This is a genomic window from bacterium, from assembly GCA_024742285.1.
Taxonomy (GTDB): Bacteria; Myxococcota_A; UBA9160; order UBA9160; family UBA4427; genus UBA4427.
This window is the reverse complement of sequence record JANSYR010000009.1, coordinates 1-57,671: the sequence shown is the minus strand read 5'-3', so window position 1 is coordinate 57,671 and position 57,671 is coordinate 1. Positions and strand designations below refer to the sequence as shown.

General features: G+C 68.9%; 50 protein-coding genes and 1 pseudogene (1 of these 51 running past the window's edge). 22 read left to right on the top strand and 29 right to left on the bottom strand.

Translation table 11 applies throughout. The annotated features are described in order from the left end of the window. From NXI30_16820 to NXI30_16800, 5 genes are all read left to right on the top strand, one after another. On the top strand, window positions 1-119 hold the end of the coding sequence (locus NXI30_16820) for a thioredoxin family protein (protein ID MCR9095886.1). It extends 2,215 nt beyond the left edge of the window; only the last 119 of its 2,334 coding nucleotides appear in the window; its start codon lies off the left edge, out of view; the stop codon is at window positions 117-119. A gap of 134 nt (window positions 120-253) precedes the next feature. Beyond that, complete coding sequence (locus NXI30_16815) at window positions 254-772, top strand: TlpA family protein disulfide reductase (GenBank protein MCR9095885.1); 519 nt, start codon at window positions 254-256, stop codon at window positions 770-772. After that, on the top strand, window positions 773-1,000 hold the full coding sequence (locus NXI30_16810) for a DUF4266 domain-containing protein (GenBank protein MCR9095884.1): 228 nt from the start codon (window positions 773-775) through the stop codon (window positions 998-1,000). A gap of 77 nt (window positions 1,001-1,077) precedes the next feature. Then, the gene (locus NXI30_16805) at window positions 1,078-2,403 is read left to right on the top strand and encodes a DUF3570 domain-containing protein (protein ID MCR9095883.1); all 1,326 of its coding nucleotides are present in this window, start codon (window positions 1,078-1,080) and stop codon (window positions 2,401-2,403) included. Window positions 2,404-2,446: 43 nt separating this feature from the next. Next, window positions 2,447-3,376, top strand: a complete 930-nt coding sequence (locus NXI30_16800; protein ID MCR9095882.1) for an FAD:protein FMN transferase — start codon at window positions 2,447-2,449, stop codon at window positions 3,374-3,376. 33 nt (window positions 3,377-3,409) lie between these two features. On the opposite strand, the gene NXI30_16795 is transcribed toward NXI30_16800, so the two are convergent. From NXI30_16795 to NXI30_16785, 3 genes are all read right to left on the bottom strand, one after another. After that, the gene (locus tag NXI30_16795; GenBank protein MCR9095881.1) at window positions 3,410-5,857 is read right to left on the bottom strand and encodes a hypothetical protein; all 2,448 of its coding nucleotides are present in this window, start codon (window positions 5,855-5,857) and stop codon (window positions 3,410-3,412) included. Window positions 5,858-5,944: 87 nt separating this feature from the next. After that, on the bottom strand, window positions 5,945-6,784 hold the full coding sequence (locus NXI30_16790; GenBank protein MCR9095880.1) for a porin family protein: 840 nt from the start codon (window positions 6,782-6,784) through the stop codon (window positions 5,945-5,947). 89 nt (window positions 6,785-6,873) lie between these two features. Further along, window positions 6,874-7,521, bottom strand: coding sequence for a CDP-alcohol phosphatidyltransferase family protein (locus NXI30_16785; protein MCR9095879.1), 648 nt, complete (start codon window positions 7,519-7,521; stop codon window positions 6,874-6,876). Window positions 7,522-7,666: 145 nt separating this feature from the next. Between NXI30_16785 and NXI30_16780 the strand changes: the two genes are divergently transcribed. Both NXI30_16780 and NXI30_16775 read left to right on the top strand, forming a co-directional pair. Continuing rightward, window positions 7,667-8,644 carry a hypothetical protein gene (locus NXI30_16780; protein ID MCR9095878.1) on the top strand — a complete coding sequence of 326 codons (978 nt, stop codon included), beginning with the start codon at window positions 7,667-7,669 and terminating at the stop codon, window positions 8,642-8,644. A gap of 161 nt (window positions 8,645-8,805) precedes the next feature. Further along, window positions 8,806-11,481: an MMPL family transporter gene (locus NXI30_16775; GenBank protein ID MCR9095877.1), complete on the top strand. Its 2,676-nt coding sequence runs from the start codon at window positions 8,806-8,808 to the stop codon at window positions 11,479-11,481. Between the two features lie 3 nt (window positions 11,482-11,484). Here the strand turns inward: NXI30_16775 and NXI30_16770 are convergent, their stop codons facing one another. Next, on the bottom strand, window positions 11,485-12,981 hold the full coding sequence (locus NXI30_16770; protein MCR9095876.1) for an NFACT RNA binding domain-containing protein: 1,497 nt from the start codon (window positions 12,979-12,981) through the stop codon (window positions 11,485-11,487). 113 nt (window positions 12,982-13,094) lie between these two features. Beyond that, window positions 13,095-13,970, bottom strand: a complete 876-nt coding sequence (gene mutM, locus NXI30_16765; GenBank protein ID MCR9095875.1) for a bifunctional DNA-formamidopyrimidine glycosylase/DNA-(apurinic or apyrimidinic site) lyase — start codon at window positions 13,968-13,970, stop codon at window positions 13,095-13,097. 76 nt (window positions 13,971-14,046) lie between these two features. Between mutM and NXI30_16760 the strand changes: the two genes are divergently transcribed. Genes NXI30_16760 through pqqE form a run of 4 tightly spaced genes read left to right on the top strand, consistent with a single transcriptional unit; the run spans window position 14,047 to window position 16,952 of the window. Beyond that, window positions 14,047-14,682, top strand: coding sequence for a RecX family transcriptional regulator (locus NXI30_16760; protein MCR9095874.1), 636 nt, complete (start codon window positions 14,047-14,049; stop codon window positions 14,680-14,682). A gap of 28 nt (window positions 14,683-14,710) precedes the next feature. After that, window positions 14,711-15,604 (top strand): MBL fold metallo-hydrolase, encoded by an 894-nt coding sequence (locus NXI30_16755; GenBank protein ID MCR9095873.1) that lies wholly within the window; start codon window positions 14,711-14,713, stop codon window positions 15,602-15,604. 2 nt (window positions 15,605-15,606) lie between these two features. Beyond that, window positions 15,607-15,888, top strand: coding sequence for a pyrroloquinoline quinone biosynthesis peptide chaperone PqqD (pqqD, locus tag NXI30_16750; protein MCR9095872.1), 282 nt, complete (start codon window positions 15,607-15,609; stop codon window positions 15,886-15,888). Further along, the gene (pqqE, locus tag NXI30_16745) at window positions 15,885-16,952 is read left to right on the top strand and encodes a pyrroloquinoline quinone biosynthesis protein PqqE (protein ID MCR9095871.1); all 1,068 of its coding nucleotides are present in this window, start codon (window positions 15,885-15,887) and stop codon (window positions 16,950-16,952) included. Before pqqD ends, pqqE begins: the two co-directional genes overlap by 4 nt. On the opposite strand, the gene NXI30_16740 is transcribed toward pqqE, so the two are convergent. After that, the gene (locus NXI30_16740) at window positions 16,949-20,449 is read right to left on the bottom strand and encodes a S8 family serine peptidase (protein MCR9095870.1); all 3,501 of its coding nucleotides are present in this window, start codon (window positions 20,447-20,449) and stop codon (window positions 16,949-16,951) included. The two genes, pqqE and NXI30_16740, sit on opposite strands and share 4 nt — an antisense overlap. Before the next feature lie 321 nt (window positions 20,450-20,770). Here NXI30_16740 and NXI30_16735 point away from each other — a divergent pair, with 321 nt between their 5' ends. Both NXI30_16735 and NXI30_16730 read left to right on the top strand, forming a co-directional pair. Continuing rightward, window positions 20,771-21,022, top strand: coding sequence for a dockerin type I domain-containing protein (locus NXI30_16735; GenBank protein MCR9095869.1), 252 nt, complete (start codon window positions 20,771-20,773; stop codon window positions 21,020-21,022). Window positions 21,023-21,158: 136 nt separating this feature from the next. After that, complete coding sequence (locus tag NXI30_16730) at window positions 21,159-21,806, top strand: hypothetical protein (protein MCR9095868.1); 648 nt, start codon at window positions 21,159-21,161, stop codon at window positions 21,804-21,806. A 957-nt stretch (window positions 21,807-22,763) separates the two neighbouring features. Here NXI30_16730 and NXI30_16725 read toward each other — a convergent pair. From NXI30_16725 to NXI30_16710, 4 genes are all read right to left on the bottom strand, one after another. Then, entirely contained in the window at window positions 22,764-23,402 is a 639-nt protein-coding gene (locus tag NXI30_16725) for a PEP-CTERM sorting domain-containing protein (GenBank protein MCR9095867.1), read from the bottom strand. 203 nt (window positions 23,403-23,605) lie between these two features. Further along, window positions 23,606-24,025 (bottom strand): hypothetical protein, encoded by a 420-nt coding sequence (locus NXI30_16720; protein MCR9095866.1) that lies wholly within the window; start codon window positions 24,023-24,025, stop codon window positions 23,606-23,608. Window positions 24,026-24,402: 377 nt separating this feature from the next. After that, window positions 24,403-26,022, bottom strand: a complete 1,620-nt coding sequence (locus NXI30_16715) for an exosortase-associated EpsI family protein (GenBank protein ID MCR9095865.1) — start codon at window positions 26,020-26,022, stop codon at window positions 24,403-24,405. A 106-nt stretch (window positions 26,023-26,128) separates the two neighbouring features. Then, a complete protein-coding gene (locus tag NXI30_16710) occupies window positions 26,129-27,463 on the bottom strand; it encodes a citrate synthase family protein (protein MCR9095864.1) in 1,335 nt (444 codons plus the stop codon). 153 nt (window positions 27,464-27,616) lie between these two features. Here NXI30_16710 and NXI30_16705 point away from each other — a divergent pair, with 153 nt between their 5' ends. Continuing rightward, entirely contained in the window at window positions 27,617-28,372 is a 756-nt protein-coding gene (locus tag NXI30_16705; GenBank protein ID MCR9095863.1) for a sulfite exporter TauE/SafE family protein, read from the top strand. A 157-nt stretch (window positions 28,373-28,529) separates the two neighbouring features. Here the strand turns inward: NXI30_16705 and NXI30_16700 are convergent, their stop codons facing one another. The 4 genes from NXI30_16700 to NXI30_16685 all read right to left on the bottom strand — a co-directional run bounded on the left by NXI30_16700 (window position 28,530) and on the right by NXI30_16685 (window position 31,374). Continuing rightward, complete coding sequence (locus tag NXI30_16700; GenBank protein MCR9095862.1) at window positions 28,530-29,636, bottom strand: S-(hydroxymethyl)glutathione dehydrogenase/class III alcohol dehydrogenase; 1,107 nt, start codon at window positions 29,634-29,636, stop codon at window positions 28,530-28,532. A 90-nt stretch (window positions 29,637-29,726) separates the two neighbouring features. After that, window positions 29,727-30,389, bottom strand: a complete 663-nt coding sequence (locus NXI30_16695; protein ID MCR9095861.1) for a glutathione S-transferase family protein — start codon at window positions 30,387-30,389, stop codon at window positions 29,727-29,729. Further along, window positions 30,389-30,808, bottom strand: coding sequence for a hypothetical protein (locus NXI30_16690; GenBank protein MCR9095860.1), 420 nt, complete (start codon window positions 30,806-30,808; stop codon window positions 30,389-30,391). The genes NXI30_16695 and NXI30_16690 overlap by 1 nt, the downstream gene beginning before the upstream one ends. Before the next feature lie 2 nt (window positions 30,809-30,810). After that, window positions 30,811-31,374: a YqgE/AlgH family protein gene (locus tag NXI30_16685; protein ID MCR9095859.1), complete on the bottom strand. Its 564-nt coding sequence runs from the start codon at window positions 31,372-31,374 to the stop codon at window positions 30,811-30,813. Window positions 31,375-31,487: 113 nt separating this feature from the next. Between NXI30_16685 and NXI30_16680 the strand changes: the two genes are divergently transcribed. The 3 genes from NXI30_16680 (at window position 31,488) to NXI30_16670 (ending at window position 33,923) form a co-directional block, all read left to right on the top strand. Beyond that, entirely contained in the window at window positions 31,488-32,027 is a 540-nt protein-coding gene (locus tag NXI30_16680; protein MCR9095858.1) for a CPBP family intramembrane metalloprotease, read from the top strand. Between the two features lie 108 nt (window positions 32,028-32,135). Then, the gene (locus tag NXI30_16675) at window positions 32,136-33,392 is read left to right on the top strand and encodes a PilZ domain-containing protein (protein ID MCR9095857.1); all 1,257 of its coding nucleotides are present in this window, start codon (window positions 32,136-32,138) and stop codon (window positions 33,390-33,392) included. Window positions 33,393-33,518: 126 nt separating this feature from the next. Next, entirely contained in the window at window positions 33,519-33,923 is a 405-nt protein-coding gene (locus NXI30_16670) for a hypothetical protein (GenBank protein MCR9095856.1), read from the top strand. 623 nt (window positions 33,924-34,546) lie between these two features. On the opposite strand, the pseudogene NXI30_16665 reads toward NXI30_16670, so the two are convergent. The 4 genes and pseudogenes from NXI30_16665 to NXI30_16650 all read right to left on the bottom strand — a co-directional run bounded on the left by NXI30_16665 (window position 34,547) and on the right by NXI30_16650 (window position 37,640). Then, a pseudogene (locus NXI30_16665) lies at window positions 34,547-34,684 on the bottom strand (prepilin-type N-terminal cleavage/methylation domain-containing protein). 425 nt (window positions 34,685-35,109) lie between these two features. Further along, window positions 35,110-35,274, bottom strand: coding sequence for a hypothetical protein (locus NXI30_16660; protein ID MCR9095855.1), 165 nt, complete (start codon window positions 35,272-35,274; stop codon window positions 35,110-35,112). Between the two features lie 223 nt (window positions 35,275-35,497). Further along, window positions 35,498-37,093, bottom strand: a complete 1,596-nt coding sequence (locus tag NXI30_16655; GenBank protein MCR9095854.1) for a penicillin-binding transpeptidase domain-containing protein — start codon at window positions 37,091-37,093, stop codon at window positions 35,498-35,500. Then, window positions 37,083-37,640 carry a NifU family protein gene (locus tag NXI30_16650; GenBank protein ID MCR9095853.1) on the bottom strand — a complete coding sequence of 186 codons (558 nt, stop codon included), beginning with the start codon at window positions 37,638-37,640 and terminating at the stop codon, window positions 37,083-37,085. The genes NXI30_16655 and NXI30_16650 overlap by 11 nt, the downstream gene beginning before the upstream one ends. Before the next feature lie 79 nt (window positions 37,641-37,719). On the opposite strand from NXI30_16650, the gene NXI30_16645 reads away from it, so the two are divergent. Further along, window positions 37,720-38,700 carry a hypothetical protein gene (locus tag NXI30_16645; protein MCR9095852.1) on the top strand — a complete coding sequence of 327 codons (981 nt, stop codon included), beginning with the start codon at window positions 37,720-37,722 and terminating at the stop codon, window positions 38,698-38,700. A 20-nt stretch (window positions 38,701-38,720) separates the two neighbouring features. Here NXI30_16645 and NXI30_16640 read toward each other — a convergent pair whose 3' ends face one another. After that, complete coding sequence (locus NXI30_16640; protein MCR9095851.1) at window positions 38,721-39,305, bottom strand: hypothetical protein; 585 nt, start codon at window positions 39,303-39,305, stop codon at window positions 38,721-38,723. Between the two features lie 480 nt (window positions 39,306-39,785). Between NXI30_16640 and NXI30_16635 the strand changes: the two genes are divergently transcribed. After that, the gene (locus NXI30_16635; GenBank protein ID MCR9095850.1) at window positions 39,786-40,427 is read left to right on the top strand and encodes a response regulator transcription factor; all 642 of its coding nucleotides are present in this window, start codon (window positions 39,786-39,788) and stop codon (window positions 40,425-40,427) included. Window positions 40,428-40,527: 100 nt separating this feature from the next. Here the strand turns inward: NXI30_16635 and NXI30_16630 are convergent, their stop codons facing one another. The 9 genes from NXI30_16630 to NXI30_16590 form a co-directional block, all read right to left on the bottom strand. After that, window positions 40,528-41,787, bottom strand: a complete 1,260-nt coding sequence (locus NXI30_16630) for a TRAM domain-containing protein (GenBank protein ID MCR9095849.1) — start codon at window positions 41,785-41,787, stop codon at window positions 40,528-40,530. Window positions 41,788-41,796: 9 nt separating this feature from the next. Beyond that, a complete protein-coding gene (locus tag NXI30_16625) occupies window positions 41,797-43,065 on the bottom strand; it encodes a hemolysin family protein (GenBank protein ID MCR9095848.1) in 1,269 nt (422 codons plus the stop codon). Between the two features lie 434 nt (window positions 43,066-43,499). After that, window positions 43,500-45,689, bottom strand: a complete 2,190-nt coding sequence (locus NXI30_16620) for an EAL domain-containing protein (GenBank protein MCR9095847.1) — start codon at window positions 45,687-45,689, stop codon at window positions 43,500-43,502. Between the two features lie 197 nt (window positions 45,690-45,886). Beyond that, window positions 45,887-47,797, bottom strand: a complete 1,911-nt coding sequence (locus NXI30_16615; protein ID MCR9095846.1) for a molybdopterin biosynthesis protein — start codon at window positions 47,795-47,797, stop codon at window positions 45,887-45,889. Then, window positions 47,794-49,038, bottom strand: a complete 1,245-nt coding sequence (locus tag NXI30_16610) for a molybdopterin molybdotransferase MoeA (GenBank protein MCR9095845.1) — start codon at window positions 49,036-49,038, stop codon at window positions 47,794-47,796. The genes NXI30_16615 and NXI30_16610 overlap by 4 nt, the downstream gene beginning before the upstream one ends. Before the next feature lie 167 nt (window positions 49,039-49,205). Beyond that, complete coding sequence (locus tag NXI30_16605) at window positions 49,206-50,936, bottom strand: aldehyde ferredoxin oxidoreductase (GenBank protein MCR9095844.1); 1,731 nt, start codon at window positions 50,934-50,936, stop codon at window positions 49,206-49,208. A 162-nt stretch (window positions 50,937-51,098) separates the two neighbouring features. Continuing rightward, window positions 51,099-51,377: a MoaD/ThiS family protein gene (locus tag NXI30_16600; protein ID MCR9095843.1), complete on the bottom strand. Its 279-nt coding sequence runs from the start codon at window positions 51,375-51,377 to the stop codon at window positions 51,099-51,101. Between the two features lie 100 nt (window positions 51,378-51,477). Beyond that, a complete protein-coding gene (locus tag NXI30_16595) occupies window positions 51,478-52,338 on the bottom strand; it encodes a metallophosphoesterase (GenBank protein MCR9095842.1) in 861 nt (286 codons plus the stop codon). Window positions 52,339-52,355: 17 nt separating this feature from the next. Then, window positions 52,356-53,201 (bottom strand): fumarylacetoacetate hydrolase family protein, encoded by an 846-nt coding sequence (locus tag NXI30_16590; protein MCR9095841.1) that lies wholly within the window; start codon window positions 53,199-53,201, stop codon window positions 52,356-52,358. 340 nt (window positions 53,202-53,541) lie between these two features. Here NXI30_16590 and NXI30_16585 point away from each other — a divergent pair, with 340 nt between their 5' ends. Next, the gene (locus tag NXI30_16585; protein MCR9095840.1) at window positions 53,542-54,945 is read left to right on the top strand and encodes a DHH family phosphoesterase; all 1,404 of its coding nucleotides are present in this window, start codon (window positions 53,542-53,544) and stop codon (window positions 54,943-54,945) included. Between the two features lie 5 nt (window positions 54,946-54,950). Continuing rightward, a complete protein-coding gene (locus NXI30_16580; protein ID MCR9095839.1) occupies window positions 54,951-55,241 on the top strand; it encodes a 4a-hydroxytetrahydrobiopterin dehydratase in 291 nt (96 codons plus the stop codon). Between the two features lie 6 nt (window positions 55,242-55,247). Here NXI30_16580 and NXI30_16575 read toward each other — a convergent pair whose 3' ends face one another. Then, entirely contained in the window at window positions 55,248-56,819 is a 1,572-nt protein-coding gene (locus NXI30_16575) for an aldo/keto reductase (GenBank protein MCR9095838.1), read from the bottom strand. A gap of 158 nt (window positions 56,820-56,977) precedes the next feature. Between NXI30_16575 and NXI30_16570 the strand changes: the two genes are divergently transcribed. Beyond that, entirely contained in the window at window positions 56,978-57,445 is a 468-nt protein-coding gene (locus tag NXI30_16570) for a MaoC family dehydratase (GenBank protein MCR9095837.1), read from the top strand. Window positions 57,446-57,671: the final 226 nt, after the last annotated feature.

The following is a 57,671-nucleotide window of genomic DNA, read 5'->3' as shown; positions in this document are numbered from 1 at the left end:
CGCTCTACCTGGTCTACTCACCGGACCGACCGGACGCGCCCCGGGTCCTCTCGGAGCTCCTCACGACCGAGGAAGTCCTGGCCGCGATCGACGAAGCGCGCCCCACGAAGCGGATCTGAGCGCGATCTGCCGCGGGCAGGCCACCTCGCGCCTGCGACGCACATCACATTTCCCTCAGCACCGCGGGCCGACGAGACGATGCAAGTCAGGACGTGCGTGGCCCCCCGCCCGCGCGACCGTCGGAGAAGCCTGCATGCGATCTCGAACTCTCGCCCTCCTCTTTCTGCTCACTAGCTGCGCATGGCCGCTCTCGGCCACGGCCCTCGACGAGGGTGACCGCGCGCCGGCGTTCTCGGTGCCCTCGCTCTTCGGTGACGGCAACGTCGAGCTCGGCAAGTACCGCGGCAAGATCGTCTACCTCGACTTCTGGGCGTCCTGGTGTGGCCCGTGCCTCAAGGCGATTCCCGAGATCGAAGAAATGCGCGGTGAGTTCCCCGACGACCAGTTCCAGGTCGTCGCGGTCAACCTCGACCAGAAGGCCAAGAAGGCGCTGCGCTTCCTCGAGAAGAACCCGATCGGCTACCCGAGCGCCGCGGACCCGAAGGGCTCGCTGCCGGGTCAGTTCGGCGTCGAGACCATGCCGACCTCGTACCTGATCGATCGTGACGGCGTGATCCGATACGTCCACAAGGGCTTCTCCCGCGGCGACGGCTCCCGCATCCGCGAAGAGATCCGAATGCTCCTCAAGGAGCAGAAGCTGGGGAAGAAGTAGATGACCCGATCGTTCCGATTCGCGGTGATCGCCGCCCTCACGGCCTGCACGCTCGCGTCTACGGGATGCGCCGTCGTCAAGCCCTGGGAGCGCGACCTCCTCGCGCGACGCGACATGAGCTTCGAACCCGACGGCCTCGAGGCGAAGCGGGAAGCGCATATCTACTGGAGCAAGGAAGCCACGATGCCGGGTGGCAGCGGCGGTGGAGGCGGCTGCGGCTGCAACTGACGGCGATCGCACACCGATCGCGACCAGAAGGCGATCCGCGACGGTCATACGCCGTCGCTCGAATCGGGATGGGGATCATGGATCGTTCGGACGAGAATGAACAACGCTTCGAAGCGGTCGGCGACGCGGACACCCGCGCCGCGTTCCCGCTCCCGCGTCCGAACCGGACGCTGACCGCACTCGCGACCGGTGCCCTCGCCCTGCCGGGCATCGCCGGCTCCGCCCGCGCCGACGCGCCCATCGAGCGCGCCACGGCCTCGAGCGCCTTCAGCTACTACCGCGAGGACCAGATCCCGCAGAAGCGCCTCGCCGCGGGCAGCGAGAACGAACGCTACGAGATCTTCGCCAAGCAGCTCCGCTTCGACATTCCGACGTCCGAGCGAACGGACATCGGCATCGACATCCTCTACGAAGAGATGAGCGGCGCATCCCCCTGGTACGTCACGGCCGAGGGCGGACGACGCGTCCAGGTCATGAGCGGGGCGACGATCGAGGAAGAGCGAACCGACGTACGAGTCGATCTCGACTACTACATGGAGACCGGCAAGGACACGATCTCGCTGGGATACTCGGTCGAGCGAGACTACGAATCCTGGAGCATCGGGCTCGCGACCGAGCGCAACTTCAACGACAAGAACACGACCTTCAACCTCGCGCTCGGCGCGAACTTCGACGAGATCGAGCCGACCCGCGACGGATTCAGCAGCCGGATCGTGAGCGATCAGAAGTGGGCGATCACGGCGTTCGCCGGCCTCAGCCAGGTCCTCTCGCGTGCCTCGATCGCCCAGGTCACCGTCAACTTCAAGCACTCCGACGGTTTCCTCGACGACCCCTACAAGCTGGTCGCCCCGATCGGCGGCGGCGCGAACGTCTCCGACGCACGTCCCCACGACCGCGACCAGGTGACCATCCTGACGCGCTACCGCCACCACTTCGAGGACATCGAGGGTTCGCTCCACGTCGACTATCAGTTCCACGCGGACACCTGGGGCATCATCTCCCACGCCGCCGATCTCGGGTGGTACCAGCGCCTCGCCGACATCTTCACGATCGCCCCGAGCTTCCGGTACTACAGCCAGAGCAAGGCCGACTTCTACGAGCCGCTGCTGAACGGGATCGTCGTCCCGATCGAACGCAGCGCCGACTACCGTCTCTCGCCCTTCGGCGCGGTCTCGGCGCGGATCAAGTTCGAGGTCGAGTTCGAGGACGTGCTCTCATACGACGCCGAGGGCTGGAGCGAGCGGTTCGGACTGAGCGACGGGCTCGACCTTCTGCTCTCGGTCGCCTACGAACGCTACATCTCGGACGGCGACATCGGACTCACCTCGGTCGGCGAGTTCGACCAGAACCCCGGCCTCGTGAACTTCCAGATCATCTCGTTCTCGCTCAACGGCCGTTTCTGAGGCCTGGCGCGGGATGCTCTTCGATCGCTTCCGCTTCCGCGCCATGGGAAGCCCCTGCGAGCTCTCGCTCTACGCCGAAAGCCGCCCGGCGCTCGAGCGCGCGCGGGACGTCGCGTGCCGCGAAATCGCCCGCCTCGAGGCGAAGTACTCGCGCTACCGCGACGACAGCCTCGCCTCGCGCATCAACCGCAGCGCCGGCAGCGCCTGCGGGATCGAGGTCGACGACGAAACCGCCGCACTCCTCGACTTCGCGGCGACGGCCTGGACGGAGAGCGAAGGGCGCTTCGACCCGACCTCCGGCGTCCTGCGCCGTGCCTGGGACTTCCGCTCCGGACACGTCCCCGACCCGAGCGAGACCGAAGCGGTTCATCGGCTCGTCGGGTGGTCCAGGATCCGCTGGGAGCGGCCACGACTCGCCCTCCCGACGGTCGGCATGGAGCTCGACTTCGGGGGCTTCGTCAAGGAGTACGCGGCGGATCGCGTCGCAGAATGCCTGCGCCAGGAAGGCCTCGCCTTCGGACTCGTCGATCTCGGCGGGGACATGGCGATCGTCGGCCCGCATCCCGATGGCTCTCCCTGGCTGATCGGCGTACGCGACCCGCGTGCGCCTTCCGAGGCGATCGCGCGCATCGCTCTCCATTCGGGCGGACTCGCGACGAGCGGAGACTACGAGCGATGCATGGTCGTCGACGGCGTACGCTATTCGCACCTGCTCGACCCTCGGACCGGGGAGAGCTTCCGGAGCGGACCCGCCTGCGTCTCGGTGCGCGCCCCGCACTGCCTCGTCGCCGGTGTCACGGCGACGATCGCGATGCTCCACGAGGAGCCCTCCGCCGAGGCATTCCTGGCCGACCTCGGCCTACCGCATCTCGGGATCACCCAGGCCGGGCGCATCTTCGGAGAGACGCGTCTCGTCGAGATCGCGCCGCGGCCGCGCCGACGCACACGAGGCGCGGCGGTGGGTCGCCTCTAGCGAAACCTCTGATCGACGTCGCTTGGACTCGGCTCAGCGTCGCTTCGAGAAGACCACGAGATCGGTCTCCCAACCCTGCTCGGCGAGCTCGCGCGCGACGACGCCCGCGTCGACCATCGAGGGCAGTCCCGTCACGTACACGTCCCAGTAGTCCGCGGTGTCCGTGCTCCACCCGTGGACCCGGGTCGCGAGACCCTCGCTCGCGATCGAGTCCGCGATCGCGGTCGCGTCCTCTTCGTAGACGCGCGTCGTGACGCGGACGCCGTAGGGCGGGCCCTCGACCAGCGGCAGATTCGTCGCGCGCGAGGCGCGGCGCTCGAAGACGAGCCGCCTCCGGATCGTGTCGGCGACCAGCTCGGACGGGTTCGAGATGCGTCGGACGCGCACGGCGATCACGAGCTTGATGTCGTCGACGACGGTTCCCGTCGAACGGAAGAAGCGTCCCAGGAAGGGGATGCTCCGGAAGAAGGGAACGCCGGTCTCGACGTCCTGCGTCTTCTTGTCGGTGTTGACCGCGAGGATCGCAGTCTCGCCGTCATCGAGGCGTGCGGTCGTGACCAACGACTGCTCCACGTACGACGGGCCGACCTGCGCCGCATCGCCGCCCAGGTTCGCGCGCGTCAGGTCGATGTTCGAGAGCTCGATCTCGAGATCGAGCTGGATTTTTCCTTCGGTTCCGGTCGTCGCCTCGAGCGTGACGCGCGTGCCGATGTCGCGGCGATCGAAATTCGTCGTGCGCGAGATCTGGGGAATGTTGACGCCGGCGACGGTATTCGCGCCGAGACCCGAGCTGTCCGAATCGGTCACCGGGATCGGCACGTTGTTCCCGACGAAGATCTCGTGCTGATCGCCGGCGGTCACGACGAGACTCGGCTGGATCAGGACCTCGTTGGTTGCCTCGAAGTCGACCCCGGCGATCGTCCCCGACTGGAGGATCGGCACCGACACGAGGTTTCCGTTCACGTTTTGCTGGAAGGCGACGCCGGTGTCCCGACTGATCCGGCCGACGACGGTGGGCGGGAGATCGATGCCCGCCGAGGAGGCTTCGTTGACGACGACGCCGACGAGATCGTTGTTGCCGTCGGAACCATCCGTGAAGGGGAGCGAGAAGCCCGTCGCGAGCCCGTAGGCCTCGGGCATCCGGAGCTCGGAGACCGTGATGTCCACGGCGACGAGCTGCGGCGACTGGTCGAGCAGCTCGACCACTTCGCGGATCACGCCCTGCGCCTCGGGCGGGGCCTTCACGACGAGGGAGCGCGACGGCGCATCCACGGCGATCGTGTAGTCGGCGCCGTCGAGGGGCCCCGCGACCGAGGCCGCCTCGGTCGTCGCGGCCGTCGTCCCGTTCGAGAGACTGCGGATCAGCTCGGCGACCTCCTCCGGGTCGCGGTTCAGCACGCGGAGGATCCGGATCGCCCCGCCGCGCTCGATCGGCTGGTCGACGTCTTCGATGAACGCGACGACCTCGTCGACGCCCTTCTTCGAGCCCCGAACGGCGAGGCTGTTGGTACGGAGGTCGCTCCAGACCTGGACGTCCTGCAGCTCGTAGTCGCCGGACTCGAGGTATTCTTCGACGAAACCCTCGACGTCTTCGACGCCGCGGTGGCGCAGCACGCGGATCCGAAGCGTCTGCTCCTCGATCCGGTCGAGCTCGTCGGCGAGGGTCGTGAGGCGGGCGATCGCGACCTCCGAGCCGCTCGCGATGATGCTGTTCGTCTCCGCGAAGGGCACAAGGGTCACACGCGATCCAGAGAGCGGCTCGAGCACGGGCATCACGTCTTCGACGTCGGCCGTGCGGAGCGGGATCAGGGTCGTGACGAAGGACTCGCCTCGTCCGTCGCTGACCCGCTCGAAGGGTGCCTCACCGACGGCGTCGGCCACCTTCGCGATCCGCCACACCCCTTCGGGCCCCGGGAGCAACGAATGCCCCAGGAGCGAGAGCGCCGTCTCGAGCACGGCCCAGCTCTCGTCGATCGTCATCGGTCGCTTCGCGATGATCGTGACGTTGCCCCGCACGTCGTCGGGCACGAGGATCGTTCGACCGGCGGCCTCGCCGATCTTCTGGACCAGCTGCTCGATCCGCGCGCGCTTCTGGTTCAGCGTGAGCGTGGACGGACGCGAGGCGGCCCGACGGCTCGGCGCCCGTCTCGAAGGCTGCGCGCGTCCGGCACGCTCGGGCTCGACGCGCGAAGGGCGATCCTGCGCAGCGCGTGCGGCCCGTTCGCGACGCACCTGCTCGGCGCGCTCGCGGGCAGCTTGCCGCACCCGATCGGCGCGTTCCCGACCTGTCGTCTCCCCGACGCGACGCGGATCCGGGCGGACCACGTCCGGATCGGACGCGGCGTGGCCTCCGCGGATCGCCTCCGGCGAAGGCGCCGGCACGGGTTGCGCTGCGCTCGGCATGACCGGAGCCAGGACGCAGGTCCACACGAGGACCAGCGCGGCGAGCGGGTTCGGGCGGTGGCGCGGGAGTCGCTGCACGCGCAGAAGCTATCCGAAGGGGCTTCGTGCGGCGAATCGCGCCCGACCGGAAGGACCGTCAGAGAAGCGAGTCGCGCCCGCCTCGCGCTATCGCCAGGGAGAGAAGAACTCGAAGACCTCGACGCGAACCTGCACGCGCACCTCGTGCGCCAGGAGGTCGTACTCGAGGTAGTCGGTCGGCTCGGGCGCGCCACCGGTCGGCGTCAGCTCGAATCCCTCGTCCGTGGCCATGCACTGCTCACCGGCGAGACAGACGAAACGGTAGCCGAGGGAGAGATCGACCGTATCCGTCAGCGCGTAGTTGAAACCCGTACCCGCGTTCCATGCGAACTCGTCGAACTCGCCCGAGGCGAAACCCTCGTTCGACGTGCCCGACAGGTCGGTGTGGGCGTAGCCGATGCCGACGCCGACGTAGAAGCTCGCAGGCTCGAGCCACTGCCGGATACGCGGCTGACGACCCAAGCCGAAGGTGTACTGGACCGGCCGATAGATGGACGTCATCGGGATGTCGAGCCAGGCGTTGAAGAAGACGGTGGTCGTCTCGACCTCGGTGAAGAAGAGATCGCCTCCGAAGAAGTTCTTGAGCTCGTACTCGCGGAGCCCCGCGGCCTCGAGCTCGACGCGGACCGGCCAGTCGGGCAGCCGGACGTCGAGCAGCATCTCGCGCGGAACGAGCTCGTCCATCGGAATCTCGAGACCGATGATCCCGTCGATCATCGGCGCACCGTCGAGGTCCTCACCACCGATATCGACCACTGGACTGGCGCTCTGACGACCGACCGCATTGCCTTCGGCGAGGGAGATGCCGAGCCCACCGGCGACGTAGACCTCCCAGTCGGCGACGGCGGAGGCCGGTACCCCGAGAACGAGAAGGATCACGAGCCCCCACGTGCGGAACGGGGTGTGGAGCTTTCGGTCGCGCGTCACGGAAGGCCTCCCCGCGAGCCTGCCGGCTCGCTGCCTGAGAAACTCCGTGATCTATCGGCCGAGCGTGGTGGGTGTCTTGATGATGGATGTCACACCGAGGGCGATTCCGGGTCCTCCTGACGTGGGTTCCCCACGTCCGGGGCCAGCAGGCGGCGCGCCAGCAGGGTCCGGGCGACCACGGTCAGGGCCAGGATCGCGACCCAGAGCCAGGTGGTGACCGGGAGCAGGTTCGGGAACAGAAGGAAGACCGTGTACGCGATCCCGGTCTCGCCCCCCTCGGCGAGACCCGCGCCGAGTCGCAGCCCCCGATCGTCCCGGGCCGGCAGATCGCGCTTCGCCTCCTGCATCCCGAGCGCGAGCGCACTGGCGATACAGAGCACATAGAGAAAGAGCATCATCGTCCACTGGGGGCCGAATTCCGGCCAGACGATCCCGAACGCGAGCACCATCGCCCCGTAGGCGGCCATGTCCAGCACGATGTCGAGGTAGGCGCCGAAATCGGTCTCCTGCCCCGAAGCCCGGGCGAAGACACCGTCGGTGCCGTCCGCGAGGCGCGACACCCACCAGAGGCCGGCACCCAGCCAGAGATGTCCCGTCGCGACGGCGGCGGCGGCGAGAAGCGCCAGCGACAGCCCGAGCACGGTCACGTGATCGGGGGTCCAACCCCATCGCGTGTAGAGCGCGAGCAGGGGACCGGCAAAACGCGGCACGATCCTGCGGAAGGCGTTGTCGATCATGGGTCGAGTCTATCGGAGGCCCTCTCGATTCCGTGGCGGAAGGCGCCGCGCGGCCAGGGTCCTCGACAGTCGGACGCGGATCCGGCCGAAGTAGGGGAGGAAGAAGAAGGACGACCGCTCCGCGGGGCGGTTCGGGGGGAAGGGCGTGAACAGCGTGGACGCGCAGCGGGAGCCCGGCGTCTTCATGCGGATCGCGCGGACCGCGGTTCCCTCCGTCGTGAGCGTGGCGCTCCTGGCCTGGGTTCTCGACCGGATCGACATCCGGCTCGCCCTCGATCACGTGACGGTGGAGGTCCTGTTGCGATTCTTCCCCACCCTCGTTCTCTTCACCGCGGTCGGGGTCGCGATCGAGGCCCACAGCCTCCATCGCGTGGTCGCCGGCCGGCCCGAGGAGGCGGCCCCGCTCCCCCGGCGCGTCGCGGCTCGGCTCAAGGCCGCCTGCTACCTGATCGGCGTCCTCAACCACCTGATCGGCGCCGGAGGACTCGCGCTCCTGGTGTCGCGGCGGACCGGTGCGTCGTTCGCGGTCGCCTCGGGGATGGTGCTCCTTCTCGCGCTCCTCGACGTGGGCGCCGTGCTCACCTCGATCGTGCTCGGCGGGAGCCTGCTGCAGGTCGACGACGTGGGGCTGCGACTCGGCGGGGTCGCCGTGCTCGTCGCGATGGTCGTGGCCGGCTTCGCCTTCCTGCGCGCCCCGGTGGACCTCGGTCCGCTCGAGGTCGTTCGCGAGCTGCCCCTCTTCGACGCGGCCCGGCTCGTCCCGCTCCCGCTCCTGCTCGAGCTGGCCCTCGTCCGCCTCTGCATGCTCGTCTGCTTCGCTTCCCTGGTCGGCGGCCTCTTCCTCGCCTTCGACGTCGAGATCACGCTCCTCGAGCTCGTCTTCGGGATCGGCGTCATGCTGGCGGTCGCTGCCCTGCCTCTGGCGATCGCCGGAATCGGCACCGGCCAGGTCGTGTTCGTCGCGGTCTTCCGGGATCTCGCCCGGGACGCCGAGCTCCTCGCGATGAGCATCGTGTTGACGACCTCGATCATCGTCACCCGCGCCCTGCTCGGCCTGCTCTTCGCGCCGGAGTTCACGCGAGAGGCGATCGCGGCGACGCGCGGGGAAGCCACCGACGGCTGAGCGCGCGTCGGAACCCATCCGACCGAATCCGGCCCCGAGTCCAAGCCGGCGGCTTCGTGTGAGCCGCGTGGTCGAACGAAGCGGGCGGCTTCGCTATCTCGTCCCCGCCCGTCGCCGGGAAGAGCCCGTTCGCGGCGACCCCCTAGGATCGAGGAGCGTTCATGGATCGGCTCGAGGCCCTGCTCTCCCACGTGCTCGTGCGCTGGTCGCTGGGCGTGCACGCGCGCGCCGGCCAGGTGCTCACCGCGATCGGGATCGCGACGCTCGCCCTCTTCGTCTTCGCGGCCCTGAATCTCGGAATCAACTCGGACAACGTCCAGCTCGTCTCCGAGGATCTGCCTGCGCGTCAGAACTACCTCGAGTTCGCCCGGAGCTTCCCGAACATCGAAAACGTGATGCTCGTCGTGATCGACGGCGAGACCCCGGAGGTCGCGCGCGAGGCGACCCACGCCCTCCGCGAGGCCCTCGCCGAACGGCCGGATCTCTTCCACGACGTCTACATCCCGGGCTCCGGGCCCTTCTTCGAGAAGCACGGCCTGCTCTACCGCGATCTCGACGACCTCGACGAGTTCGCCCTGCAGATCGCGCGGGTCCAGCCGATCCTGACCGCACTCGAGCGCGAGCCCACCGTCGCGAACCTCGCCTCGCTCATCCAGAGCGGCCTCGAGCAACGCGAAGATACGGACCTCGCCCTCGACGAGCTGGCGACCCTCCTCGACCGGATCGGCGACGCGACGGTCGAGGCCTACCAGGAGTTCCCCCTCGCCATCTCGTGGGAGGAGATCCTGCTACGCGGCTCCTCCGTCGAGAGCGTGAAGCAGTGGGTGATCGTGGTGGACCCGGTTCTCGACTTCGGGAGCATCTTCGCCGCCGCGGGGCCAATGGCCGAGATCCGCCGGATCGCCGAAGAGAACGACCTCGACCCGGACCACGGGGTGACGATCCGCCTGACCGGCAATCCGGTCCTCAACTACGAAGAGATGGCCGGCCTCCTCTGGGACATCGGTCTCGGCGGCGTGATCACCTTCGGCTTCGTCGTCGTCGTGCTCTTCCGCGCCCTTCGCTCGGTCAGGCTCGTGATCGCCTCCGTCGCGACGCTCCTCGCCGGGCTCGTCTGGACCGGCGCCTTCGCCGCCGCGACGGTCGGCGCGCTGAACCTCGTCTCCGTCGCCTTCGCGATCCTCTTCATCGGTCTCGGCGTCGACTTCGCGATCCACCTGGGCATGGCCTACGTCGACGGCTTCCGCCGCTCCCTCGAGAACGGGGTGGACGATGTCCACAGGGCCGCCCTCGCCCACGGCTTCGAGCAGGTCGGCAGCTCCTTCGTGATCTGCACCGTCACGACGGCGATCGGGTTCTACGTCTTCATTCCGACGGACAACATCGGCGTCGCGGAGCTCGGGCTGATCGCCGGCACGGGCATGATCGTGAACCTCTTCCTCACGACGACGCTGCTCCCGGCGCTGCTCGCGAAAGGCTGTCGCCTCGATCCCGAGCGGGACGTGCCGCACGCGATGACGTTCCGGAACACCTGGTCGCGCGCCGTCTCGGCCTGGCCCCGGACGATCGCCCTCACCGCACTCGGGCTGCTGATCTTCGGCGGCTGGAAGGCGCTCCAGGTCGACTTCGACGCCAACGTCGTCCGCATGCGCGACCCGTCGACCGAGAGCGTGCAGACCTTCAACGAGATGCTCGAAGAGGCGGGGCAGCGCTCGCCCTGGCCGATGGACACGATCGCCCCCGACCTCGAGGCGGCGACCGAGATCGCGCGCGCCGTCGAGGAGCTCGAGGTCGTCGACATGGCGATCTCCCTCGCCGACTACATCCCGACCGACCAGGAGGACAAGCTCTACCTGCTCGAGGACGTGGGGATGATCCTCGATGCGCCGCGCGGGACGACGACGTACGAGGAGCCGCCCACGACCGAAGAGCAGGTCGCCGCCCTGCGCGCGCTCCGGGACTTCCTCCGCGACCCGGCGATCGAGGACGAAGCCGGCGTCCTCGGGATGAGCATGCGCGCCCTGCGCGCGAACCTCGACGAATTCCTCGCACGAGCCGACACCGACGACGACGTCGACGCGGCCCTGGAACGCCTGGAGACCGTGCTGCTCGGCGGGCTGACGGAGCAGCTCGTCCGGTTGCGCGAGGCCACGCTCCTCGAGGAAGTCACCCTCGACGACCTCCCCGAGCAGCTGCGAAAACGGATGATGACCGCGGACGGCCGCGCGCGCGTCCAGATCTTCCCTGCGGAGCAGCTGACCGAAGAAGTCGCCTTCACGCGATTCGCCTACGACGTCCAGGCGCTGGTCCCGGAGGCGACGGGACTCCCGATGAACATGGTCGCGTTCGCGCAGGCGACGAGGGACAGCTTCCAGGAAGCCCTCGTCGCCGCGATCGTCCTGATCACGATCCTGCTCGGTCTCCTCTGGCAGCGATTCACGCCGGTCGGCCTCGTCCTCGCGCCGCTCCTCCTGAGCAACCTGCTCACGATCGGGCTGATGACCGTCACGGGCATCGCGTTCAACTTCGTGAACGTCGTCGTCGTCCCGCTCCTGCTGGGCATCGGCGTCGACTCCGGCATCCACCTGGTCCACCGCGCCGAAGCCCTCGCGAAGAGCGAGACCGGCGGCGAGCTCCTCGCGAGCACGACCGCGCGCGCGGTCTTCTACAGCGCCCTGACCACGACTGTCAGCTTCGGAACCCTCGCCCTGTCCTCGCACCAGGGCGTGTCGAGCCTCGGACTCGTCCTGACGATCGGCATGGTACTCACGGTCGTGAGCAACCTCGTCGTCCTCCCGGCGCTGCTCTCGCTCCGGGTACCGTCCCATGGACGTTAGGCGTCAGTCCTCGATCCTCGACTTCAGCAGTCGTTCGAGGCGCTCCGGCTCCCTGCGCAGGTGGACGGACTTCCCTCCGGTCACGTAGACGAGTCCGCGCTTCGCCCCCTTCGGCTTCTTGACGTTCTTGATCGGCACGACGTGCACATCCGCGCGACCCGCATTCTTCTGTTTCGAGAAGTGCACGGCCAGCTCACAGGCATCGATGACCGCTTCAGCGGGCGGATCCTCGCGCCCTTCGGTCCGCAGGATCACGTGGCTGCCCGGCGCGCCGTCGAGGTGGAAGAAGAGGTCCTTTCCCCGGGCGAGACGCGTCGTGAGCACGTCGTTCGCCTCGTCGCTCCGACCGACCCAGATCTCGAGGTCCTCCGCCGAGCGGTAGCGACGCGGGTGGAGCTTCCGCGGCAGGTTTCGGTAGGCCTGGGGGAGCGGCGGCAACTCCGGCGCCTTCGACACGGCGGTCGCGCTCGGCTTCGTCGTGTGCCGCCCGAGGATCTTCCTGACATCGGCGCGCTCGAGGAGGGAATCGAGCGAGTCGGTCGTCTCGAGCTCGCCTTCGAGCGCCACGATCGCGTCGATCGCCTGCTGTGCCCCGTCGACCTGCCCGCCGGCTTTGGTCAGACGACGCAGGAGCTTCTGGTAGCGCTTGAAGATCGCGTCGAGATTCTCCTTGGGCGATTTCTTCGGATCGAGGGCGATCGTGACCGGCTCACCCGTCGTGAAATCATCGACCGTGATCTCCGAGGCGCCCGGGTCGATCCGGCCGAGGTTCGCCTTGAGGAGCTCCCCGTGTTCCTGGAGCGTCGTCGCCTGATCCGCCTCGGCGAGCTCCGCCTCGATCCGCTCGAGGCGCCGCTCGGCCGTCTTGCGCGCCTTCTTGAGCGCGCTGGCGAGACGACGGCGCCCCTCGTCCGCGGTCCGCTCGCCGATCCGTTCCGCATAACACGCCTCGACCGCCTCGAGCAGGTCGAGTCCATCCTGGTCGGCGAACCGATCTTCACCCCGTTGCGGACTCCCCGAACCCGGATCCGCCCAGCGATCGCCGAGGGCGAGCTCGGACCGCGTGTCCGCCACAGGGCGCAGCGCCTGGACGATCCTCTCGTCGGCGTCGAGGAGGTAGAGATTGCTCCGCCGGCCGAAGATCGAGAAGAGCAGCGTGTATTCCCCGTCCCGAGCCGAGAAGCGGAGCGCGAGCTGCCGATCGTCTCCGCGGAGCGTCGCCCGTTCGAGGCGGGCGCGGCCGAGATGGGCGCGCAGGTAGGCACTGAAGGCCGGCAGGCTGTCCGGTGCCGCAGGCATCCGGCCGAGGAGACCGACCCGTGCGAGCTCGGGACGCGCGTCGATCCCGAGGGTCGACTTCCGCTTCCCCGCTTCGTCGCGCCGATAGATCGTGAAGGCGAGCCGTCCCCGGTCCGGCTCGACCCAGCGCTCCACCCGCCCGCCGACGAACTCCGCCGTGAGCGCGGTCGCGACCCGCTCGAGCTCCACCAGACTCAACATGCGGCGAGCTTAGCGCCGGCGCTGCGCGTGAGCGCCCGCTGGACGAGCGCCTGCGGCCCAGCAGTGCCAGCGACCGCTGGCATCGCGAGCAAGCGCCTGCGGCGAAGTGCCAGCTATCGCTGGCACGCTGGACAATAGTGACTGGAACGCTGGGCGATCAGCCGACGCTTGATCGGTTCGCGGCAGGTCAGGCACGGCTCGTCCTTGCGTCCGTAGACGCGGCGCTCGTCCTGGTAGCCGCCGTCGCTGCCGTCCGGTGCCACGTAGTCGCTGATACTCGAGCCGCCGGTCTCGATCGAGCGGCGCAACACGCGATGGAGCCCGTCGGCGATCGCTTCGCATTCGCGACGCGTCACGCGCTTCGCTGCCCGCCCAGGACGGACGCCGGCCAGGAAGAGCGCCTCATCGGCATAGATGTTCCCGACCCCGGCGGCCACCGACTGGTCGAGCAGCATCGCCTTGATCGCGACCCGCCGTCCCCGGTTCGCCCGGAAGAGCTCCTCGCCGGTCACCTCCAGGGCATCGGTCCCGAGGCGATCCAGGCGTTCGTTCGACACCCCCGCCGGAAGCCACTGCACCTTGCCGAACTTGCGCACGTCCCGGAAGTAGATCTCCGGTCCCGGCCCCTCCATCTGAAACCGGAGATGGGTGTGCTCGTCGGGCTCGAAGGCCCGCTGCTCGTCGGGGGCGAGGGACGCGCGCGCCGTGGCGGAGAGGAGCCGCACGCTCGTCGCCTTGCTGGAGAAGAGCTGACCGGTCATGCCCAGGTGGAGCAGGACGCGGTCCCCGTGATCGAGGCCCATCACGAGGTACTTGCCCACCCGATCGAGCGATTCGACGGGGCGCCCTTCGAGGCGTGTGCGCAGTTCTTCGGGCGGCGTGATGAAGAAGTAGCTGGGCGGCGTCGTGACGAGGTGCGCGATGCGCCGGCCCACGAGGAGCGGCGCGATCCGGCGGCGGGTCGTTTCGACTTCGGGAAGCTCGGGCATCGTCAGATGGATTCCGCGGGGAAGGGTCGGAGACCGGCCCGCGAGGGCGTTTCGCCGATTTGGTAGCGTGGAGGGCATGGAACCGCATCGCCCCACGTCAGTCGCAGCCGACTCCGGCGCACCGGACGAGGCGCCGCGCCGACGGAAACGTCGGGACGCCCTGCCCCTCGACGAGACCTGGCTCGAGGACGAGGCGGTCCGTTCCCTCGCGCGCTCGGACCAATCGCGGCGACGACTGATCGAGACCCTCGAAAGGAAGCTCGACGAGCGTTGCGCGCGGACCGACGAGCAGGGCGAGGCCGTCCGGGCGTCGATCCCCGGGATCGTCGATCGACTGATCGATCGTGGCTACGTCGACGATCGCCGACTCGCGACACACCTCTTCGAGCGCGGCCGGGCCGCGGGTCGCTCGCGCGCCCAGATCGAGCAGCAGCTCTTCGCGAAGGGGATCGAACCCTCGACCCTTCGCGAGATCGAGCGCGAACGAACGGAGGAGGCGACCGGCGCGCGAGACGACGACGGCGGCGGCTTCGCCCACGCGGACGAGGTCGAAGCCGCCTTCCGGATCGCGCGCAAGAAGCGCCTCGGCCCCTTCTGCCCCGACCCGGACGAGCGGATCGCCAAGCGCCAGCGCCATCTCGGCTTCCTCGCCCGCCGCGGCTTCTCGAGCGACGTCGCCCACCACGTGATCGACGCGGAGTCCGCGGAATGAGGCGGCGACCCGAGGGCGGGACGTCGTGATGAAGGCGCGGCTGCTCGGCTCCGGTGTCGCGACCGGCGTCCCGACCTGGAACGACGGCTCCGAGATCGCCCGGAAGGCGCGGACACGCGACCCGGACCATCCGCGCCGCGCAGGCGCCTGCCTCGCCGTCAGCGCCGACGGCGTTCGCTTCTCGATCCTCGAAGCACCCTTCCATCTCGCGGCGAGCCTCGCGAACGAGCCCCTCTTCGCGCCGCCGGAGGGAAGCCGCGCGGTTCCGATCGACTCCCTCGTGCTCACTTCGGGTGATCTCGACGGGAGCGCCGGTGCGCTCGCGCTCCGCAGCGGTCTCGCGATCCGCATCGCCTCGCCCGCCGATCTTCGTCGCGAGCTGCTCGATCACGATGCCGCCTTCGTGACCCTCGAGCCGCTCTGGACCGGACTGGGCTGGGATCGACCTTTCCCCCTCGACCGCGACGAGATCCTCGAGGCGCGGCTCTTCCCCCTGCCCGGGCCGATCCCGGATCATCTGCGGGATCGCTCGACGAGCGTCGGGCGCGCACGTTGCGGCGTCCGGATCACCGACCGACGGAGCGGGCGACGCCTGGTCTGGGCGCCGCGAATCGAGCGACTCGACACCGCCACCCTCGCGGAGCTCCGCGAAGCGGACGTGCGTTTCGTCGACGGCACGTGTTATGCGGCGGAGGAGGCGCGGCGTCTACGGCCGGGTGCGCGGACACCCGATGAGCTCGGCCACGTCCCGATCGACGGCGCCGGCGGTTCCCTCGCGGTGCTCGCGGGCATGAACGGGCGCTCGATCTACGTCCACGTCGCCGCCAGCAATCCTCTCGCGGGGCTCGGTGCGAAGGAGGCGAAGCGCGTCTCGGAGGCCGGCGTGGAGGTCGGACTCGACGGACTCGAGGTCGAGATCTGAGCATGGCCGCCGCTCGCTACGCCCTCTCGCGGCACGCCGCGCTCAAGGTCCGCGCGCAGGGGCACGTCCTCGTGCTTCCCGAGCGCGCGATCCGGCTCGAAGGCAGCGGAGGCGAGATCCTCGAGCTCGTCGACGGAACGCGGAGCCGCGACGAGATCACGTCGATCCTCGCCGACCGATACCCGGGGACGGAGGGCCTCGCGGACGAAGTCGAGCGATTCCTGGACGAGATGATCACGATGGGCGGGATCACTTCGATCGACGCCGACGGAGAGTCGGGATGACCGAGGGGATCGCGCCGCTCAACCTGATCGCGGAGCTGACGTATCGCTGTCCGCTCCAATGCCCGTATTGCTCGAATCCCCTGGCGTTCCGGGAGCGGCGCGAGGGGCTCTCGGCCGAGGACTGGGGACGCGTCTTCCGGGAAGCCGCCGCGCTGGGCGTCGTCCACGTCGGTCTGACCGGCGGCGAGCCGAGCACTCGCAAGGACCTGCCCGAGATCGTGGAGCGCGCCGTCGCCGCCGACCTCTACCCGCATCTCGTCACGGCGGGCCTCCCGCTCACGCCCGACGGCCTCTCGGAGCTCGCGGACGTCGGCCTGCGAAGCGTGCAGGTCTCGATTCAGGACGCGACCGCGGAGGGCTCCGACCGGATCGCCGGAACGCGCAGCTTCGACGCGAAGCTCGCGCTCTGCGAGCGGACGAAGGCGCTCGACCTCGCGCTGACGATCAACTGCGTGCTCCACCGCGAGAACCTGGACGCGATCGGCGAGGTCATCGCCCTCGCCGAGCGACTCGGCGCGGATCGCCTGGAGCTCGCGAACACCCAGTACCACGGTTGGGCGCTGCTGAATCGTTCAGCGCTGATTCCGACCGCAGAGCAGCTCGCCGAGGCGAGCCGCGTCGTGAAGGCCGAGCAGACGCGGCTCGCCGGGTCGGGGCTGAACATGCTCTTCGTCCTCCCCGACTACTTCTCGGATCGACCGAAGCCCTGCATGGGGGGATGGGGCCGCCTCGCGATGGTGATCGATCCGACCGGGCGGGTCCTTCCCTGCCACGAGGCGGGCGAGATCCCCGAGCTCGAGTTCTGGCGTGTTCAGGATCATTCCGTGGAGGCCTGCTGGCGAGACAGCCCCGGCATGAACGCGTACCGAGGCACGGACTGGATGCCCGAGCCCTGCCGGAGCTGCGAGGACCGCGAGGTCGACTTCGGTGGCTGCCGATGTCAGGCCTTCCGGCTCCTGGGGGATGCTCGCCTGACCGATCCGGCGTGCACCAAATCGCCTTCGCACGAAGTGATCGCGAACGCGAGAGAAGTGAGAGCGCCGGGATTCCAACCCCGACGCTAGGGCGAGTCGGAGGAATCCTTCTCGGCGAGATTCCACGGACGAATCTCCAGGTCGATCGCGCCGCGGCTCTCGAGTCCCCAGCGATCCCGGGCGACGACCTCGACTCGCTCCCTCCCCGAGTCCGACCCGGAGGCGTGACCGACGAGCCAGATACGGCCGCCGGGCCGTCCGAAGTCGAGGATCTCCATCTTCGAGACGAGGCCCGGGGATGGATCCGCTCCGGAGACCGACACCTCGTAGGACAAGTCTCCCGCATCTCCGGCGCGTGCGTAGAGGGGAACGACGAAGACGCGCCCGCGAACCGGAACCGGACGCGTCGGCACGCTCAGATCCGGCAGCGAGAGCGACCAGATCGACTCGCCCGCTTCCCGAGCGCCACGCCACACCAGCGTTCGCCCTGCGACGTCGGGCTGGGCCTGTGAGGCGAGCGTTCCCGTGACTCTTTGCAGAGGACACGACCCGGTGCGCGAATCGAACTCGCAGAACGTGATCGAGGGCGCCTCGATCGCGCTCCCGATCGACCAGACGACGCGGCGCCCCGAAACCTGCGGGCCCGTCAGCTGGTCCACACGGAGCGACGACGAGATCGCTCGCGCATCGCATCGCGGACCCGAGTCGTCCTCCGACTCCTCCAGCTCGCATGCGTGGAGTCGGGTGACGACCTGGAGTGCAGGCCGGCATTCGGGCAGCAGGTCTCCGAACACGCAACCGTCGGGCGGCCGGAGCTCGATGTCCGCAACACCGAAGACCACGAGGTCACCCGAGTGGATCGGGCCGTCCGGATCGACGCGGCCCGGGCCGAGGGAGATCGGCTCGGGCGTGCAGGGCCGACCGTCGCGGGACAACCGGCACCGGGCCAGCACGCCGCTCCCCTCGAGCAGCAACGTCCGCCCGTCGAAGGACTGAAGGCGCCAGAGCGGATCGCCTTCGGCGAACTCGACGAGGGGAATCGGAGCACACCCTCGCCGCCCGCGGTTCGGGCGACATCCCTCGATCGGTCCGCCCGCCCCCAGGCCCTCTTGCCACACGATCCACCCGCGCCCGACCCAGGGTCGCGAGAGACTCTCAGCGGCCGCGTCCAGTGCGCGCGGAACACATTCGTCCGTCGTCGAACGGGATACGGAGCGTTCCTTCCAGGAGCGGCCATCGGGTTCGAGGAAGCACCATCCGATCGAGAACCGGGTCTCTTCCCTCGATCGCCAGGCCATCACTCGGCCGTCGATGTCGACGTGGATGGGACGCCCGTCGACGGCCGTCGGCGGCGCGGTGACCGGGCCCTCCTGCGCCGATCGGGATCGGTCCCGCCGACCGTTCGCGACGTTCTCGGCCCGCGAGGAGGCGAAGGGACGTTTCGCGGTGGCCGTTCGAACGCGATCGACCGAGACACCGAATCGTTCGTCTTCTCCGCGGTGCTCCATCAACCACGCGACGCGACGCCCGTCGGTCGAGGGCGCCGCGACGCCGAGGTCTCCCCGGGTGTACGCAGCCGGCCGGACACGATCGAGTCCGAAGACTCGAAAGCGAAGGATCTCTCGCCCGTCCCGGAGAAGGACCCGGACACGGAGCGTGCGGGGCCCGGACGCGGCGGACCGCGCGTCCCAGTCGGCGGCGAACTCGGCGGCCCCGCGAACCGAGGGCGCAACGCGCTCGACGCCCGGCAGGCTCTCGAGCGGGACGAACTCGCGGCCCACGAGGCCCTCGGCGATGGAGAGCTCGAGGCCCGCGACGTCCGGACCCGTCGCGACGACCTCGAAACGAACCGCACCATCGGCCGGATCGACGAGGCTCCCGGAAGCCGGCGCCTCGAGCGCGAGGTCGACCTCGGGCGGCGCGCTCTCGAGCAGCGTCGGAAGATGCAGCGCGCCGGCGCCGTTGAGCCAGTCGTAGCCCGGGGGGCCGAGATCACGAACGCCGAGGCGCAGCCAGTCACGGAGCGCGGCCGGCGCGAGGTCCGGCCGGCGCGCACTCGCGAGAGCGACCGCGCCAGCGACGTGCGGTGCCGACATCGACGTCCCCGCAAGCCGTCGATAGAACTCTCCGACGACGAAGGGGGCTTCGCTCTCGAGCGGCGCGCTCGTGAGCAGCGACAGGATGTTGCGGCGCGCGACCTGAACCCCCGGCTCGACCGAGGGGCCTCCACCGGGCGCGACGAGATCGATCCCCCAGCCGCGATTCGTGAAGCTCGGAAGACGATCGTCGAAGCCGAGGGCGCCGACGGTCAGGACCGCGTCCGTGTTCTCGGGGCTTCGCAGCGAGACATCCGACGACGCATTGCCCGCGCTGGTCACGACGACGGCGCCGAGCGCCTCGACGTGCTCGAGGATGTCGGTCGCGAGCGGGTTCGATGGGCACGGATCGCCGCAGGACCAGCTGTTGTTGATCACGTGAGCGCCGTTCTCGGCCGCGTACAGGACGGCGCGCCACAAGACGGAATCGACGCCGGATCCTTCGCGGGGGAAGCCCTTGACGGCCATGACCCGGACGCCCGGAGCGACGCCGACGATCCCCAGCCCGTTGTCGGCGACCGCGGCGATCGTGCCCGCGACGTGGGTCCCGTGGCCACGCTCATCGAAGGGATCCGGATCGGAGACGTCCCCCGGATCGTCGTAGTCACCGTCCTGGTTGGCATCGAACGAATCGCCGAAATCGAACCCGACGAGGTCGTCCACGAACCCGTTCCCGTCGTCGTCGATGCCGTTGCGGTCGCTCGGCTCGGCGACGCCGTCTCCATCGAGATCCTCTCCGGGGTTGACCCAGATGTTGTCGGCGAGGTCGGGATGGGTCGTGTCGATTCCCGTGTCGACGACGGCGACGATCCGGCCTTCGCCCAGCCCGTCGGCCCACACGCTCGGCGCCCCGATCTGCTCGAGTCCCCACAGGTCCGCATAGGGCTGGCCCCAGCTCCCAGCGGTCGCCAGGAAGGGATCATCGAAGAACGGAGCGAGCTGCTCGGGCTGGATCTCGTAGTCGAGCTGCGCCCACTCGACCTGGGGGAGTGCGCGCAGCTGGTCGAGGACCTCCTCCGGATCCGTTTCTGTGGGTGTTTCGACCCGATACACGTGTCCGAGCTCCGGGAGCCCGGCCATCGCGCGATTCGTAGCGTTTTGGCCTCTATTCTCACGAGCCCGCCGCAACCGACGCCGCAACGCCCGAGACTCCGCGGCGAAGCCCGCGCCGGTCGTGCGTCGGAACAGCGCACGATGGGGCAGGACCCCGAAGCGCCGCTGGAAGCGGTCGAGGTCGGCCCCACCGTCGGCGGCGAAGGGGGCGAACCGCTGTCCGCGACGACTGAGGCGTTCGGCGCAGTCGTTGAGCGCGTGCGGACCGGCGCCCCGGTACTTGACGACCAGGTGCGGTCTGGAGGCGGAGGAGCGCGCGTGGGCGCGCGAATCGGAGTGCGCGCCGTGCTGCGCAGCGAAGCCCTCGACGCGCTCCTGATCGGCTCGAGCGAACCCCGTCATCGCGCCGACGATCGCGATCACGAGGGTGGCGACCACCCGTCGAATCGGAGTCGGTGCACGGAGGGTTCGCGCCGAGGCCAGACGATGCACGGGATGCTCTCCTCGAAAAGCCGCTTCCTGCCCGGGATGAATCTAGCCGGAGGGGGAAGCGGGGGCAGGACGTAGGCATTGACCATCATGCCTACGCGGCGTCAGAAACGAAAGCGGAAGCGTCTTGGTTTCGTGGCGATCCGGGCGAACACGCGCGCGATCGAGGCGAGATACGAACCGCCTCGATGGTGCCGGGGAGCGTTGTCGCTATCATTGCCGCTTGGGATCGACCGGTCCCGCTCAAGAGAGGATGAGAGGAGTAGTTCGATGCAAAAGACCTGGGGGCGTTTCTTCGTTGCGGCTGTCACGCTCTTTCTGGCGCCCGCTGCGTTCGCCCAGGACGCCTGCCCCGTAACCGACATCAACGGCGACGGAGTGACCGACGAGAGCGACGTGATCGTGCTGCGTGATGCGCTCGGCACCTACGAGGGTGATGCGGGCTACGTCCCGGCGGCCGATCTCAACGGCGACGGACGCGTGACGACGCAAGACTACGGAGTGCTGCTCGACTGCAGCTAGGGAGTCGGCTTCGACTCGCTTCACCTTATCTACTTTCCAACTGTTATTCGGTGGCTGCCCTTCGTTCGAACCGGGATGAATCGTTTCGAGCCCGGCGACGAGCAGCCTGATACCGTTCGAGAGGAACACAGGAACAATGCGCCTAACGACTTCGTTCTTCGCTGCGCTGATGACGGCCGCGTTCGCGATCCCGGCCGTAGCCCAGCTCAACATCCAGACCAGCTCTACGAGCGATCTCGACGCGCTCCCGGTCGGGCAGCCCTTCACGATCGAGATCACGTTGACGACGCCGGCCCCGGAAGCGCAGGGCCTCACGCTGCGCGTCGCCGAGATCGATGACACCGTGATCGCGTTCGACTCCGCGACGTTCGCGAATGCTGGCGTCTTCGGCGCCGCTGATGGCGGCTCGATCTTCGGCACCCTCGAGGAGATCGCCCCGGGCTTCTTCGCCTACTCGGACGGGATCGACAGCATCCTCGCGGATGCCGTCGACAACGGGACCAACGTCGTCCTCTTCGACGGCGTCTCGACGGGTACGCCCAACGGTGCCGGCCCCGACGTCTTCACGATTACCTTCGACGCCCTGCAGGAGGGCACCATGGAGCTCGAGATCGGGGCCGTGGAGTCCTTCGGCGACGCGTTCGTGAGCCGCGTCAACGGCACGACCTTCCCGACGACGCTGCTCTCGGTGACCGTGCCCGAACCCGGCTCGGCCGCGGCCAGCCTGGCGGCGCTCGGATCGGTCATGGGGGTCGTCGGGATTCGCCGCCGGCGAAACGACTGATCGAAGCCTGACAGGACCGGCCCTGCGTGCGCGCAGGGCTGGGACCGTTCGCTCGACAACGGCCGGGAGCCTAGTGCTCCCGGCCGTTTTTCGTGCACGGGCTAGAGGGGCAGAGGGAAGCTCGAAAGCGGATCGCAGAGGGCACGGAAGTCACGCGGCGACGCCTGAGCGCTCGCGGTTCCCCTCGGCCAGCGGCGGCGGGGCGTGTGTGACGTGACGCCGACGAAGGGTCCGCGACGTGCAGTCGCGCTCGCGGGCCCATCGAGGTAGCGCCTGGGAGCGCCCTCCAGGCTGAGTCGAGCTCGCCGGCGAGAGTGGGGTCTCCCGCTTCCCGGGCGACCCGACCGCCGAGTCCGAGGCCGTCGCGAACCGCTCCGGACCGTTGTCGACTGGAGTCGACTCTCCGTTCGTGGTCGCTTCGAGACTCGTTCCCGAGTGGGTCTCGGAGGGCGGGCGGGTGGGGCGCCGGGGCTCACGTAGGCCGGGCGCCTTCTTCGGTGCGGTCCGGACCAAAGGATCGGGCGCGACGGTGGGGGCAGCGGGTCGCGGGGCAGATCGGACCTTCCTACACCCGGCGACTGGCTCGGCTCGGTCGCGGCGACGGTCTCCCTGGGGCAGCGCGCGCAGGGCCAATCGAGAGAACTCGCGGGGCGCAGCGGCTCCCTGCCACGGCGGCTTCTCGCGACTCGCTCACGGGGGCGGGTTCGGGTCCTCTCCATCCCGCGAGCCGCTCTCCCTCGATGCGCGACGGATCCATTGCGCGGCAGGCACCTCGACTCGAGGCTGCCATTCGTCTCGCGGCGCTTCGGACCAGGCGGTGCGGCCCCCGCCCCAGCGCGGCGCCGCACAACGAAGAGCGCCCTGGATCTCGAGGATCCAGGGCGCTCTCAGTCGGATTCGGGAGCGATCAGCGATCGCGCTCGAAGTTCCTTGTTCGCGACGGAGTCGCGATGGACGCTACTCGCGTCGGCCCGCCGCAGCGAGGCCCGCGAGGCCGAGGCCCATCAGGAGCGCCGTGCCGGGCTCCGGGACGATGTTGTAGGCAACCGTCGTCGTCGGAAAGGACGTACCGTCGACGTTGCTCACGAACGCGTCGCCGAAGGACTCGATCGCACCGATCTCGAGCACACCCGAGCCGGTCGTACCGACGTCCAGGGTCAGCGTGAAGACCTCCGGACCGGCACCGGTCGTGGTTCCCGTCGAGACGCCGTCGAAGAGGACGACGTTGTCGCCGTTGTCGACCGCGCCCGCGAGGATGCTGTCGATCCCGCCCGAGTAGGCGAAGAAGCCGGGGGCGATCTCCGTGAGGGTACCGAAGGCCGAGCCACCCGCCGCGGCGCCGAAGACGCCCTGGTTCGCGAGCGTGGCGGAGGCGAAGGTCAGACCGTTGCCGAGGCCAGCAGCGCGGAGGGTGAGACCCTGCGCTTCGCCGAGGGTGTCGACGTCGAGCGTGATCGTGAGCGTCAGCTGACCGCTATCGGGAAGCAGCCCCAACGGGTCACGGTCCGCCTGCACGTCGATGTTGAGGCCCGCGGAGGCCGTCGTCGCGATCGCGAACGTCGCGAGGCCCGCGAGAATGGAAGAAAACAGCCGCATCATTATTCTCCTTGAAAAATAGGAACCAGAGCTTTCAGCATCCGCGTGGACGAGGTTTTGGGGCTCTGTTTCATGAGTGACGTCGTGGACGGGAATGTGGCAAGTTCCGAGGCAGAAATTGTCACTTTGTCGACGACGGCACCCTCCATCAGGATCGACCGCCCGAGACCCTTCCCGGGCGATCGATCCAGAAGATCAGCCGATCAGGGCAGGCAGGGAGGCGTCCCAGCGCAGGCCAGGCCCGAGGGGCCGGGCGGGTTCGGCGGGCTGGACGAGAAGTCCGCGAAGAACGGACCGAAGTCGGCCGTCGTCGTGTCACCGTCGCCGTTGTGATCGGTTTGCAGGTCCGGGGTGGCACCCGTGAACGCCGGGAAGAAGACGCCGAAGTCGGCCGTCGTCGTCTGGTTGTCCCCGGTGTAGTCCGTGTCGCAGGCGTTGCCGTAGCCGTCCTGGTCGGAATCGACCTGGTTCGAGGCCTCGCCCGGGCCGTTGTCGACCGTGGTGCAGTTGTCGTACGCGTCCGGAACGAGGTCCGAGTCGGTGTCGACGACGGAGCCAGCGTTCGCCGTGAACGCGAATCCGAAAGCAAAAACGCTTGCAAGCATGATGAGCTTGAGCTTCATGGGTTGGGTTCTCCTTTGAGAGTACGAGCCAGTGAAAGCCATTTGGCCATCGTGAGCGAGAAAGGTCAAGGAATTATTCTCACCATCTGAGGGGAATCTTCCCTGTGTCCAAACCCTACTCGATTCCCCCAGGGAAATACACGCTGCCGAGTGAGCATTCGGCGACGATTGGGTGACCTCGAGTCTGGATTCAAACCTCGTTTGATGAACTTCCTGGACCTCTCCATCGATGGGAGCCACCCACCCGGGAGGCTCCTCCCTTATGCACAGCAAGCGACATGCCAGCGCGGGTCGACACGTAAGCGGCTGATTTCAAAGCGCTTCGATTTGCGAACGAGTACGCAGTAGAGACAATTCTTCCCATCGAGGGAAAGGAATTACCCTCGATCGCCCACGCGGAGGGGCGCGTAGCCTTCGAGCTGCGGCGCCAGTCGGCGCCAGGCGCGCCGAACCCGCTCCTCCGCCTCCTCGATCCGGGTGTCGCCCCGCGCAATCGGCACCGTGATCCGGACCGCGAGCATGTGCGCCTCCCGCTCGAGCGGGGATCGATCGAGGGCGAGGGCCTGACGGAACCACTCTCCCGCGAAGCTGCCGGCTCGGACGTACCAGGAATAGGAGAGCTCGCGGCGACCGCTCCGCTCGAGCAGGACCCGCCGCACGCCCCGAGCGTCCTCGTCGAGGTCGACCTCCTCGTCCTGGATCGGGACCCAGCCCGACTGCGGCCAGGCGAGCCGAGGGCTGAGGACGGTGTGCGAGCGGAGCGGCTCGTTGGCCACGCCGAGGAAGACCTTGAGGGGGCCGCCTTCGAATCGGAGGAGCTCCCGGTCGTGGTGGGCGAGGTAGCGGATGCTCCCGCGGAACTCGTAGTCCGGCGGAATCTCCTTGCACGGCGCATCCGGAAAGGCACGATCGATCAACGCGGAGGGCATCTCCGCGAGACCCGAGGCCGGCGCGTAGGGCACGATCACGCTCGGGATCACCAGCATCAGTCCGGCCACGACGACGGCGAGCGCGGGCCCGGCGAGCCCGTTCTGGACGGACGCCGACTCGCGGACGCGCCCGTAGGCGATCGGGTCCGTCCCGGGCTCTCCACTCCCGAGCGCCTTCTCGAGCGCGAGGTCGAGCAGGTAGATCCCGGTGAGTCCGACCAGGAGCATCAGGATGCCCTGGAGGTTGTGGATCGACGCGACCGACGAATGCGGGTTCAGCACGAGGGAGACGACGCGGAAGCCGTTCGTCACGAATGCCACGAAGGGCACGAGCAAGAGCAGGATCACCGCATGTCGGCCGCGCCGCTCGAAGAGGTCGATCAACAGCACCGTCAACATCGTGAGGGTCACGACGGTTCGCACGCCGCTGCAGGTCTCGATCACGATGAAGCGGTTCTCGGGACGGAAGATCATGTCGCCCGAAACGAGGGACTTCACGCCGATCAGATTCAGGATCGTGCCGGCGTATTCCGCCGTCATCAGCTGCACGGGAAAGATCGTCGCCGAGAGCAACACGGGCGGGATCGGCAGCGCGAACCCGAGAAAGACGATCGGGACCCAGAACGCACGCGCCGCTGCGGCGCCGCCGAGCGCGACGACGCCACCGAAGAGGAACGGGATCACGCTCGAGAGCTGGAGATCCGACGCGCCCGTGTAGTGGCCCCAGGCATAGAGCCCCACGCAGACCGCGAAGAGGCCGGCACCGGGCAGGAGTGCGCCGCCGGCGCGGAAGACGTCGAGGCGGTGGCTGCGGCGATAGACGAGCCAGGCCGTCAGGATCAGGACGGGCGCGCCGGCGGCCTCGTTCGCTTCGAAGAAGAATTCCTCGCTCTGGAGCGCGAGGGTCGTATCGCTCTGCGGGAAGAAGAGGGGCTGATAGATCCATGCGATCAGCCCACCCGCCACGATCAGCAGCCAGGCCCGGGGCGTCGACCAGAACGCCGGCGCGGTCGGTTCCTCGACCGGATCCTCGGCCATCGCGCGGTCATCGCTATCGGGATCGCTCACTCGGTCCTCTCGAGCCGGGGGGCACGGGGGCGTCTCGGTCGCGGGCCGCCATCCGACGAGGAGGAGCAGGCGAGGGCGCGCGCGAAGCGGGAGACTACCGGGCTTCCTATCCGGTCGCTGCGGGGTCCTGTCGATATCGCGCGCGCGGGCGCACGAGGAAGCCGGCGTCGTACTGTTCGAGGGCGTGCGCGACCCAGCCGACGGTCCGACCGAGCGCGAAGAGCGCCGTGGCCGTCCCGGCGGGCAGCCCGAGCGCGCGCGCGACCGCGACGAGCCCGACGTCGATCGACGGCCCGCCGAATCCCCCCTGCTGCATCGCGTCCACGAGTGCGATCACCGACTGGACCTCCTCGGCGTTGCCGCGCAGACCACGGGCGAGTTCGAGCAATCGCGTACCGCGCGGATCGGCGCGAGGCGCGTAGATCGGGTGCGCGAAGCCCTCGATCACCTCGCCCCGGCGCTGCCGGTCGTGAACGACGTCTTCGACCCGTTCCGCCGGCCCCGCCTCGAGCAGCAACGCGTCGACGCGATCCGCCGCCCCTCCGTGGCGCGGGCCGGACAGCGCCGCGAGGGCGGCCGAGATGCAGCCGTAGATGTCGGCCCCGGTCGAGGCGGCGACGCGCGCCGCGAAGGTCGAGGCGTTCAGCTCGTGATCGGCGGCCAGCACGAGGGACTGGTCGAGCACGTCGATCTCTTCCGGGCGCAGCGCCAGCGAGAAGGCTGCGCCGACGGCCGCGGCGATCGTCGGCGCCGCGAGGGCGGCCTCGACCGCGGGCCGCGGATCCGCGCCCTCCTGGCCGAGAGCGAGGAGCGCCGCCGAACGACGGAGCAGGAATCGGGCGCGGGCGAGGACGGCCTCCGGGTGCCAGCTGAAGCGCCCGGGATCATGGGACGCGAGAAGAGGGATCACGAAGCTCAGTACGGGCAGGGGACCGGCCTTGGGCGGAAGGACCCGGATCAGCCCTTCGAGATCGATGCCGAGGCCCGCCGGCTGCCAGCTCTCCGGCAGCTCGCGGTCGCTCCAATCCCCGGACCAGAGCCCCTCGGCGACCCATTCGAAGCTCCGTCCCTCGCTCGCGAGGTCGATCGCCGAGCGACCCCGGTAGATGGGCCCGCGCTCGACCGAGATCAGCGTGATCGAGCTGTCCATGACCGGCTCGCCCTGCCGGAGCGCCGCGGCCGCGACGGGACCGTGCCCGGCCCGGGCATCACGGCGAGCGCAGAGCCGCTCGAGGTCCCGACGCCGATAGCGCCGCGAGCGCCCCTTTCCGCCGGGGACACTCTGGATCAATCCGCGGCTCGTATAGGCGTAGACGGTCGGGAGCTTGACCCCGAGCATCGCTGCGGCCTCCCGGGCGCTCAGGAACTCGCTCTCGCTCTCACGCGGAAAGTGGCCGGCGACGTTGGGCTGGCCGCTCGGAAAGGCTTCGGATTCTTCCATGGGTCGATCTCGGCGCACGATGAGAAATCCATCGACGCCGATCGCGTCGCGCATGTTCCTCATCATTGATTGTGTCCGTCAACTTGATCAATGTCGCCGTCCTTGTCAAGCTGCCCCCGTTCGATTCCCTGAGCACGAGGAGACCCACGCCGTATGGAGCCGACGACGTTCGCGATCCTCTGTGTCGCCAGTGTCCTGACTGCCGGCGTCTCCGCCGTCCTGGGCATGGCCGGCGGGATCATGCTGCTCGCGGTCATGCTCCTCTTTCTGGAGCCGGCGGTCGCCATCCCCGTCCACGCCCTCGTCCAGCTGACGTCGAACTCGAGTCGCGCCGTGATTCACCGCAAGGTCGTCCGCCGCGACCTCCTCTTTCCCTTCCTTCTCCTGCTCCTTCCCGCCGGCGCCCTCACCCTGCCGCTGGTCGAGATCGCACCGGCCGACGTGCTCCGCCTCGTGATCGGCGCCTTCACGATCGTCGCGACCTGGCGGAAGGACTGGCTGCTGCTCGGCCTCGATCCCGAGCGGGTCGGCCAGCGCGCGCGCTTCGCGCTGGTCGGCGCGGGCGCAGGCGCCCTCGGTCCGCTCCTCGGCGCGACCGGCCCCTTCATCGCGCCTTTCTTCCTCGGCATCGGCCTGACCCGCACCGAGCTGATCGGCACCAAGGCCGCCTGCCAGGCGGGCACCCACGTCGCCAAGATGATCCTCTTCGGGATCGCCGGCTTCGGCTTCCTCGAGTACGGCCCGTTGATGGCGGGCATGGCCCTCAGCGTGATCGTCGGCACCGCCCTCGGCACCCGCGTCCTCCACCGCCTCGACGACGCGCGCTTCACCCAGCTCTACAAGGCCGCCCTCACCCTCGTCGCCCTCCGTCTCGTCTGGAGCGGCGTCTCGGCCCTCGCAACGAGCTGAGCAAGGCCGCGTTCCCGAACGAAGAACGGGCACCCCCTCTCGGGAGCGCCCGTGTCGACGTTGGCAGGTCGATCGGCCGAAGGCCGAGCGCCCACCCAGACCGCCTCGGACCGAACCCCCCGGTCGAAGGGGAGGCCGAAGGCCGAGCCGAGACTGACTAGTACTTGATGACGCTTCGGATCACTTCGCCGTCGTGCATCGCATCGAACGCGTCGTTGATCTGCTCGAGCGGCATCGTCCGGCTGACCATCTCGTCGAGCTTGACCCGTCCGTTCATGTAGCGATCGACGAGGCCGGGCACCTCCGTGCGCCCCTTGGTCCCGCCGAAGGCGGTGCCGCGCCAGACGCGACCCGTGACCAGCAGGAACGGGCGCGCGTGGATCTCCTGTCCCGCGCCGGCGACGCCGATGATCACGCTCTCGCCCCAGCCCTTGTGGCAGATCCGGAGGGCCGTACCCATCGTCTCGACGTTGCCGATGCACTCGAAGGAGTAGTCGACGCCGCCGTCGGTGGCGTCGATGATGTGCGCCTCGACGTCGCCCACGTCCTTCGGGTTGACGCACTCGGTCGCGCCGAACTGCATCGCGAGCTCGAACTTCTTCGGGTTCGTGTCGATGCCGATGATCCGGTCGGCACCGGCCATGACCGCGCCCTGCACGCAGGCGAGGCCGATCCCGCCGAGGCCGATGATCGCGACGGTCGAGCCGGGCTCGACCTTCGCCGTGTTCAGGACCGCACCGATCCCCGTCGTCACGCCACAGCCGAGCAGGCAGACCTTGTCGAGGGGCGCGTCCTTGCGGACCTTCGCGAGGGCGATCTCCGGCACGACCGTCGCGCGAGCGAAGGTCGACGTCCCCATGTAGTGATGGATCTTCTTGCCGCGCCAGGTGATGCGACTCGTTCCGTCGGGCATGAGTCCCTGCCCCTGGGTCTCGCGGATCGCGCCGCAGAGGTTCGTCTTGCCCGAGAGGCAGAACTTGCACTGACGACACTCAGGAGTGTAGAGCGGGATCACATGGTCACCGACCTCGAGGGACGTCACGCCGGGCCCCACCTCCTCGACGACACCGGCCCCCTCGTGACCGAGGATCGCCGGAAAGAGGCCTTCGGGGTCGTCCCCGGAGAGCGTGAACGCGTCGGTATGGCAGACGCCCGTCGCTTCCAGCCGGATCAGACACTCGCCCTGCTTCGGGCCCTCGAGCTCGATCTCGTCGATCTCGAGCGGCTTGCCGGCCTCGACGGCGACGGCGGCTTCGACCTTCATCGTTCTTCCCCTCTTGTACTCGTCTGGTGTCCCGGTTGCCCGGGGTGCCCGCGACGCGACCCGCGCGGACGGGCAGTATACGAATGCGCCTCAGCCGCCGCTCAGCATCGATCGTTCCTCTTCGAGCAGCGAGGCGAGCGCGGACTCGGCACTCATGCGCGCGGCGAATGCGCCCAGGCCCGGCCAGCGTTTCGCGTCGAAGGGCTCCCCCGCGTGCTCGAGGTTCACCATCGGTGCCCAGACGGAGAGGGCGCCGAGGGTGAGCCGATCCGGGTCGACGTCCGGCAGGAAGAGCGCCTCGAGCTGGTCGAAGACGGGAGGCAGGAACTCCTCCACGTGGCGACGGACGATCTCCTCGTCGGGCTGCTCGCCGAAGACCTTCGCCCGCACGACGCGCTGGAAGAAGATCGGCGCGCCCGCTTCGACGAGCCGCGTGTCGGCGTATTCCTCCCAGAACAGATCCCGCGCCATGCGGCGTGGATCCTCCGGGAGGACCGGGGGCGTCGGCACGCGACGCTCGAGATAGGCGGCGATCACGGAGGAGTCGGGGACGCTCCATCCGTCCTCTTCCCAGACCGGCACCTTCGAGAGCGGCGAGAGCGCAAGGAACTCCGGCGACATCGCCCCGGGCATCACGTTCACCAGCTCGTAGTCGATTCCCTTGACGGCCAGGATCGCGCGTACCTTCCGGACGTAGGGAGAGAGGCTCACGCCGTGGAGGCGGCCGCCGAAGGGCTTCGCGACGTCCGACATCAGTTCTCGCAGCTCCTCGAGAGGGAGAACGCGATCAGCAGCAGGATCCAGATGAAGCTGCCCGCGGAGCGCAGGAGCATCTGCACGAAGCCCGGCGCCTCCGCCTCCTCCTGGTAGGCGCGATCGTTCACCGGCTCCGATCGGGAGTCGTCCTTGAAGATCCCGGCCTCGTCGAACACGCCGAAGGGCGTATCGGCGCTCGACGTCCTGGACTCGGGTGCACTCGACGAGATCGTGTAGTCGCCGGGCGCCGCGGACGTCGCGAACTCGGCGGGGTCCTCCATCGTGAGGAAGGCGCCCTGGTCGCTCGTCGGCCCGCCGCAGTGGATGCAGGTCCGCGTCTCGACCGGGAAGCTCACGTCGCAGCGCGGACAGCGCACCTCGTAGGGAGAGGACTTGTCGCGGCGCGAGATCCGCATGACTAGTGCACGCCCGCCGTCGAGATCAGCGTCGCGGGATCGATGTCCATCGCGCGCAGCACGTGATCCCACATCGCTTCCTTCGGCACGTCGAACACGACGTCCGAGCTGAGCGGCGCGACCACCCAGGCACCCTGGGCGAGCTCCGTCTCGAGCTGTCCTTCGCCCCATCCGGCGTAGCCGAGAAAGATCCGCAGATCCGCCGGCGGCCGCTCCGCGAGCTGACGGAACACGTCCATCGATCCAGCGAAGCAGAGCGAACCTTCGAGCCGCGACACGTGCTCCTCCTCGACCTCCATGTCGAGGCTGTCCTGGAAGAGGAGCCACCCGGTATTCGACTCGACCGGTCCGCCCCACGCGACCTCGGCGCCGCGCTCCCCGTTCCACGGAAACTCGAGGCTCTCGCAGAGCTCGTCCACGGTCAGCTCGACCTCCCGGTTGAGGACGAGGCCGAAGGTCGACTCGGCGTCGTGATGGACCACCAGTACCACCGCGCGCCGGAAATTGGGGTCGGAGAGCTGTGGCATCGCCACCAACAACGACGATCGGAGCTCGGATTGGGACACGCCCGAAGCGTAGCAGCCGGCCCCTCGCCCCTTCCATCGTCTCGCGCTCCGCCGCCGCGCGGGGCGGACCGCGGCGCGCCTGCTCCCAGCGCGATCGGTACCCTTCCGAGATCGTGACCGTTTCCCGTCCGATCGTCGGTGCACGCGCGAGCGCCCTCGCGACCGGTCTCTGGCAGGTCGTCGGCCTGGTCGCCGCCAATCACGTGTGGACCCGACTCCTCACCGGCCCGGAGGCTTCGGGCGGGGGTGGGGCCTCGGCCGGAATCGGCGCAGGCCTCGCGGTCTGGACCCTCGCGCTCGCCGCCGTCGAGGAGCTCGCCTTCCGCGGAGCGCTCTTCGGCTGGCTCCGCAGCCGCGCCGGCTTCCCCGCGGCCGCCCTGGGCAGCGCGCTCCTCTTCGCCGCGCTGCACGCACCGCCTACGCAGGCCGGGATCGCGTTCCTGCTCGGACTCCAGCTCGCGGCCCTCCGTGAGGCCCGGGGCCTGGGCCTCGCGATCGCGGCCCATGGCGCGAGCAATCTCGCAGCGCTGGCGATCGTCGCGTTCCCGGATGTGGCCATCTTCGAGGGCCCGTCCGTCTTCGGCGTGGCCCTCTTGACCGCCGGCAGCGCACTCGCAGCCCTCGCGCAGGAAGTGCGCAGCGCGCGGCCATGAACGTCCCGGGCGACACGGGACCGCGGACTTCAGACGGGTCGGCGATCTGACGATTCCCTAGCCGTGCGCTGCGCCCACCGAAGAACCGCGCGCAGCAGCGGAGATTCCATGAGCATCGCCTCCACCCCTCCCGGCATCCTCCTCGTCGACGACGGAGAGCTCGACGAAGTCGCCCGCGTCCTGGACGACCAGGGCCTCCGATACACGCGGCTTCGCGGGGGACAGATCCCCGACGAGATCGCGCCGCCGCGGGACCTGCTGATCGTCACGCCGCGGCGGGTCGAGCGCGTACGGCGGGGCAGCCCGGCGGATGCCGCTCCGGGCCGACCGCTCCGGATCATCGCCGTCGCCGAGGACTCGCCGGCGATGCGCCGACGCCTCCGCCGGGGTGGCCTCCATCTCTTGATCCGCCTTCCGGCCGATGCCGAGATCTGGCGCCTGCTGATCGCGCGCGCCCTCTACAAGGGCAGCGAGCGCCGCGAGGATCCGCGCGTCGCCGTGGGCTCCCCGGTCGAGCTCGACCGGGGCGGTGACCAGACGGTGCTCGTCGATCTCTCGAATCGCGGATGCCGGCTCCAGACGACCGCCAACCTCACGGTCGGCGACCCGATCGAGTTCTCCCTCCCGGCGAACGACCAGATCTGGGGCGACCGCGAGCCCCTGGCACTCCGGGGCAGCGTCCGGCGCCTCGTCCGCGAATCGGGGGACGATCGCTCGATGCTCGCGATCCTCTTCGATCCGGATCTGCCCGAGCACGACCGCACGCGCCTCACGGCGCTGATCAATCACTGGGCGTCCGGTCCCCAGTCCCTCGACGCGGCGACGGTCGCCGGGGCGCCGCCGATTCCGGCCGCCCAGCTGCCGTCGCTCCCCGACCTGACCCTCGACGACGAGACCGACCCGCCGGTCCTGGCGACCACGGAGACCCTGGTGGAGCTCAGCGCCGGGTCCGGCTCCCGGGCGCCGACCGCCGAGGACCCCCGCGATCGCCGAGTGCACGCTCGCGGGCATTTCGTGTCCTCCATCGTCGCGGAAGGCGGCGACGGACCCTTCGTCCTGATCGGCCGCGATCTCTCCGCCGGCGGCATGCGGATCGAACGGCACCCCGATCTCCACGTCGGCGACCGCTTCACCCTCGCCCTCCACAGCCCGAGTCCGGCGGAACCCCTCGTCGTCGACGCGGAGGTGGTGCGCGACGACGGGCCGGGTGGCTTCGGTCTCGTCTTCGACCACCTCGGAGGCGCGGCGGCCGAGGAGCTCGAGAAGATGGTCGCCTGTCTCCCGGACGTGGAGTCCCTCGAGGACGGGGAGATGGCCGGCCTCGGCGCCATCCTGTCGGAGATCGTCTCGCGTCCGAAGGACTGAGGCACATCGGACGGTCGTCGGAGATCGTCTCGCGCCCGAAGGACTGAGGCGGATCGAGCGGAGCCGCCCGATGCCGGGCGTTTCGCGCCGTCTTTTGCGAACATGGGGTCCACCGAGGAGACCCCTGTGAGCGAAGAATCCAACCCGCTGGCCGACATCGCGGTCGACACCGAGAACCTCTACCGCGAGGAGACCTTCAGCGATCTGAAGGTGGCCTCGATCCGCCGCCTGACCCCCGTGACCGCGGAGGGGCTCGACGACCCCTCGCGCCCGACGCTCTTCATCGGCGAGACCACGCTGATGTCTGCGCGCGGCCCGCTCCCGATCAACTGCCCGATCGAAGCGGACACGCTGACCGCAGCCTTCGCTGCGTTCCCGCAGGCTGTCCAGGACGCCGTCGAGCGTCTCATGGAAGAAGCACGCGAGCTGCAGCGCCAGGAGGCGAACCGCATCGTCGTACCCGGCCAGGGTCCCGGCGGAATGGGCGGCCCGGGCGGCATGCCGGGCGGCGGCGGGCGCATTATTTCCTAGTCGGCGCGACGCGCCTCTCGACGCGGCCTTTCTGGCCGCGTCTTGCGCTCAGGGCTGTGTGCGAGCTGACTTCGGGGCGGCCTTTTCTGGCCGCGTCTTGCGCTCAGGGCTGTGGCCGTGCTGGCTTCGGGGCCGCAGCGAGCGCCAAAAAGAAAAGCGGGGCCGGGCGTGAGCCCGACCCCGCTTCTTTTCGGTCGTAGGACCGAGTCGGACTAGAAGACCGACTGGCCGAACGTGGCGGCGCAGGGACCAACCGTGGACAGCTGGTTCTGGCCGGCACCGACACCGGAGTCGAGGCACGAAGCGTGCACGCCGGCGACCGTGGCATCAGCACCGTCGGGCTTGACGTAGCCCCAGAACTGATCCGTGTCGTCCGCATCGATGTCCGCAGCCGCGGAGATCGTGTAGTGGTTCTCACCGGACGGGGCGTTGACCGCGTACTGGAAGAAGACGTTGCCTTCCGGGCTCCAGCCGAGGGTGTCGAAACCGCCGCCCGTGTCGAAGCCAGCCTTCTGCGAGCCGGGGACGTCCGCCGCCGGGTTCACCGTCGCGCCGACGTAGACACCGAACTCCGCGAGGTAGGACTCCTCGGCGGTGCGGATCGCCGCGATGTTGACCTTGCCTTCCGAGCTCTTGGACTTGAGCTGGAAGCGAAGGAAGTTCGGGATCGCGATCGCGGCGAGAATACCGATGATGGCGACCACGATCATGAGCTCGATGAGGGTGAAGCCCTTCTTGGACTTGCGAATGAGCTTGCTCATTGTGGTGTCTCTCCTAAAGAGTTGACTGGGTCTGTTAGGTCACTCGAGTGAACGAGTCCCTGCGACGTGCAGGGTTTGGCTGCGGTCTCCCCGAGTTCCCGTCCAGGAGGGGGCTGGTTCCGCCGGACCTACCCAAGAGCAAGCGGTGTGCCAGCTCCGAAGAAGACCCGAGAGGTTCCACCATGCGACCCGCAAGTCCGCATGCAGATCACCGATCGGCCGTCCGGATTCGAAGCTGAACTTTTTCGAGAGGCGTTCTGGCCACGAGATCACGGCGGTGCCGAATCGTGTCCAGGGAGCCGAAAAGTGACGGCGTGGGGCAGTCCCAATGACGAAACACGTCACCCGCTCTCATGCTGAACGGAATGCGCGCGGCAAGTGGGACGCAGTGTTCGCGCAGCAGCGGAATCGCGCGCGCGAACGCGCTAGCCCTCTACGGCTGGCCGTCGAAGAAAGACGTCGCTGGCGTCCTGCTTGCCGCAGGGCGCGGGCTCACGCTGATGGGCGTCCCACTGGATCCCGCACTCGGAGCAGGCCAGGTCGGGACCGAAGCGATGGCCCGAGGCGGCGGGGCGATCGGCGGGATCCATACCGCGCACCGATTCCGGAGCGTTCGGGGACGGGGAGACGCCCGTCAATCCGGCGGCAGCGGTCACAACGGGGGACGCCTGTCTCGATCGATCGGACTCGTTCATCGCCCACCCCCGAAGCGCGCGAGTCCGGTTCGAACCAACGCAAAGCACGAGTATAGCGGGCCTTGCGGTGATGACTCGATCGCCGCGCGCGCGGCGCGAACCCCAGGTGCGTTCCGCGCTAGGGCTCGGCGATCGTCTCGTCTCGCACGCCGGCGATCCGCAGGGGCACGTCCAGCTCCGAGAGCCTTCGGGGATCCGCGACCGGCCCCAGGTCGCCCGTGAAGCGATCGGCATGCTTCGCCTCGCAGGTCCTGCGGTCACAGAAGACCTCGCGCAGGATGTTCGCTGCGAGCTCGCTCGACTTCTTCCACCACAGATTGCTCTGGAGCTGAAGCACGACGACTCCGATCTTCGGATCCTCCGCGGGCGCCAGGCCGACGAACCACTCGTAGCGCCCGTAGGGATCGCGGCCGGTCAGGTTGCCGGTCTTGCCTGCGACCCGGACCTTGCCGAGCACGGGTCGCCCCCGCCGGGTACGAAACGCGCTCTTCGCGGTTCCGCGCGTCGTCGTCGAGACGAGCATCTCCCGCAGTTCCTTCGCGCGCGCCTCGGAAAGAACGGTCCGCGGCTCGGCGCGCGCGGGCAACGCCACGGATCGGCCCGCGGGATCGACCACGCGATCGACCCACCAGGGCTCGCGCAGCGATCCATCCGTCAGGATCGTCGTGAGGGCTGCGACGTGGAGCGGTGTCACGCGCAGGCCGTCGAGGCCGCTCCCGAGTCGCCCGAGATCGAGGCGCGACTCGACGAGCTCGATTCGTCCGGCTTCGTGTCCGGGCGCGGGCCGTGCCAGCCAACCGAAGCGCTCGAAGGTCGACCGCAGACGTTCCTCCCCGAGCGTGTGAACGGCCCACTGCGAGAAGCACTGGTTGTTCGAGGTCGCGAGCGCCTCTTCGAGACCCGACTCGCGCCCCGATCGCGGCCGGTCGAGTCGCCGCCGATTCAGCCTGTACTTGTTGCCCCGATAGACGCAGGAGGTGTCCGCCCCCTTCGACTCCTCCTCGAGGAGCGCGGCGGCGGACAGCACCTTCACGATCGAGGCGGCGGGGTAGGCGCGCTCCGCCGGAAATCCGTCGGGATCCGTCGATACGTAGGACAGCAGGCGCGCCGTCCGCGGGTCGATCACGATCGCGTGCCCGCGCTCGACGCGGCCCTTGCGCAGCACCTCGAAGACGTCGGCCGTGAGCGTCTCGTCGAGGCTGTACTCGACCCGCAGGGCATCGTCGGGCCAGCCCGAAAGGTCGGCCCGGGGTGAACCGGAGCCCGCCGCGAGCCACTCGACGAGGCGCGGATTCGCCTGGGGATCGAAGCGGTTCGCGTGGGCGCGGGCGAACTCGAATCGCTCGCGGGTGCGTGGCAGATCCGTCAGGCGCTCGGCCTCGAGCTCCGCCCTGGGCGGGGGGGCAGAAACCGACGGGAGAGGCTCGGACGGGCTCGACCGCCAGCTCCGGAAGGCCGCCTGGACGCCCCAGCCGAACGCGGGGATCGCCGGCGTCCTCGCGGCGACGGCGAGCCGGCCGAATCCCGTCAGGCGGGGCCCACCGCGACGACGATTGCCGGTTCGGAAGAAGAACGAGCGGCCACCGCCCCGGGACAGTGCCGCGCGGCGGATCCGACGCCTTCGACCGAAGAAGCGCCCGAGGCCGAGGAAGCCGAGGAAGAGGAGCGCGATCGAAAGGACCGGCGGACCGGCTGCAGTTCCCTCAGATCGCAACGACCGACTCGACTTCGGGGATCTCTTCCTTCAGCCGCGCCTCGATCCCCATCTTGAGGGTGATCGACGAGCTCGGACAGCCGGCGCAAGCGCCCTGGAGGACGACCTCGACGACCCCGTCGCGGAAGCCCGCGAAGTTCACCTCACCCCCGTCGGACTCGACGTAGGGTCGGACGTCCCGTTCGAGGATCTCCCGGATCCGCGCGACCACCTCGTCTTCGTCGGCTGCCTGCGGGGGCTCGAAGGCGGCTCCGAGGGCGGGTTCGTCCCGCCCGGCCCAAGCCTTGATCTCGGCCACGATCGGCGCCGCGAGATCGGTCCACTCCGCGCCCTCGGTCTTCGACACGGTCACGAAGTTCGGTCCGAGGGTGATCGCCTCGACGCCATCGATCGCGAGGATCGGCGAGGCGAGGGGAGAAACGTCCGCCGAGACGGCGTCACTGAACGAGGCGGAGGCGACCCCTTCGGCCACGGTCTGGCCGAGCACCCACTTGATGCTGTTGGGATTGGGGGTCCGTTCCGCATGCATGCGAAAACCGAGATCCATGCGCGGAAGAGTAGGACCCCGCTCGGCTACCGGCCAACCAGACCGCCTCCGTGGGCCCGCAAGCGGCTATGCTGCGCGCGTGTCCCGCACCAAGGTCGTCCTCACCCGCCACGTACTGCCCCTGGTGATCTCCGGGGCCGCCCTGATCTACGTGTTCGGCTACGCGATCGACTGGCAGGCGATTCCCGAAGCGACCGATCGGGCGAACATGCCGCTCTTCATCGCGATCACGATCGTGGACAAGGTCGTGTTCTTCCTGGTCTGGGCGCTGGTGCAGGCCTCCATGGTCCGCCGCTTCCTGGCGCCGGTCCCTCGCCGACAGATCATCGCGGTCAAGGGCGGTGCAGAGCTCGTCCGCGCCCTGAACAACTCCGTATCGGACGCGACCTTCTTTCTCGGCGTCTGGCAGCTGTGTCGAGCGCCCCTCCAGTCCGTCGTCGCCGTGGCGACCCTGCCCTTCGTCGCCCATTTCTTCGTCCTGCTCCTGCAGGGGACCATCGCGATGATCTTCGTCGATCGGGCGCAGGTCCAGTTCGGGGTGATCGTCGGCGTCGTCGCCTTCGGCTGGGTGCTCGTGGGCGCGTTCGTGATCGCCCGGGCGCTCGGCGTCGTGGACCGGCTCTGGGCGCTCCTGCGGCTCGACTTCCTGGACGGCCGTGTGAACCTGCGCGACCTGCTTCCCTATTTCTGGGTGTTCGCGGCCTTCGCGACCGCCGACGTGTTCATCCAGGGCATGGCCAGCCGCGCCTTCGGCAACGCCATCGACTGGACGGCGCTCTTCGCCGGAATCCCGACCCTCTACTTCTGGATGATGATTCCGTCCTTCGGGAACTTCGGCACCCGCGAGATCGTGTGGGCGAACATGTTCCACGGCTACGCCGACGAGGCGTCCCTCTACGCCTTCGCGCTCTGGACGAACGTGATCTTCCTCGTGATGCACGTCCTGATCGGCGTGCTCTTCCTCAATCGCGCGATGGCGCTGCTCTCGGATCTCCGGAAGACCCGCGGGCACGTCGAGTCGGTCAAGTCCCCGATCCTTCGCGACGCCCTCGACCCCTAGGTCGGCGAGCGAGCGGGGCCCTAGCTCCGCCGGATCACGACCTCGGGCTGCGGCAGGGCGACGCCCGAGAGCACGCCGATCCGTCCGAGCAGGGTCCGCACGTCCGCGTGGAGCTCGTCGGCGCGCATCGCCCGCGCGATCTCGCCCGCCCGCAGATCCACCCCGAGGGCCTCGGAAAGGGAGCCGCCAGCCCCGAGGAACCGCTTCGCGTGGAGCGAATGGTCCCGCTCGAGCTCGGCCGCCAGGAGCGCATCGAGCTGATCCACGCCTTCGAATCCCGCGGCGAGGCGCCGGATCGCACTCGGCACGAGCAGATAGCTCTCGATGTGGCGCAGCCCCCAGACGAAGAGCTCGAGGCCCGGCTCCGCCGCGAGGTCGCCCGGCGCCGAGTCGGCCACTTCGTCTTCGAGGTGATGGTCCCGGTCGAGCACGATCAGCCCGCGCCAACCGGACTCGTGGCCGCCGCGCTTGCGGAAATCCTCGAGGGCCCGGACCGGTTGGCGCCCACCCAGGATCACCGTCCGGTCGACGATGCAGCGTGCCACCGCCGGCTCGATCCGACGCGCCCAGGTCTCGAGAATCTCGCGATCCCGCGGCCCTTCCACGTAGAGGACGAAACGATCGTCCCCTTTCGCGCGACCGGCGCCTCCGCCCCGCGCGGTTCGGCCACGAGAATCGCGGCGCGCACCATTCGCACGGGGCGACGAGGAGCGGCGGCGGTTCCGATCGGAAGCGGAAGGCCGCTCCTCCGTCCGAACCTCCGTCGCAGCCGCGGTCGGATTCGGGGTCGCGGCCGCTCCTAGCCGGCCTCTCTCGCTTCGCCTCGCGCCCGCTCGAACCTCGTCCGAGCTGGCATTCCGATCGCGACGACTGCGGCGCACGGGTTCGCCCCATCCCTTCCGGCGGGATTCGCACGCACGACGAATCCGCTACGTGGGCAACGTAGATCGATGTGCCCGCGATGTCATCGGGCCGCGCCGCATGCTCGGCGACGGGACGCCAACCGGACGTTCGTCGCATCGGGGCGACCGATCGTCCCGTCCCGATCGATTGAACCACCCGGAGGCCACCGTTATGCTGCCTCGATGATCTCGACCGTCGTCGCCGATGACCATGGCATCGTGCGAGAAGGCCTCCGTCGCCTCCTCGAAGCCGAGCCCGACCTCAAGGTCGTCGGCGAGGCCGAGGACGGCCGTCAGGTGTTGACCGAGGTCGAGCGCAACCGCCCGGACATCGTCGTCCTCGACATCACGATGCCCCGCATGGGCGGGCTCGAGACCCTCGAGCGACTCCGGACCGACCACAAGGGCACGAAGGTGATCCTGCTCTCGGTCCACAACGATCCGCCCTTCATCCAGAGCGCGATCGGCCTGCGCGCGGATGGCTACGTCCTCAAGAACGGACGCGCCTCGGAGATCGTGACTGCGATCCGCGAGGTCATGAACGGCGGCAGTTATTTCTCGCCGGCCGTCGCTCGCGAGATCGTCGAGCAGGTCCGCTCCCCGAAGACCGACTCGCCGGATCCCTTCACCCTGCTCTCGTCCCGCGAACGGGAAGTGCTCCAACTGATCGCCGAGGGCCTCTCGGCGAAAGAGGTGGCCAGCGAGCTCTCGATCTCGACGAAAACCGTCGAGGCCCACCGGACGAGCCTCATGCGCAAGCTCGGCGTCCGCAAGGCGACCGAGCTCGTGCGCTATGCGCTGCGGCACGGGCTGATCGAGCCTTGATTTACCGCTCGGCGCTGCGCGCCTCTCGACGCGGCCTTTGTCGGCCGTGTCTTGCGCTCGAGGCTGAGGTGCTGGTAGCCGTACGCTGGCGGCGCGCCGCCTAACGTTGCGCTCGATCTCGCTCGAGGGTCACCAGGGTCTCGACGTGGGGGGTCTGGGGGAAGAGGTCGAAGGCGACGGCTTGCGCGAGCGTGTAGTCGGCGGCGGTGAGGTCTGCGAGGTCGCGTGCGAGGGTGCCGGGGTCGCAGGAGAGGTAGACGAGGCGCGGCGGCCCCTCGTCGATGAGCGCGCTGCGGACGGACTTCTCGAGGCCGGTGCGCGGTGGATCGACCAGGGCGAAGTCGGCGCCGGCGAAACGGCGTGCGAGATCGCGTCGGGTCTCGGCGCGACCGGCGACGACCTCCACCGACTGCGTGAGCTCCGCTCGGGCGAGGTTCTCCCGAAGATCGGCGACGGCGGAGGGCGCGCTCTCGATCGCCGCGCCGAAGAACCCGGCCCGTGCGAGGGGCAGGGTGAAGAAGCCGGCGCCCGCGTGAAGCTCCACGAAACGCGTGCCTGGCCCCGCATCCCCGCCCTTGCAGGCCGCGACGACGGCTTCGACGAGAGCGCCCCAGAGCAGGAGGTTGCCCTGGACGAAGCTCTCGCCGGACACGCGTAGGGACACGCCGGCGACTTCCACGAGGACGCTCGTCGGCGCCCCTGATTCGAGGCGCGACTTCCTGCGTGTTCCGACCGGCGTCAGGATCGACGTTCCGTCGGAGCCCGTCGTCACGACCCACTCCCGCGCTCGTCGCGACGGCCCTTCGTCCGAGGCCCGCACCTTCCGCCCGCGCGCCGCCAGCGCCTCCTCCGCCGAGGGGACGAGCACGGGACAGACGTCCACCGCGTGCGCGCCGTCGCCGCCCCGGACGCGGTAGCCGACGCCGCCTTCGCACTCGACGAAGCGCGCGCGCCCGCGGTAGGCGTAGGGCGAAGGAGACGCGACGACGGCGAGCTCTTCCGAGAGCGACACCCGGCCGATCCGCTCGAGGGCGTCCGCGACCGACTTCCGCTTCGCTTCGAGCTGTACGTCGTACGCGATCCGCTGCCAGAGACAGCCGCCGCAGGTCCCGAAATGCGGACACCGCGGCTCGACGCGCCCGGGTCCCGGCTCGAGGACCCGGATGATGCGCGCGCGGACGAAGCGCTTGCGTTCGTCGACGATCTCGATCGCGACGCGATCGCCCGGCACGCCACCGGCGACGAACACCACGCGACCGTCCGGCAGCCGGCCGACGCCGTCCCCTCCGGACGCGAGCGAATCGACCTCGACGATCACGCCCGCGTCGGACGTGTCACCGTCTTCCGGATCGACCGACACGCTCGTGCGTCAATCGGCGAGGCTGGTGGCGACGGAATCTTCGGTCACCTTCACGCGGGTGATCCGGCTCCCGGACACGTCGGTACACTCGAGGACGTAGCCCGGGACGCTGACCTTCTCGCCCTTGCGCGGCGCACGCTCGAGGGTGTTGAAGCAGAGGCCTCCGATCGTGTCGCCCTTCTCGGCGGGCACCTGCCAACCCGACTCGCGGTTGAAGTCGAGGACGCTCACGCGCCCGAGAACCTCGTAGCTGCCGTCGCGCAGCTTGCGGATCGTGAGCAGCTCCTCGGAGTCGAACTCGTCGCGAATCTCGCCGACGATCTCTTCGAGGATGTCCTCCTGGGTCACGAGCCCCTTGGTCACGCCGAACTCGTCCTTCACGAGGGCGACGTGACAGAACGCGCGCTGCATCTCGGTCAACAGCCGTAAGATCGGCTTGCGCTCCGGGACGCGCAGCACCGGCTTCAGGATCCCGAAGAGCTCCTTGCCATCGGCGCGATGGAGCTTGATCAGGTCCTTCAGATGGATCACGCCGAGGACGTGGTCGATCGAGTCCTCGTAGATCGGCACGCGGGTATAGCGGCCCTCGAGCATCTGCTCGATCAGCTCGGAGACCGGCGTGTCGGTGGGATAGGCCTCGATCTCGGTCCGCGGGACCATGATCTCGGACACGTCCATCTCGGCGGCGTTCGAGGTCGCACCGATGATCGCGAGCGGCGAGCCCGCATCTTCGACGTCGTCGAGGGCCTCGCGGGCGAGCCGGAGCACCTCTTCGGAGCCCAGGGATTCATCGCCCTCGATGCCGCCGGTCACGCGCCGCACGAGCGGCTCGATCCCGCGATCGAAGAGGCCGTGCACCGGACGCAGCATCTGGTGGAAGAGGTAGAGCGGAAGGCCGACCACCCGCGAGACGCCGCGCGGATGCCGCGCCGCGACGGCCTTGGGCAGGATCTCACAGAGCAACAGGACGAGGAGCGTCATCACGAAGGTCGCGGCCGGGATGCCGAGCTCGGTGCCGAGGAGCGAGATGGCGAGACCGGAGGCCACGGAGGCGCCGAGGATGTTCACGACGTTGTTGCCGAGCAGGATCGTGACGAGCAGGCGCGAGGACGAAGACGTCAGGTCGCGAACCGCCACGTCGGCCGGGCCGACCTGGTCCTTGTTCTCCCCATCGAGGTCGTGGGAGCGCAGGCGGAAGAGCGCCGTCTCGCTTCCGGAGAAGAAGGCGGAGGCCGCCAGACAGGCCACGATGATCAGGACAGCGCCGAGTACGGACATCACCATTCCTCCCATCGGCGTATCGAGCCCATCACTGCAGTGAGGGGCTCGGACCACGTCGAAGTGGGGGTCGAGGAGCGCTCGAGCCCGTTGAATCGCGGGCGAGCGGAGCGTCGGTCAGCGCGAGCGTAGGTTTCCGGGCGTGACGCGTGAGGCGCCCTTCGGCGAGAAGCGCGCGGGGGAGCCTTCAGCGGGCGCGGGACGCACCGAGACTCAGGAGCCTTCAGCGGGCGCGGGCAGCGCCCAAAGAGAGCCTTCAACCGGCGCGGGACGCGCCGTAAGAGAGCCTTCAGCGGGCGCGGGACGCGCCCTAAAAGGGAGGGCGAGCCGCGCTCGGGTTGGGGCGGCTCGTCGGGCTCGCCCGTCCGTGACGATGGAAAAGGGGAATCCATGGGTCCGGAAAAAGCTACCCCGCGCCCCTGGGGCGGGCAACATCAGCCCTCGTCGGCGGTCTCTTCGACCTTCTCCGCGCGCTCCAGGAAGATTCCGCATTCCTCGGCGGGCAGCGGCTTGCCGAAAAGGTAGCCCTGGAGCTCCTGGCAGCCGAGCTCGATCAGGACGCGCGCCTGCGCTTCGGTCTCGACGCCCTCCGCCACCACCTCGAGCCCGAGCCGATTCGCCAGGGCGACGACCGCGCAGGTCAGCGCCTCGTCGCTCTCGCTGTCCCCGATTCCGGAAACGAAGGAACGATCGATCTTGAGACGATCGATCGGAAACCGCTGGAGCGCGGAGAGGGACGAGTAGCCCGTCCCGAAGTCGTCGAGGGCGAATCCGATCCCCAGCGCCGTGAGGGCACCGATCCCGGCGATGATGTTCGGGCTCTCGTCGAGGATGCAGGACTCGGTGATCTCGAGCTCGATGTCCGAGGCGGAGAGGCCGTGCTCGTAGAGCAACTGTTCTACGCAGTTCGCAATCCCGAGATCGCGCAGCTGCTCGACGGAGAGGTTCACCGACATCCGGATCGGCGCGAAGCCCTGCTCCCGCCAGGCGACGAGCTGCCGGCAGGCCGTGCGGAGCACCCACTCGCCGATCGGGACGATCATGCCCGTCTCCTCGGCGACCGGAATGAACTCGTCGGGACGGACCATCTCGCCGGCGTCGTTCACCCAGCGGATCAGCGCCTCGACCGCAGAGACGCGTCCCGTCCGCGTGTCGCGAAGCGGCTGATAGTGGAGGACGAGCTGATCGCGCTCCAGCGCGTGGCGGAGGTCGGTCTCCAGCTGGAGTCGTCGCGCGGACGTCGCGTTCATGTCGGGCGAGAAGAATTCGTAGGCATTACCGCCGCGACTCTTCGCGTGATACATCGCGACGTCGGCAGCCCGCAGCAGGGTATCGGTATCCGTTCCATCGTCGGGGCAGACGGCGATTCCGATGCTCGCGCCGACGAAGATCTCGCGACCCTGGACTTCGAAGGGGCGGGAGAGCGAGTGGAGCACACGGCGCGCGACTCGGGCCGAATCCTGCGCGTGCTCGAGATCCTGCAGGAGGATGGTGAACTCGTCGCCTCCGAGGCGGGAGATCGGCACTCCACGGCCTTCGAGCTCGATGCGTTCGCGTCGTCCGAGTCCCACGGAGTCGCTTCCACGCACGGCGGCACGCAGCCGATCGGCGATCTGGCACAACAGCTCGTCGCCCATCGAGTGTCCGAGCGAGTCGTTGACCTGCTTGAAGCGATCGACGTCCAGGAAGAGCAACGCAAGCACCCGATCCGCTCGGCGCGCGCGCTCGAGCGCCGACGCGATCTGCTCGCGGAAGAGCTCACGGTTCGGGAGCGCCGTCAGCGAGTCGAAGTAGGCGAGGTGGCGGATCCGCTGTTCGGCCTGGATCCGCGAGGTGATGTCGCGCGCGGTCGCCTGGACACGTCCGTCGGCGAGGCGCCTGGCGGAGAGCTCGGCCCAGATCCAGCCGTTGCTCCCCTGACGCTTGAGGCGCCGAACGCTGCGAAGGGTCATTCCGGAGGCGAGGTTCTGGAGCGCGAGCGGGTCGTCGTCCACGTCGTCGGGATGGAAGAGCTCGATCACGCGCTTCCGATGGAGAATCGATTGAGGCAGCCCGAAGAGCTCGAGGGCCGCGCCGTTGCTCGTCAGGATCTGACCGCTCTCGTCGAACACGAGGATCCCGTCGGAGGCCTGCTCGACGAGCGCGCGGTACTGCCCTTCGCTCTTGCGGAACGCTTCCTCGGTCGCGACCCGATCGGTGATGTCGGTCATGGCGGCGTAGATGAGGACGACGCTCTCCTCGTCGGGATCGACGATCGCGCGCATCGAGCTCTCGACGAAGCGGATCCCCGCGCCGGGAAGGTCGAGCCGGTAGGTGCTGCGATCGCGTCCATACTCGAGCGTGCGACGCACGTGTTCGACCACGAAGGTGCGATCCTCGGGAACGAGGAACTCGTCCCACGCGCTGGGATCGACGGGCCCCGCCCTGCCGGGCACGTCCCCCCCGACCCACTCGCGCACCCAGGATCCGTCGGCGCTCATTCGGATCACGAACGCCCAGTCGCAACCGAGGTCCGCGAAGATCTCGCGCGCGTCCACGGACTCGCGATCACGCGCGAGCGCGGTCGCGAGGGCGTCGTCGAAGGTGAAACCCGCTTCGCCGCTGGCATCTCTGGGAGAATCCATGCTCGGCCGCCACGCGTGCTCCGGGCATTCGGAGCTTGCCTTCCTATCGTCTCGCTGCGACGGCAACCCGATCGGGCGTTAGGCGGGCGCTCGGCTGGGGAGAACGCCGGGCGCGCGACCCACAACGCGTCCCGCCTCGATCGGCGACGACCCGACCGCTCATGAGAACGAACGATCGTCCGGCCGGACGCGACCGCTCAGCCGGCGACGACGAAGCCCTGGTCGGCGAGCGCGCTCCGGAGCGGTGCCTCGGGGTCTGACAGGATCTCACGGAGCAAACGGACCGCCGGCCGATCGAAGCGCGACGCAGGCACGACGAAGTCGTATTCCTCCGCCTGGAGCGGTACGAAGCGGAGGCCCGCATCGCGTGCGACGGATTCGATCGTGACGCCCCAGTCCGCGCGACCCTGGGCAATGGCGGCCGCGACCGCATAGTGGGACCGCGGCTCGTAGGGATATCCTGGAGGTCGGCGGTCTCCGAGCAGCCGATCGATCAACACCCGGGTGCCCGCGCCGCGGTTCCGGTTCACCATCCGCACGGTCGGGTCTTCGAGGAGTTCTTCGATGCCCCGCGTCTCTTCGAGACGCGTGGCGATCCCCTGCATGCGCCGGTAGCCGCGAACGAGCTCGAGGCCGGGCTTCAGGAAGGGCGTGTTGTAGCGGTCGGTCTCGGGATCGAGCAGGTGGATCGGTGCGAGGTCGCACTCGCCCCGGGACGCAGCGGCGAGTCCGCCGTGGGAACCGACCGCGAGAAGCTTCACGCCGAAGCCGTGACCCGCGAGCTCGCTCGCGATCAGGTCGAGGCCCGCGCAGTGGCTCCCGATCACGACGAGGTCGGCGACCGCGACGTCGCGGCCGATCAGGGTGACCTCGACGGGCGTATCCGCCTCGACGAGCTCGGTGTTCCGACCGATCCGTACGAAACCGTCGGCGCGGGAGAAGCTCGTCACGCTTCCGCTTCCCTTGCCCATCGGATAGGCGGAGAGCCTCCCCTCGCCGTCTCCGACGAGCCCGACGAGCAGATACTCGAGTCGCCCGCGCTCGCTCTGGGTCTTGATCGCGAGCCGCGCCGAACGGGTTTCACGACCCTCGGACGGCTGGCCGGCGAGGTCGCGGACGAGCGGCGCCACGAACTCGTGAAAGGTGAAGATCGCGCTCGTCGGGAAGCCCGGCAGGATCACGACGGGCGTGTCGCCCTGGGCCGCGAGACAGATCGGCTTGCCCGGCTTGAGCGCAACGCCGTGGACGAGGATCCCGGGCTCGAGCTCGCCGACGACGACGGCGTTCAGATCCCCTTCGCCTTTCGACGTGCCGCCGGAGAGCAGGACCATGTCCGCGTCCGCCAGCGCTTCGCGCATCGCCTTGCGGAGCGCTTCGAGATCGTCGCGAAACGCCCCGTAGAAAACCGGATCACCGCCCAGCTCCTGCACCGCGTCGGCCAGGATCCGCCCGTTGCTGTCGTACACGAGCCCGGGCCGCATCGCCTCGCCGGGCTGCACGATTTCGTCCCCGGTCGAGAGGATCGCGACCCTCGGCCGCCGCACGACCTCGAGCCGCTCGCATCCGATCGCCGCGAGGACACCGGTCTCGCGCGAGGTGAGCTTCGTACCGGCGAAGAGCACCGTCTCGCCGCGACCCATGTCGGTCCCGGCGAAGCTGACCGCCGCGCCCGGCACCCGCGGAGCGCGGACGAGGACGAAGGCCGGATCGTCGGGGTCGACGTCGGTGACCTCGATCGGCGCCACGGCGTCCGCGCCCCGAGGAAGCATGCCGCCGGTCGCGATGGTCGTGGCCGTGCCTTCGGTCACCTCGATCGCAGGCTCGATTCCGGTCGCCAGCACTTCGTCGTTCAGCCGGAGACGAACCGGCTCTTCCTCGGCGACGCCGAAGGTGTCCGCGGCGCGAATCGCGAAGCCGTCCATGTTCGAGCGGTCGAAGCCCGGAACGTCGACGCCGGCCCGGACGTCTTCGGCGAGCACGCGTCCGAGGGCGTTCTCGAGGGTGATCGTCTCGCTCCCGAGCGCGGCCCCGCCCACCACTTTGCGCCAACGTGCCTCCGCTTCGTCCCGATCGAGGACCTCGAGGAACTGCTGCTGGGGACGACTCATGCGGAGGGCACCTCGTCGTCGTAGAGCAGGACCTCGACGCTCGCCCCTTCGCGCATCCCTTCGAGCTCCCGAGGCACGACGACGGCGCCCGCGGCACGCACCGTCGAGGAGAGGATCGAAGCGCCGGCGGTCGCGAGCGGCGTCGCCTGTCCGTCTTCGATCGCCACGCGCACGTAGTCCGTTCGCCCGACCTCGGAAACGATCTTGCGGGCGAGGGGCAGCGTCACGCGTCGATGGGGCCACGCACGCGCCCGGCCTCCGAGGGCGCGGAGGGTCGGCCCCGCGAAGAACTCGTAGGCCGCGAGACAGCTGACCGGGTTGCCGGGCAGCAGGAATACGAAGCGGTCGCCGATCCGTCCGACCCCGGTCGGGCTCGACGGACGCATGGAGATGCCGTGATAGGTGAGCTCCCCGAGTTCGGAGAGGAGGCGAGGCGCGTGGTCCTCCTGGCCGACGGACGTCCCCCCGGAGACGAGGACCACGTCGGCGTCTTCGCTCGCCATCGCCTCGCGGATCTTCTCGGGCACGTCCGGCAGGATCTCGAACGGAAGCGAGTCGCCCCCGTCCCGCGCGACCAGGCCGCGCAGGACCACGGAGTTGCTGTCGACGATCTGCGAGCCGGCGGGAACGGAGCCGGCGGGCAGCAGCTCGTCGCCGGTCACGACCAGCCGCACGCGCGGGCGCCGCACACACGAGACCTCCGCCCGGCCGATCGAAGAAAGCAAGCCCGCGTCCTGGGGACGCAGCCGGCGCCCCGCCGCGAGGACCGGATCGCCCTTCGCGATGTCCTCTCCGATCGCGCCGACGTTCTTGCGCGGCGCGACCGCTTCGGAGATCGAGACCACGCCGTCCGCTTCTTCGCAGACCTCGGCCTTCACGACCGCGTCGGCGCCGTCGGGAATCGGCGCTCCGGTCATGATGCGCACCGCTTGCCCGGCCTGCAGGGTCGACTCGAACGGGTTTCCGGGCAACGAGAGACCGACGACTTCGAGGCGGATCGCGTCGTAGTCCGAGGCGCCAAAGCTCTCCTCCCCTCGGATCGCGTAGCCGTCCATCGCCGATCGCGGGAAGCCCGGCACGTCGACCTCGGCGGTCACGTCCTCGGCGAGGACCCGGCCGACGCAGTCGAGCAGCGCGACCGGCTCGCCTTCGAGCGCGCGCGCGTGTTCCGCCAGGAACGCCTCGACCACTTCCACGTCGACCCGTTCCGCGAACCCGCGCATGCGAACGTCGTGCTTCACCGGAGGAACCTCGAATCCGCCATCCAGAACGGAAGACGGGCAGGGAGCATCACCCCCTGCCCATCACGAGCCTTCGTTAGACCGCGAGCCCCCGTCGCCGAGCGCCCGCAGGCGAATGATTAGCCGAGCGCCCGCAGGCGAATGAGCAGCCGAGCGCCCGCAGGCGACTAACCAGACGCGCGGGCGGTGTAGAGCTCCGGGCGCGGCGCGAAGCGGACCTTCGACTGGTTGATGATGTCCAGGGACACATCGAACTTCATCGCGTTGTCCGGGCCGATGCCCTCCTCCACCAGGCATTCGGAGAGGCCGTTGTCCTCGTCCTTCCAGCCCGCGGCGGCGTTGAACTTCCACTCGTCTTCGAGGCACTCCCAGCCCTGATCACCGAGCTGCTCCGGCGTCACGTCCTCGCCGTAGAGCAGCGAGTAGTAGTTGGCCATGAGCGTGAGCGTCGGCGAGATGAACTGACAGAAGCCCGAGGAGTCGCAGACCATGTTCACGATCTGGCACTCCTGCGAGGCCTGGGCGTACTCGTCCGGACCGAGGCCGGGGTTCACGACCAGGCCGGCCGTGTGATCCGCTCCCATCGGGCCCGCGGCGTAGGTCACGCCGGTCGCCTTGAGCGGACGCGGGTCCCAGGCCGGGATCGCCTGACCGCGACCGTGCGGGACGCGCTTGTGGCCCGTGCCCTTGCCCGTCGCGACGGCGCCGTTACCGATCATCTTGCCGCGGTCGGTGCCCTCTGCGATGTCCTTGAGCAGCTGGATCGCGGCGTCCGAGTCGCCCCACTCCATCTGGCCCGCGTCCATCAGGATCGCGATCGCGCCCCCGGTCTCGATCGTGTCGAGGCCGACCTCGTCACAGAGCCGGTCGAGCTCGGCGACCTCTTCGAAGGTCTTGATCGCGCAGGAGGCACCCAGCAGCGTCAGCGTCTCGAACTCGAGCGCGCTCGTCTTGTAGTTGCCGTCCCGGTCGTGGACGATGTTCGAGCACTTCACGATGCAGCCCGTCATGCAGTTGTGCATGCCGCCGCCGCGAGTCTCGAAGCTCTCGACGATCCGCGCGCCGTCGAGGGTCTCGACGTCGGGGCTCTGGCCGGCGGTGCGGTTCTTGTAGACGAACGTGTTCAGCATGTTCGCCATCGGGACGACCGAGGACGTACCGAACTTGAACATCTGCGGACCGTCCAGGTACTCCTGGGAGTAGGTCTTGTTCTGCTTGTTGAAGTCCTTGCTGGCAGGCTGACGGGTCTTCGCCTTGCCGGGATCGACCAGCACCCACTTGAGGCCCTTGCTCCCCATCACGGCACCGACGCCACCGCGGGCGGCGTGACGCGCCGGGCGGCGCTCCTGGTCCTGATCGGTGCAGGCGACCGAAGCGCCCGCGAGCTGGAGCTCGCCGGCCGGGCCGATCGAGATCGCGCTCGCGTTCTTGCTCTCGCCCTCGAAGAGCTTGTCGCAGGACGCGTAGTTCCACATTCCCTTGTAGTCGTCGGCGGAGACGACGGAAACCTCGCCCTCGTCGATCCGCAGGCCGTAGCGCTTGTCCGCATCGGCGGGCTGGCCCTTCACGACGACCGCGCGGATGCCGAGCTTCATCAGGTGCTGGCCGGGGTTGCCGCCGGCGTTGGCCTCTTTGATGCCGCCGGTGAGCGGGCTCTTGCAGCCGATCGAGATCCGGCCGGAGGTCGGGGCGGTCGTGCCCGAGAGGACGCCCGGCGCCATCACGAGGACGTTGTCCGGACCGAGGGGATCACAGGTCGGGTCGCAGTCGCGGGTCAGGATCTTCGCGGAGAGACCGCGACCGCCGAGCAGCTTCCACTCGGCGGGGAAGTCCTCGAAGGACGTCGTCTGGTCCGTCATGTTGACGTGGAGGATTCGGTCTCCCTCGGGTCCGGCCATGTTGTTGTTTCCTTGGTGATGTGGGTGCAAGGCACGCCCGCGACGCACAGCGCGGGAAGGGGAAGATTGAAGGAGCGGCGCTCTCGCCGCAATGCGCGATCCGAACTCGTGGTCCGGACGCGGCGCGCGAATCGCGCGGAATCAAGGAAGGGGGATCGACCGCTAGCCGCCGGCGATCGCCGCGATCACCTCGATCTCGTCCGTTGCCGAGACCGACTGCGCCAGAGTGTCGACGTCGCGCTCGAGGAGCTCGCCGTTCAGGGTGACCTTCACGAATTTGTGGATTTCGCCGGTCTTCGGGTCGATCACGAGCTCCCGGAGACCAGGGAACTTCTCTTCGACCTGATCGAAGCAGGCCGCGATCGTCTCGCCGTCGACGATCGCCTCGGGCTCCCCGCGGGTGGGGCCCTGGAAGACGACCGGGATGATGACCTTGGGCATGGTGGGGGCTCCTTCGCGGTCCTCGTCGCCGACCGCGGCTGGGATGGGTGGCCGTCCCCGAGCATAGGGATCCGAGGAAGGGGCAGCGCGTCGACCGGGCTCAGCCCCGATCCTGCGTGGGGTAGTAGTAGCGACGCCGGGCGGGAATCTGCCAGAAGCGGTCGTCGGGGGCGTCGAAGGCCCGTCCGCCGTCCGGCCGCGGTCGCGAGTCCGGCAGCCAGGCCGTCAGGAAGCCGTCGCGCCCGCGGCCGTGGTGGACGCAGCCCGTGTCGAGTCCGCGGAGGCCGTTTGCGACGTGGAGTCCCTGCCTCGCCCAGTGTCCGTAGACGAGGCCGTAGTCCGGTTCGGCCGCGGCCCAGGCGTGGTGCCAGGCGCCTTCCGGCGTCGCCGGCTGCTTGCTCGACCACCCGCTCGCGTCGCCCGCGCGTCCCCGAGTGAGCCGGGCGAGGTCGTCGCGAACCGGATCCTCCGGCGGATCCGTCGCGAGGAAGGACCGCGCATCGGACTCGCCCGCGGACAGACGCGCGCTCGCGGCCGCCCCACGCTCGACCAGCTCGGCGTGGGACCAACCCGCGCCGCAGCTCGCGTGGATCATCGCGAAATGCTGTCCATCGATCTCACCCGGCACGACCAGCGGACGCCCCCGCAGCCAGGTGACCCACTCGCCCGCGTCCGGCGCCGCGAGCACGTCCCCGATCGAGTCGTTCTCCGAGAGGTCCCGCAGGCCGAGGTGCGCCGAGATCAGGTGGATCTCGTGGTTCCCGAGGACGTATTCCGCGCGGCCCGCCTCGACGAGCGCACGCACGCGCTCGAGCGGCCGGCGATTGTCCGGGCCCCGGTTCACGAGGTCCCCCGCCACCCAGAGCACGAAATCGTCCCCGTACGTCCCGCGGACCCGCTCGAGGAGGAGCTCGAGCTCGTCCGCGCAGCCCTGGACGTCACCGACGAAGATGCGCTGCATCCGGTCGCCCCGTCCGCCTAGCCGCGGGTGACGCAGCGGTTCGAGAGGCGCCCGATCTGGTCCATCTCGCTCTCGATGACTTCGCCGGGGGCCAGATAGCGACGGGGCTCGCGGACCGAACCCACGCCGCCGGGGGTTCCGGTGAAGATCAGATCCCCCGGATAGAGGACGCAGAACTTCGAGATGTACTCGATCAGCTGGGGGACGGTGAAGATCAGGTTGCTCGTGTTCGAGTCCTGCATCTTCTCGCCCGCGACCCAGCAGCGGAGACCGACCGCGTCCGGGTCGGAGAACTCGTCGAGGCTGACCAGCGCCGGCCCGATCGGTCCGAAATTCGTGGCGGACTTGCCGAGGCTGAACTGCGGCGGCTTCGACGAGAACTGCAGCCGTCGATCGGAGATGTCCTGCCCGAGGGTCATGCCCGCGACGTGGTCCCAGGCACGGTCGGCGGGCACGTCGCGCGCCTCCTTCCCCATCACGACGACCTGCTCCACTTCCCAGTCGACCCGCTCGCCGGTCAGCGGCACGTCCGCGTTCGGCCCCACGATGCAGCTCGGGAACTTCGTGAAGACCATCGGAACGTCGGGAATCGGCAGACTCGCCTCCTCGGCGTGATCCTGGTAGTTGAGGCCGATCGCGAAGACCTGGGTCGGATTCGGCACGGGTGCGCCGAGCTTCTCGACTTCGACGATCGGACCCGCGGCGCCGGTCGACTGCTCCGAGGCCCAGCGACGGATCTCGTCCCATTGTCCGAAGACCGCCATCGGATCCGACGAAAAGCGCTCTCCGCTGTGGAGGGCCAGATCGACGAAGCGGCCGGCCACGTCGAGCCCGACGCGACCTTCGAGATTCACCAGACGCATGCGCGATCTCCCCTGCTCGGACCGCCGCCGGCGGCGATCGGGCGCCCATCCTAACGCGGCTCCTGCGATCCGCCGGCGCATGGATGGGGGCGCATCACGTCCCGAGGGGCCGAGGCCCCGCGTTCACGGGCAGGGCGCCGGCATTCCACCCGTCGCCCGCCGGCAGGCATGCGGTAACTTCCCGCCTTCGAAGCGACCGAGGTCCGCCCCCCGACCCGACCCACCGAAACCAGCGGTGGGTCCGTGTACGGAGGTCGTGGGCCCCGATCGGACGCCGCCCCGGCCCAGTGAAACGGCCGGGCGTGCAGGCGAGTGTTCGCCGCGGCGTGGGGTGAGCCGTTTGGGACGTCGAATCATCATCTGCGATGGAGCCGAGAGCGCGCGCCTGTGGAGCCGCATCGGCACCGATTCGTCCGAAGAACTCACGTGGATTCCGCGTGACGAAGAGGAGGCCCGTGCGCGACCGCCGGGCTTCAAGATCCTGCAGGGCGGCCTCGACGAAGAGTCGATCGGCAAGCTCGACCCGACGCCGGACGACGAGTTCGCGCTCGTCAGCGACGAAGGACCGTGGACCCGCCTCGCCGTCCGCGAGATCCGGAAGCTCGACGAAGACGCCGCGATCCTCGTCCTCTCGGACAGCCTGACCTCGGACGACCTGCCGGATCACCCGACCCTGCGGCGCACGGGCTGGAAGACCCAGATCCGCGACGACATCAACGACGAGTTCGGCCACCTCGCGAATCTCCAGCGCGTGGTCAAGATCCGGGAGCTGCTCGGGGACCGGGAGAAGGTCGGGATCCTGCTCCAGCCGGATCCGGATCCGGACGGAATCGCGAGCGCGTATGCCCTCCGATACCTGCTCGGACGCAAGCGCACGACGGCGCCGTTGATCTCCTTCGGCGAGGTCCAGCGCCCGGAGAACCAGGCGCTCTGCGATGCGATCGGAATCGAGGTCCGGGTCATCACGCCGGAGGAGCTGTCGGAGTTCGATGCCCTCGTGCTCGTCGACGTCCAGCCGAACGTGTTCGGCGACGATCCGCCGGAGCGACTCAAGCAGCCCGACGTCGTGATCGATCACCATCCGGAGCGCACGGGCTACAGCGCCACCATCAAGGACATTCGCGTGTCCTACGGCGCGACCGCCTCGATCTTCACCGAGTACCTCCGCGCGACCGACACCGAGATCAACGCGAAGCTCGCGACCGCGCTCCTCTACGGCATCAAGAGCGACACCCAGTACCTGGGCAGGCAGACGAGCAACCGGGACATGCTCTCGTTCTCCTATTTGCACGCATCGCACTCGCCGGCGCTGCTGCGACGGATCGAACGCCCCGCGCTGCCGCACGACGGCCTCAAGGCGCTCGGTCGCGCGCTCTCGGCCGTCGACGTCCGCGACGGCATCAACATCCTCGTGCTGGGCCGCGTGCGCGAAGACGTCATCCCGCAGGTCGCCGACATGGCACTCCAGGCCGAAGGCGCCGAGTGGTCGATCGCCGTCGGAACGGTCGGGCGCGATCTCGTCTTCTCGGTCCGGAACGTGGGCTACGTCCGCGCCGCCGGCGAGGTCGTACGCGCCGTCGTCGAAGGCCTCGGCGTCGGCGGCGGCCACCGTTCGATGGCCAAGGGGATCATCCCGCTCAAGGCCTTCCGCGAAGTCTACGGCCGCGCGAACAAGGAACAGATCAAGAGCGCGCTCTACGACGCGTTCGTCCGCGCGATCCACGACGACCGCGACGAGAGCTGATCGGCGTGGCTCGCCCGAAAGCGCTCGAAACACCCGAGATCGAGGCGAAGCTCGCGGATCTCGAGGGCTGGTCCCTCGAGGACGGCAAGCTCCACCGCTCCTTCCGGTTCGCGAACTTCGTCGAAGCCTTCGGCTTCATGGCGAGCGTGGCCCTGGTCGCCGAGAAGATGGATCACCACCCCGAATGGTCGAACGTCTACGACCGGGTCGAGGTCGACCTGACGACCCACGATGCGGGCGGGATCACGGTTCTGGACTTCGAGCTGGCGGTCGCGATGAACGCGGCAGCCGACTAGCGACGTCTACGCCCCGAACGTGAGCAGCTCGTGCGCGCCCTGGACGCGATCGGCGATGTCGATCCCGACCGGGCACGACCCGAGACACGGCGCCGAGCAGCCGTCGCAGGCACTCGCATTCACGGGGAGCTTCGCGTAGAGCTCCATCGCGTTGCGCTCGTCCTTGTAGTCCTCGAAGTACATGCGGTGCCGCAGGACGTCGGCGATCGGCACGCCTTCCGGGCAGCTGTCGAGACAAGCGCCGCAGTGGGGGGCGCAGTACGACCCGATGATGCCTCGGTCGTAGCGCTCGAGGATCGCGAGGTCCTCGTTCGTGATCTGCTTGCCTGAAGCGAAGAGATACTCGTCGAGATGCTGCATCTCGAAGAACGAAATCACCGCGCAGGAGACCTTCGGATTCGAGTGCACCCATTTGAGCGCGGCCTGGGCGTAGGAGTTCGCGTCGTGGAAATCCTCGAGGTTCCGATGGCGCGCGCCCTTGAGCGTCTTCATGGCGACGATGCCCATGTCCTGCTCGTCGTGGGCGCGGTCGATGATCGATCCGAGGTGGGGCCAGATCCCGTGGTGGTAGGCGAGCATCATGACGTCGAAGCGACCGGAATCGATCGCCTGGTTCGCGACCGGCTCGAGGCGCGGCGTGTGGGTCGAGACGCCGAGGAAACGCGCCTTGCCCTCATCCTTGAGGCGAACAAAGGCTTCGTGGACGTTCGGGTCCATCAGGCGCTCGACCTCGTCACAGGAGTGGATGTGCACGAGGTCCACGTAGTCCGTGCCCATGCGCGTGAGGGACTCCTCGATGACGGACTTGTATTTCTCGACCGGAGTCCCCGCCGGCAGATGACCGATCGGCGTGCAGAACTTCGTCGCCAGAAACACCTCGTCGCGCGGAATCTCCTTCAGCGCGCGACCGACGGCGAGCTCGCTGCCTTCGACGGAGTAGTCGGGCGCCGTATCGATGTAGTTGATTCCACGATCGAAGGCGCCGGTCACGATCTTCCAGTTCGCCTCGCGGATCCGACCCGCACCGAGGACGGTGTCCGAGATCGGCCATTCGGTCCGACCGAGGCGGCCGTAGGACTCGACGCGCGCGCCCTTCCAGGCGTCGTCCCAGTTCGGGTGGGTCTTCACGACGCCGGTGTCCCCGCTGATCTTCGACTGGATGTCGAGCCAGCCGCCGCCGTGCTTTCCGACACCAAAGAGCGTATGCCCCAGGGCGCCCGCGAGTCCGGCGACGAAGGCGCTCGCCCCCGCGGCGGAGCCCGCGAGGAAGGCGCGGCGCCCGTCCGGACGGGTCGGCGCCTCGCGGCGGGACAGGACGAAGAAGAAGCCGCCGAGGAGCAGCAGGATCACGACGCCGAGGACGATGCCTCCGACCGCTTTGGTCGCGCCCGGAGCGAGGGTCGATTGGATCCACTCGCCGGCTGGGAAGAAGCTCGAGTCGAGCCCGATCAGCGAGTGGTAGATCAGGTCCCCGCTCGTGGCCCAGCCGATCACGAGGGAGACGCCCACCGCGATCATCACCCAGGGGCGCCGCTTGCCCGCCTCCGTCGTCTCGCTGCCGGATTCCTCGGTCGACATCGCGCGCCCTCCTATCGTGGGTCCTCTCGTGGGTCCTCGAACCGTCGCTGCCCGGCCCCGAATCGGATGGCCGCGCCGCCCGCGTCGGACGATCTGCGCACTCGTCGGCGCTTCCGGTTTGCGGGGCCTCGACGGACTGGGCAAGTATAAGGCCGACCATGGCCGAACCGCTCATCATCCCGGACGTCGCGTCCCTCCCCGAATACGAGGGAACCGATCTCGGTGTCACCGACTGGCACGAGATCGATCAGACGAAGATCGACGCCTTCGCGCAGGCGACCGGGGACCACCAGTGGATCCACGTCGATCCGGAGCGCGCCGAAGCCGAGTCGCCCTTCGGTGCGACCGTCGCCCATGGCTACATGACCCTCGCCCTCGCCCCGGCCCTGCTACCGGAGATCGTCGAGGTCGCGAAGCGGTCCCAGATCGTGAACATCGGCCTCGACAAGGTCCGACTGCGCGAGCCCGTCAAGGTCGGGAGCCGGCTGCGCCTCGGAGCGACGGTGAAGAACGTTCGCCCCATGAAGGGCGGAACCATGCGGCTCGCGCTCGACGTCCGCTTCGAGGTCGAGGGCACGAAGCGCCCGGTCTGCACGGGCGAGCTGGTCTTCCTCTACTTTCCATGAGGTAGGGCGACGACCGCGCGCCTTCGTCGCATCCTGCTGTCAGGCGACGCAGAGCGAACCGGGTTGCTCGACCGCCCGCGCGCGACGACTAGTTCTGGGGCCCAAAGGGCTTGTTGACACCTGAGATTCCTTCGGAGGAAATGGGGTTGCAGACCAACCACCTCCACCGAAGGGAGATCTCAGGTGCAACTCCATCCTAACGCGAAGCTGACGCCGAAGACGCGGC

Coding starts and splice junctions, on each gene's coding strand:
- NXI30_16635 (MCR9095850.1), top strand. CDS start 39,786: ATGATCTCGACCGTCGTCGCCGATGACCATGGCATCGTGCGAGAAGGC.
- NXI30_16705 (MCR9095863.1), top strand. CDS start 27,617: ATGGAGCCGACGACGTTCGCGATCCTCTGTGTCGCCAGTGTCCTGACT.
- NXI30_16805 (MCR9095883.1), top strand. CDS start 1,078: ATGGATCGTTCGGACGAGAATGAACAACGCTTCGAAGCGGTCGGCGAC.
- NXI30_16620 (MCR9095847.1), bottom strand. CDS start 45,689: ATGGATTCTCCCAGAGATGCCAGCGGCGAAGCGGGTTTCACCTTCGAC.
- NXI30_16570 (MCR9095837.1), top strand. CDS start 56,978: ATGGCCGAACCGCTCATCATCCCGGACGTCGCGTCCCTCCCCGAATAC.
- NXI30_16675 (MCR9095857.1), top strand. CDS start 32,136: ATGAGCATCGCCTCCACCCCTCCCGGCATCCTCCTCGTCGACGACGGA.
- NXI30_16775 (MCR9095877.1), top strand. CDS start 8,806: ATGGATCGGCTCGAGGCCCTGCTCTCCCACGTGCTCGTGCGCTGGTCG.
- NXI30_16595 (MCR9095842.1), bottom strand. CDS start 52,338: ATGCAGCGCATCTTCGTCGGTGACGTCCAGGGCTGCGCGGACGAGCTC.
- NXI30_16695 (MCR9095861.1), bottom strand. CDS start 30,389: ATGTCGGACGTCGCGAAGCCCTTCGGCGGCCGCCTCCACGGCGTGAGC.
- NXI30_16815 (MCR9095885.1), top strand. CDS start 254: ATGCGATCTCGAACTCTCGCCCTCCTCTTTCTGCTCACTAGCTGCGCA.
- pqqD (MCR9095872.1), top strand. CDS start 15,607: ATGGCCGCCGCTCGCTACGCCCTCTCGCGGCACGCCGCGCTCAAGGTC.
- NXI30_16575 (MCR9095838.1), bottom strand. CDS start 56,819: ATGTCGACCGAGGAATCCGGCAGCGAGACGACGGAGGCGGGCAAGCGG.
- NXI30_16600 (MCR9095843.1), bottom strand. CDS start 51,377: ATGCCCAAGGTCATCATCCCGGTCGTCTTCCAGGGCCCCACCCGCGGG.
- NXI30_16590 (MCR9095841.1), bottom strand. CDS start 53,201: ATGCGTCTGGTGAATCTCGAAGGTCGCGTCGGGCTCGACGTGGCCGGC.
- NXI30_16785 (MCR9095879.1), bottom strand. CDS start 7,521: ATGATCGACAACGCCTTCCGCAGGATCGTGCCGCGTTTTGCCGGTCCC.
- NXI30_16800 (MCR9095882.1), top strand. CDS start 2,447: ATGGGAAGCCCCTGCGAGCTCTCGCTCTACGCCGAAAGCCGCCCGGCG.
- NXI30_16710 (MCR9095864.1), bottom strand. CDS start 27,463: ATGGAAGAATCCGAAGCCTTTCCGAGCGGCCAGCCCAACGTCGCCGGC.
- NXI30_16625 (MCR9095848.1), bottom strand. CDS start 43,065: ATGTCCGTACTCGGCGCTGTCCTGATCATCGTGGCCTGTCTGGCGGCC.
- NXI30_16810 (MCR9095884.1), top strand. CDS start 773: ATGACCCGATCGTTCCGATTCGCGGTGATCGCCGCCCTCACGGCCTGC.
- NXI30_16760 (MCR9095874.1), top strand. CDS start 14,047: ATGGAACCGCATCGCCCCACGTCAGTCGCAGCCGACTCCGGCGCACCG.
- NXI30_16720 (MCR9095866.1), bottom strand. CDS start 24,025: ATGAAGCTCAAGCTCATCATGCTTGCAAGCGTTTTTGCTTTCGGATTC.
- NXI30_16605 (MCR9095844.1), bottom strand. CDS start 50,936: ATGGCCGGACCCGAGGGAGACCGAATCCTCCACGTCAACATGACGGAC.
- NXI30_16730 (MCR9095868.1), top strand. CDS start 21,159: ATGCGCCTAACGACTTCGTTCTTCGCTGCGCTGATGACGGCCGCGTTC.
- NXI30_16650 (MCR9095853.1), bottom strand. CDS start 37,640: ATGGATCTCGGTTTTCGCATGCATGCGGAACGGACCCCCAATCCCAAC.
- NXI30_16770 (MCR9095876.1), bottom strand. CDS start 12,981: ATGTTGAGTCTGGTGGAGCTCGAGCGGGTCGCGACCGCGCTCACGGCG.
- mutM (MCR9095875.1), bottom strand. CDS start 13,970: ATGCCCGAGCTTCCCGAAGTCGAAACGACCCGCCGCCGGATCGCGCCG.
- NXI30_16615 (MCR9095846.1), bottom strand. CDS start 47,797: ATGAGTCGTCCCCAGCAGCAGTTCCTCGAGGTCCTCGATCGGGACGAA.
- NXI30_16660 (MCR9095855.1), bottom strand. CDS start 35,274: ATGGATCCCGCCGATCGCCCCGCCGCCTCGGGCCATCGCTTCGGTCCC.
- NXI30_16735 (MCR9095869.1), top strand. CDS start 20,771: ATGCAAAAGACCTGGGGGCGTTTCTTCGTTGCGGCTGTCACGCTCTTT.
- NXI30_16690 (MCR9095860.1), bottom strand. CDS start 30,808: ATGCGGATCTCGCGCCGCGACAAGTCCTCTCCCTACGAGGTGCGCTGT.
- NXI30_16725 (MCR9095867.1), bottom strand. CDS start 23,402: ATGCGGCTGTTTTCTTCCATTCTCGCGGGCCTCGCGACGTTCGCGATC.
- NXI30_16755 (MCR9095873.1), top strand. CDS start 14,711: ATGAAGGCGCGGCTGCTCGGCTCCGGTGTCGCGACCGGCGTCCCGACC.
- NXI30_16700 (MCR9095862.1), bottom strand. CDS start 29,636: ATGAAGGTCGAAGCCGCCGTCGCCGTCGAGGCCGGCAAGCCGCTCGAG.
- pqqE (MCR9095871.1), top strand. CDS start 15,885: ATGACCGAGGGGATCGCGCCGCTCAACCTGATCGCGGAGCTGACGTAT.